This window comes from Streptomyces sp. NPDC002446 (assembly GCF_053595675.1).
The window spans coordinates 1-56,922 of sequence record NZ_JBSFYC010000017.1; the positions used below are offsets into that span (position 1 = coordinate 1).

General features: G+C 72.1%; 47 protein-coding genes. 14 read left to right on the plus strand and 33 right to left on the minus strand.

What is annotated here, in order from left to right:
• Positions 1-197 precede the first annotated feature (197 nt).
• Complete coding sequence (locus tag ACWD6P_RS12660; protein ID WP_451444055.1) at positions 198-1,163, minus strand: acetylxylan esterase; 966 nt, start codon at positions 1,161-1,163, stop codon at positions 198-200.
• 135 nt (positions 1,164-1,298) lie between these two features.
• Here ACWD6P_RS12660 and ACWD6P_RS12665 point away from each other — a divergent pair, with 135 nt between their 5' ends.
• Positions 1,299-2,132, plus strand: coding sequence for a hypothetical protein (locus ACWD6P_RS12665; protein WP_451444056.1), 834 nt, complete (start codon positions 1,299-1,301; stop codon positions 2,130-2,132).
• Here the strand turns inward: ACWD6P_RS12665 and ACWD6P_RS12670 are convergent.
• The 8 genes from ACWD6P_RS12670 to ACWD6P_RS12705 form a co-directional block, all read right to left on the minus strand.
• A complete protein-coding gene (locus ACWD6P_RS12670; RefSeq protein WP_451444057.1) occupies positions 2,113-3,435 on the minus strand; it encodes an esterase-like activity of phytase family protein in 1,323 nt (440 codons plus the stop codon). The genes ACWD6P_RS12665 and ACWD6P_RS12670 overlap by 20 nt on opposite strands.
• A 99-nt stretch (positions 3,436-3,534) precedes the next feature.
• A complete protein-coding gene (locus tag ACWD6P_RS12675) occupies positions 3,535-4,371 on the minus strand; it encodes an amino acid ABC transporter ATP-binding protein (protein ID WP_451444058.1) in 837 nt (278 codons plus the stop codon).
• Positions 4,368-5,153, minus strand: a complete 786-nt coding sequence (locus tag ACWD6P_RS12680; RefSeq protein WP_451444059.1) for an amino acid ABC transporter permease — start codon at positions 5,151-5,153, stop codon at positions 4,368-4,370. Before ACWD6P_RS12680 ends, ACWD6P_RS12675 begins: the two co-directional genes overlap by 4 nt.
• An 11-nt stretch (positions 5,154-5,164) precedes the next feature.
• Positions 5,165-5,962 carry a basic amino acid ABC transporter substrate-binding protein gene (locus tag ACWD6P_RS12685; RefSeq protein WP_451444060.1) on the minus strand — a complete coding sequence of 266 codons (798 nt, stop codon included), beginning with the start codon at positions 5,960-5,962 and terminating at the stop codon, positions 5,165-5,167.
• Positions 5,963-6,210: 248 nt separating this feature from the next.
• Positions 6,211-7,131, minus strand: coding sequence for a homocysteine S-methyltransferase (mmuM, locus tag ACWD6P_RS12690; protein ID WP_451444061.1), 921 nt, complete (start codon positions 7,129-7,131; stop codon positions 6,211-6,213).
• Between the two features lie 126 nt (positions 7,132-7,257).
• A complete protein-coding gene (locus ACWD6P_RS12695) occupies positions 7,258-10,272 on the minus strand; it encodes a glycoside hydrolase family 2 TIM barrel-domain containing protein (protein WP_451444062.1) in 3,015 nt (1,004 codons plus the stop codon).
• 174 nt (positions 10,273-10,446) lie between these two features.
• On the minus strand, positions 10,447-11,763 hold the full coding sequence (locus ACWD6P_RS12700; protein WP_451444063.1) for an SWIM zinc finger family protein: 1,317 nt from the start codon (positions 11,761-11,763) through the stop codon (positions 10,447-10,449).
• Positions 11,760-14,780 (minus strand): SNF2-related protein, encoded by a 3,021-nt coding sequence (locus ACWD6P_RS12705; protein WP_451444064.1) that lies wholly within the window; start codon positions 14,778-14,780, stop codon positions 11,760-11,762. Before ACWD6P_RS12705 ends, ACWD6P_RS12700 begins: the two co-directional genes overlap by 4 nt.
• 148 nt (positions 14,781-14,928) lie before the next feature.
• On the opposite strand from ACWD6P_RS12705, the gene ACWD6P_RS12710 reads away from it, so the two are divergent.
• A complete protein-coding gene (locus tag ACWD6P_RS12710; RefSeq protein WP_451444065.1) occupies positions 14,929-15,111 on the plus strand; it encodes a hypothetical protein in 183 nt (60 codons plus the stop codon).
• 54 nt (positions 15,112-15,165) lie between these two features.
• On the opposite strand, the gene ACWD6P_RS12715 is transcribed toward ACWD6P_RS12710, so the two are convergent.
• Positions 15,166-15,948: a hypothetical protein gene (locus ACWD6P_RS12715; protein WP_451444066.1), complete on the minus strand. Its 783-nt coding sequence runs from the start codon at positions 15,946-15,948 to the stop codon at positions 15,166-15,168.
• An 88-nt stretch (positions 15,949-16,036) separates the two neighbouring features.
• Here ACWD6P_RS12715 and ACWD6P_RS12720 point away from each other — a divergent pair, with 88 nt between their 5' ends.
• The gene (locus tag ACWD6P_RS12720) at positions 16,037-16,384 is read left to right on the plus strand and encodes a hypothetical protein (protein WP_451444067.1); all 348 of its coding nucleotides are present in this window, start codon (positions 16,037-16,039) and stop codon (positions 16,382-16,384) included.
• Positions 16,385-16,494: 110 nt separating this feature from the next.
• Positions 16,495-17,391 (plus strand): oxygenase MpaB family protein, encoded by an 897-nt coding sequence (locus tag ACWD6P_RS12725; protein ID WP_451444068.1) that lies wholly within the window; start codon positions 16,495-16,497, stop codon positions 17,389-17,391.
• 78 nt (positions 17,392-17,469) lie between these two features.
• On the opposite strand, the gene ACWD6P_RS12730 is transcribed toward ACWD6P_RS12725, so the two are convergent.
• Both ACWD6P_RS12730 and ACWD6P_RS12735 read right to left on the minus strand, forming a co-directional pair.
• Complete coding sequence (locus tag ACWD6P_RS12730; RefSeq protein WP_451444069.1) at positions 17,470-18,081, minus strand: class I SAM-dependent methyltransferase; 612 nt, start codon at positions 18,079-18,081, stop codon at positions 17,470-17,472.
• The gene (locus ACWD6P_RS12735; RefSeq protein WP_451444070.1) at positions 18,078-19,565 is read right to left on the minus strand and encodes a purine-cytosine permease family protein; all 1,488 of its coding nucleotides are present in this window, start codon (positions 19,563-19,565) and stop codon (positions 18,078-18,080) included. Before ACWD6P_RS12735 ends, ACWD6P_RS12730 begins: the two co-directional genes overlap by 4 nt.
• A gap of 260 nt (positions 19,566-19,825) precedes the next feature.
• Between ACWD6P_RS12735 and ACWD6P_RS12740 the strand changes: the two genes are divergently transcribed.
• Positions 19,826-20,440 carry a GTP-binding protein gene (locus tag ACWD6P_RS12740; protein WP_451444071.1) on the plus strand — a complete coding sequence of 205 codons (615 nt, stop codon included), beginning with the start codon at positions 19,826-19,828 and terminating at the stop codon, positions 20,438-20,440.
• A 76-nt stretch (positions 20,441-20,516) separates the two neighbouring features.
• Here ACWD6P_RS12740 and ACWD6P_RS12745 read toward each other — a convergent pair whose 3' ends face one another.
• A complete protein-coding gene (locus tag ACWD6P_RS12745) occupies positions 20,517-20,945 on the minus strand; it encodes a PPOX class F420-dependent oxidoreductase (protein WP_451444072.1) in 429 nt (142 codons plus the stop codon).
• A 163-nt stretch (positions 20,946-21,108) separates the two neighbouring features.
• On the opposite strand from ACWD6P_RS12745, the gene ACWD6P_RS12750 reads away from it, so the two are divergent.
• Both ACWD6P_RS12750 and ACWD6P_RS12755 read left to right on the plus strand, forming a co-directional pair.
• A complete protein-coding gene (locus ACWD6P_RS12750; RefSeq protein WP_451444073.1) occupies positions 21,109-21,528 on the plus strand; it encodes a roadblock/LC7 domain-containing protein in 420 nt (139 codons plus the stop codon).
• Positions 21,529-21,595: 67 nt separating this feature from the next.
• Positions 21,596-22,495: a DUF6397 family protein gene (locus ACWD6P_RS12755; protein WP_451444074.1), complete on the plus strand. Its 900-nt coding sequence runs from the start codon at positions 21,596-21,598 to the stop codon at positions 22,493-22,495.
• Here ACWD6P_RS12755 and ACWD6P_RS12760 read toward each other — a convergent pair.
• Positions 22,426-23,295, minus strand: coding sequence for an acyl-CoA thioesterase (locus ACWD6P_RS12760; RefSeq protein ID WP_451444075.1), 870 nt, complete (start codon positions 23,293-23,295; stop codon positions 22,426-22,428). The genes ACWD6P_RS12755 and ACWD6P_RS12760 overlap by 70 nt on opposite strands.
• A 52-nt stretch (positions 23,296-23,347) precedes the next feature.
• Entirely contained in the window at positions 23,348-25,861 is a 2,514-nt protein-coding gene (locus tag ACWD6P_RS12765; protein ID WP_451444076.1) for a DEAD/DEAH box helicase, read from the minus strand.
• 1,515 nt (positions 25,862-27,376) lie between these two features.
• On the opposite strand from ACWD6P_RS12765, the gene ACWD6P_RS12770 reads away from it, so the two are divergent.
• The gene (locus ACWD6P_RS12770) at positions 27,377-28,168 is read left to right on the plus strand and encodes a metal-dependent hydrolase (protein ID WP_451444148.1); all 792 of its coding nucleotides are present in this window, start codon (positions 27,377-27,379) and stop codon (positions 28,166-28,168) included.
• A 372-nt stretch (positions 28,169-28,540) separates the two neighbouring features.
• On the opposite strand, the gene ACWD6P_RS12775 is transcribed toward ACWD6P_RS12770, so the two are convergent.
• Positions 28,541-30,322: an ABC transporter ATP-binding protein gene (locus tag ACWD6P_RS12775; RefSeq protein WP_451444077.1), complete on the minus strand. Its 1,782-nt coding sequence runs from the start codon at positions 30,320-30,322 to the stop codon at positions 28,541-28,543.
• Positions 30,319-32,232: an ABC transporter transmembrane domain-containing protein gene (locus tag ACWD6P_RS12780; protein WP_451444078.1), complete on the minus strand. Its 1,914-nt coding sequence runs from the start codon at positions 32,230-32,232 to the stop codon at positions 30,319-30,321. The genes ACWD6P_RS12775 and ACWD6P_RS12780 overlap by 4 nt, the downstream gene beginning before the upstream one ends.
• A 230-nt stretch (positions 32,233-32,462) precedes the next feature.
• On the opposite strand from ACWD6P_RS12780, the gene ACWD6P_RS12785 reads away from it, so the two are divergent.
• A complete protein-coding gene (locus ACWD6P_RS12785) occupies positions 32,463-33,218 on the plus strand; it encodes a hypothetical protein (RefSeq protein ID WP_451444079.1) in 756 nt (251 codons plus the stop codon).
• Between the two features lie 110 nt (positions 33,219-33,328).
• Here ACWD6P_RS12785 and ACWD6P_RS12790 read toward each other — a convergent pair whose 3' ends face one another.
• Complete coding sequence (locus ACWD6P_RS12790) at positions 33,329-34,759, minus strand: Gfo/Idh/MocA family protein (protein WP_451444080.1); 1,431 nt, start codon at positions 34,757-34,759, stop codon at positions 33,329-33,331.
• A gap of 354 nt (positions 34,760-35,113) precedes the next feature.
• Between ACWD6P_RS12790 and ACWD6P_RS12795 the strand changes: the two genes are divergently transcribed.
• Positions 35,114-36,484 (plus strand): alpha-amylase, encoded by a 1,371-nt coding sequence (locus ACWD6P_RS12795; RefSeq protein WP_451444081.1) that lies wholly within the window; start codon positions 35,114-35,116, stop codon positions 36,482-36,484.
• 13 nt (positions 36,485-36,497) lie between these two features.
• Here ACWD6P_RS12795 and ACWD6P_RS12800 read toward each other — a convergent pair whose 3' ends face one another.
• Positions 36,498-39,473 carry an FAD-binding and (Fe-S)-binding domain-containing protein gene (locus ACWD6P_RS12800; protein WP_451444082.1) on the minus strand — a complete coding sequence of 992 codons (2,976 nt, stop codon included), beginning with the start codon at positions 39,471-39,473 and terminating at the stop codon, positions 36,498-36,500.
• Positions 39,474-39,561: 88 nt separating this feature from the next.
• A complete protein-coding gene (locus ACWD6P_RS12805) occupies positions 39,562-40,020 on the minus strand; it encodes a MarR family winged helix-turn-helix transcriptional regulator (protein ID WP_451444083.1) in 459 nt (152 codons plus the stop codon).
• A gap of 124 nt (positions 40,021-40,144) precedes the next feature.
• Here ACWD6P_RS12805 and ACWD6P_RS12810 point away from each other — a divergent pair, with 124 nt between their 5' ends.
• A complete protein-coding gene (locus ACWD6P_RS12810) occupies positions 40,145-41,965 on the plus strand; it encodes an ABC transporter ATP-binding protein (RefSeq protein WP_451444084.1) in 1,821 nt (606 codons plus the stop codon).
• Positions 41,966-42,053: 88 nt separating this feature from the next.
• Here ACWD6P_RS12810 and ACWD6P_RS12815 read toward each other — a convergent pair whose 3' ends face one another.
• On the minus strand, positions 42,054-43,232 hold the full coding sequence (locus ACWD6P_RS12815; protein WP_451444085.1) for an SGNH/GDSL hydrolase family protein: 1,179 nt from the start codon (positions 43,230-43,232) through the stop codon (positions 42,054-42,056).
• 323 nt (positions 43,233-43,555) lie between these two features.
• Between ACWD6P_RS12815 and ACWD6P_RS12820 the strand changes: the two genes are divergently transcribed.
• Positions 43,556-44,143, plus strand: coding sequence for an NUDIX domain-containing protein (locus ACWD6P_RS12820; protein WP_451444086.1), 588 nt, complete (start codon positions 43,556-43,558; stop codon positions 44,141-44,143).
• Here ACWD6P_RS12820 and ACWD6P_RS12825 read toward each other — a convergent pair.
• The 5 genes from ACWD6P_RS12825 to ACWD6P_RS12845 all read right to left on the minus strand — a co-directional run bounded on the left by ACWD6P_RS12825 (position 44,040) and on the right by ACWD6P_RS12845 (position 49,311).
• A complete protein-coding gene (locus ACWD6P_RS12825; RefSeq protein ID WP_451444087.1) occupies positions 44,040-44,786 on the minus strand; it encodes a hypothetical protein in 747 nt (248 codons plus the stop codon). The genes ACWD6P_RS12820 and ACWD6P_RS12825 overlap by 104 nt on opposite strands.
• A gap of 64 nt (positions 44,787-44,850) precedes the next feature.
• A complete protein-coding gene (locus ACWD6P_RS12830) occupies positions 44,851-46,242 on the minus strand; it encodes a hypothetical protein (protein ID WP_451444088.1) in 1,392 nt (463 codons plus the stop codon).
• A 134-nt stretch (positions 46,243-46,376) separates the two neighbouring features.
• Positions 46,377-47,066, minus strand: a complete 690-nt coding sequence (locus ACWD6P_RS12835; protein ID WP_451444089.1) for a LutC/YkgG family protein — start codon at positions 47,064-47,066, stop codon at positions 46,377-46,379.
• On the minus strand, positions 47,063-48,562 hold the full coding sequence (locus ACWD6P_RS12840) for a lactate utilization protein B (protein ID WP_451444090.1): 1,500 nt from the start codon (positions 48,560-48,562) through the stop codon (positions 47,063-47,065). The genes ACWD6P_RS12835 and ACWD6P_RS12840 overlap by 4 nt, the downstream gene beginning before the upstream one ends.
• Complete coding sequence (locus ACWD6P_RS12845) at positions 48,559-49,311, minus strand: (Fe-S)-binding protein (protein ID WP_451444091.1); 753 nt, start codon at positions 49,309-49,311, stop codon at positions 48,559-48,561. The genes ACWD6P_RS12840 and ACWD6P_RS12845 overlap by 4 nt, the downstream gene beginning before the upstream one ends.
• Before the next feature lie 134 nt (positions 49,312-49,445).
• On the opposite strand from ACWD6P_RS12845, the gene ACWD6P_RS12850 reads away from it, so the two are divergent.
• Positions 49,446-50,762 (plus strand): MFS transporter, encoded by a 1,317-nt coding sequence (locus tag ACWD6P_RS12850; protein WP_451444149.1) that lies wholly within the window; start codon positions 49,446-49,448, stop codon positions 50,760-50,762.
• Between the two features lie 448 nt (positions 50,763-51,210).
• On the opposite strand, the gene ACWD6P_RS12855 is transcribed toward ACWD6P_RS12850, so the two are convergent.
• The 5 genes from ACWD6P_RS12855 to ACWD6P_RS12875 all read right to left on the minus strand — a co-directional run bounded on the left by ACWD6P_RS12855 (position 51,211) and on the right by ACWD6P_RS12875 (position 54,937).
• Positions 51,211-52,374, minus strand: a complete 1,164-nt coding sequence (locus tag ACWD6P_RS12855; RefSeq protein ID WP_451444092.1) for an NAD(P)-binding domain-containing protein — start codon at positions 52,372-52,374, stop codon at positions 51,211-51,213.
• A 101-nt stretch (positions 52,375-52,475) separates the two neighbouring features.
• On the minus strand, positions 52,476-53,681 hold the full coding sequence (locus tag ACWD6P_RS12860) for an LLM class flavin-dependent oxidoreductase (RefSeq protein WP_451444093.1): 1,206 nt from the start codon (positions 53,679-53,681) through the stop codon (positions 52,476-52,478).
• A 196-nt stretch (positions 53,682-53,877) separates the two neighbouring features.
• Positions 53,878-53,964, minus strand: coding sequence for a putative leader peptide (locus ACWD6P_RS12865; protein ID WP_451444150.1), 87 nt, complete (start codon positions 53,962-53,964; stop codon positions 53,878-53,880).
• Between the two features lie 151 nt (positions 53,965-54,115).
• The gene (locus tag ACWD6P_RS12870; protein ID WP_451444094.1) at positions 54,116-54,346 is read right to left on the minus strand and encodes a hypothetical protein; all 231 of its coding nucleotides are present in this window, start codon (positions 54,344-54,346) and stop codon (positions 54,116-54,118) included.
• A 180-nt stretch (positions 54,347-54,526) separates the two neighbouring features.
• Entirely contained in the window at positions 54,527-54,937 is a 411-nt protein-coding gene (locus tag ACWD6P_RS12875) for a hypothetical protein (RefSeq protein ID WP_451444095.1), read from the minus strand.
• A 521-nt stretch (positions 54,938-55,458) separates the two neighbouring features.
• Between ACWD6P_RS12875 and ACWD6P_RS12880 the strand changes: the two genes are divergently transcribed.
• Positions 55,459-55,611 (plus strand): hypothetical protein, encoded by a 153-nt coding sequence (locus tag ACWD6P_RS12880; RefSeq protein WP_451444096.1) that lies wholly within the window; start codon positions 55,459-55,461, stop codon positions 55,609-55,611.
• On the opposite strand, the gene ACWD6P_RS12885 is transcribed toward ACWD6P_RS12880, so the two are convergent.
• Together ACWD6P_RS12885 and ACWD6P_RS12890 are read right to left on the minus strand one after the other, a co-directional pair.
• Positions 55,608-55,928: a hypothetical protein gene (locus ACWD6P_RS12885; RefSeq protein ID WP_451444097.1), complete on the minus strand. Its 321-nt coding sequence runs from the start codon at positions 55,926-55,928 to the stop codon at positions 55,608-55,610. The two genes, ACWD6P_RS12880 and ACWD6P_RS12885, sit on opposite strands and share 4 nt — an antisense overlap.
• A gap of 138 nt (positions 55,929-56,066) precedes the next feature.
• Complete coding sequence (locus ACWD6P_RS12890) at positions 56,067-56,804, minus strand: hypothetical protein (RefSeq protein ID WP_451444098.1); 738 nt, start codon at positions 56,802-56,804, stop codon at positions 56,067-56,069.
• Positions 56,805-56,922 lie beyond the last annotated feature (118 nt).

Sequence of the window (56,922 nt, forward strand, 5' to 3'; positions counted from 1 at the left end):
CCCACCGGCCTTGGTGGTTAACTCGAAAACGGAGGGGCCTGGTGTGTGGACGTAAAGCGAAGCAGTCCACACACCAGGCCCCGGAGGACCGTCACCGGCAGCCGAACAGCCCCGCGCAGCGGCACCGCCCGCCGCAGGCGCAACGGCGACAAACCCCCACGGCGGGAAAGCCGAAAACGTGGGAGCCAAGCCAAGTGTCAGCGCAACCGATCTCGAACGAACCCCATCTCCGCCACCCGCTGTTCCCCGCCGCCGCCCTCATGGGCGTTGAACCGCCACACCTTCAGCCGCTTCTCGCCCGCGTAGTGGTGGTACGCGGCGAATCCCGTGGACGGTGGGACCACCGCGTCGCGCAGCGCCGTTCCGAAGAGCGCGGGGGCCGTGGCGCGGGCCGCGAAGTTCAGGCCGTCGAAGTGGTCGAGGGTGTGCAGGGCGGTGTCGACATGGCCGCGGGCGCCGGCGAAGTAGCGGGTGAGTTCGCCGTACGGGCCCTCGTCGGTGATGTCTATCGCCCGCCGGATGTGGGTCAGGAACGGCACATCGATCAGCGCGCCGGCCAGTCCGGCGACCAGCCCCGTCATGGCGAGGGCGAGGGCGCCGCCCTGGCTGCGGCCGGCGACCACGATCCGCTCGGCGTCCACCTCGTCATGGCCGCGTGCCGTCTCCACGGCCCGTACGGCGTCGGTGATCAGCCGCCGGTAGTAGTAGTCGTCCGGGTCGAGCAGGCCCTGGGTCAGTTTGCCGGGCACGCCCGGATTGCCGTAGCCGGCCGGGTCGGGGGTGTCGCCGGGACGGTCGGGGCCGCTCTGGCCGCGGGTGTCCATCACCAGCGTGGTGTACCCCGCGGACGGCCACAGCAGCCAGTCGTGCGGCAGCAGCCGGCCGCCGCCGTAGCCGAGATACTGCACGACGCACGGCAGCGGCCCGGCGGGCGTCCGCGGGGTCAGGAACCAGCCGCGGATGCGGTGCCCGCCGAAGCCGGAGAACACGACGTCGTAGCAGCGAAGGAGGGCGAGTTGGGCGTCGATCTCGGTGAAGCGGGGGGCGAGGTCATGGGTGCGGGCCTCCTCCAGGGTGCGCTGCCAGAAGGCGTCGAAGCCCGGCGGCTCGGGAAGCGGCGGGCGGTAGGTGCGCAGCTCGTCCAGGGGCAGGTCGGTGAACACGGAGAACCTCCGGGCCGTAGGGTGGCTTGCTGCCTGACGCCAACGGTGCCCAAGGGCTGGACATTTCAGACGAGAAATGTTCCAGGTTGGTCACCGAGTCCCTCAAAACCGAGTAAAGAAGCGATCATTTCCGCCATGAGCTTTCCTCCGCCCCCGCCGTCGAACCAGCCGCACCCGCCGAACCAGCCGCCCGGCAACCCGGGTGGCTTCGGCCCGCCGGCCGGCGGCTACGGTCCTGGTGACCAGGGCCAGGGCGGCTATGGCGCCGGTGGCTACGGTCCGCCCCCGGGCGGCAACCAGGCCCCCGGCGGCTTCGGCCCGACGGCCGGCGGATACGGCCCCCCGGGACCGGGCGGCCCGGCCGGCCCCGGAGGCTGGCAGCAGCCGCCCGGCCCGCCCGGCGGGGGCGGCAACGGCAAGGTCATCGCCGCGATCATCGGCGCCGGAGCCGTTGCGCTGGCCGCCGTCATCACCTTCGTCGTGATCGCCAACGACGATGACGACACCCACGACCGCGCCCGCCCGGCGTCCACTTCGAGCCCGAGCGCCACGCCCTCCGACAGCGCGTCCCCCACTCCCTCGCCCTCCGAGGCGACCTCCACGCCCACGCCCACCAGCAGCAAGATCCCCTTCTATCTGCTGAAGGTGGGCGACTGCTACGACCTCGCGTCGGACAGCGGCGGCAACAACGACGCGGCCTCCTGCAACGGCCCGCACGACGCCGAGGTCGTCACCACCCACCGCCTCGGCACCGGCCTGACCAGCGAGTCCGACATCAAGGACAAGGCGTCCGCGCTGTGCCGCAGCGAGCTGGAGCGCAAGGCGGCCCGGCAGCCCGCCGGGACCGCCGAGGGGACCTACGTCCAGTACCCCAGCCTCAAGGGCTACAAGTTCGGCATCAAGTCCGTCAGCTGCAGCCTGATGGGCAACCGCAGCGGCACCAAGAAGCTCACCAAGCCGCTGTCCTGAGCCGCACGGTCACCACCGTCGTCGGCACCCCGCTGTCCACGAGGCGGCCCTGATCGTCGAACGCATCAGGGCCGTCCGTCATGCCGAAGTCGTTGTCGTTGACGAGGGTGAGGGTGCGCCGGCCGCTGACCGCGATGCCCTCGATCTTCTCCGGGACGCCCCTGACCTTGCGCAGATCGACGACGAGCCGCTTGCGCAGTACCGGCGCACGGCCGGCGGACTGCTCCAGCGACGGGCTGGTCGCCGGGTCGTCCCAGCGGGAGCCGAGGATGTTCCGGCGCGCGTCCAGCCGGACGCGGTGCAGGCGGGCGGCCTTGTCGGTGCGCTCCTCCACCAGCAGCCGGTCGCGGCCCACCGCCACCACCGACGAGATCTTCAGCTCCGAGGTGTCGTCCTCGCCCGGGTCGACCTCGCCGACCGGGTCGAAGCGGTAGGCGTACTCGGCGGTCACCGCGCCCCTGGCGGGCGAGAAGCGCAGCAGCCGGGCCGTACGGGACGCTTCACCGGCCGCGGTGTCCGGGTGGGACAGCGGGCTCTGCACGGCCGCCACCAGATCGCCGTCCGGCAGCAGCGCAAGCCCCTCGAAGCCCCGGTTGACCGCGCGCTTGAGCAGCAGACCGGGCAGCGACTCCACGACCGGATAGTCCGTGCCGGTCAGCCGCAGCCCCCGGGGGACGTGGCGGGCCAGCACCCGGCCGGACGCCGCTACGTGCACCAGCGAAGGGCCGTACTCGTCGGCGAGCCAGAAGGTGCCGTCGGCGGCCCGCACCACGCCTTCGGTGTCCAGTCCGTTGGCGTCGTACGGCAGCGGCTGCCGCGCGTCGTAGGTGTACGGCGCCTCGTCCCGGCCGCGCTGGTTCGGCAGTCCGGTGACGGCCCTGCCGGAGCGGGTGGTGATCGGCCGCGCCTCCACGACGGTGACCCGGCCGCCGGACACCCTGATCCTCACCAGGGCGGGGTCGAAGCCCGGCACCGGGAAGGTCCGCCGCTTGGCGCCGTCCACCTTGATCTGGCCGTTGGGCCCGCGGTCGGTGACCGTCCAGAACTCACCGGGCCGGCCGGCGGGGAAGAGGTCGCTGCCGATGCCGCCCAGCTTCACCCCGCGGTCGTCGCCGACGCTGCCGGGCAGCAGCGCATTGCTGAACTCGCCCAGCGGGACCGCCGGCAGCCGCGCGGATCCGGTGACGGCGGCCGGCGGCGGGCCGGCCGCGGCCGTGGTCTGACCCAGCACCACGGCCGCGGTCAGCACCACGGCCGGCAGCGCCACCGCGAGCGTACGGCGCAGCTGACGTATCGACGACATCGAACCTCCAGGACGGACACCGGGAAACCCCCGGGAAACTCAGCCCTCCCAGCGTTACGGTGTCGCCCCAACGGCGGGTGAACCGCGGGCGATCAGCGGTCAAACCTGCTTGGCCGCCACGTCCGCGTCCGCATCCGGGACCTCACCCACCTCGGCGGCCGCCGGATCCAGCACCCGGGCCAGGAACGTCCTGGTCCGCTCGTGCCGGGGAGCGCCCACCACCTGCTCCGGAGTGCCCTCCTCGACGATCACCCCGCCGTCCATGAACACCACCCGGTCGGCGACCTCCCGGGCGAAGCTCATCTCATGCGTGACGACCAGCATCGTCATTCCGTCCCGCGCCAGCTCCCGCATCACCGCCAGCACATCGCCGACCAGCTCGGGGTCGAGGGCCGACGTCGGCTCGTCGAAGAGCATCAGCTCCGGATCCATGGACAGCGCGCGGGCGATCGCCACCCGCTGCTGCTGGCCGCCCGACAGCTGCGCCGGGTAGGCCGCCGCCTTGCCGCTCAGCCCGACCCGCTCCAGATTGGCGCGGGCGATCCGCTCCGCGTCGGCGCGGTCGCGGCGCAGCACCCGCCGCTGAGCGATCGTCAGATTCTCCAGTACGGTCAGATGCGGAAAGAGGTTGAAGGCCTGGAAGACCATCCCGATCCGCCGCCGGACCAGATCGATGTCCACGTCCGGGTCGGTGACCTCGGTCCCGGCCACCGTGACCCGGCCCGCGCTCGGCTCCTCCAGCAGGTTCACACAGCGCAGCAGCGTCGACTTCCCGGACCCCGAGGGTCCGATGACACACACCACCTCACCGCGGTCCACCGAGAAGTCGATCCCGCGCAGCACCTCCAGTTCGCCGAACGCCTTGCGCAGTCCCTGGACGTCGATGGCCTTCGCGCCCTCGGCGGCCGCGGCCTCGTCCGTCGTCACGTCGTTCACCTGGCCTTCGCCGTACGGGCTTCCAGCCGCCGGACCAGCTGGCCGAGCGGGAGGGTGATCACGAGATAGAGCAGCCCGGCGACCAGGATCGGGGTCAGGCTCTTGTGCTCATTGAGCGCGTCCCGGCCGAAGTTGGCCAGCTCGAACTGATGGAGCGCGAGCCCCAGCAGATAGACCAGCGAGGAATCCTTCGTCAGCAGGATCAGTTCATTGGTCAGCGGCGGCAGCACGATGCGGAACGCCTGCGGAATGACGATCGAGACCATGGCCCGGCCGTGCGACATTCCCAGCGAACGCGCCGCCTCCGTCTGCCCCTTGGGCACCGCCTGAATTCCGGCCCGGATGGTCTCCGCCATATACGCGGCGCCCACCAGGCCGAGCGACAGCATCACCGTGATGTTCATATCGAGCGCGACCTCGAAGGCCAGCGGCACACCGAAGCCCAGCGCGATGAACACCAGCAGCGCCGGGATACCGCGGAAGAACTCGATATAGGTGACGGCGATCCAGCGGTACGGCGGCACCGACGACAGCCGCATCAGCGCCAGTACCAGGCCGAGCGCGAGACCGAACCCGAATCCGAGCAGGGTGTAGAGGACGGTGTTGACCAGCGCCGTGGTGATGATGTCGGGGAACAGCGCCTTGGCGACCTCGACGTCGAAGAACGCCGCCCGCAGCTGGTGCCAGTCGGCGACCAGCGCGATGACCACCACGGCGACCACCAGGACGCCGTACTGCACGCCGCGGATCAGCCGCGCGCGCCGTCGTTTGGACAGAGCCATCAGGACCGGCCTCAGTTCTTCGGCGCGGTGCCGAACCACTTCTTGTAGATGCGGTCATAACTGCCGTCGGCCTTGGCCTTCTTGATGACCTCGTTGATCTTCTTCCGCAGTGCGTCATTGCCCGTCTTCACGCCGATGCCGTAGTGCTCACCGGTATTGAACTCGGCGGTGACCTCGGTGTCCGGGTTCTGCTTCACATAGTCGAAGAGCACACCGTTGTCATTGATACCGGCTTCGACCTGGCCGGACTTCACCGCGGTCAGCAGCAGCCCCAGATCCTCGAACTCCACCAGCTCGACGCCCTTGCCGTGGTCCTTGGCGTAGATGCCGCCGGTGGTGGCCTTCTGATATCCGAGCTTCTTGCCCTTGAGGTCCTCGACCTTCTTGAAGGACGTGCCCTTCTTCGTCAGCAGCGCCTGGGTGGCATTGAAATAGGGGTCGGAGAAATCCATCACCTTGTCCCGGGCCGGCGTGATCGTCATGCCGGCCGCGGCCAGGTCGCATTTGCGAACGGTGAAGTCCTGGCCGGTCTCGATGCCTTCGAAGGGCGTGTTGACGATCTCCTGCTTGACGCCCAGGTCCTTGGCGACCAGGTCCACCAGGTCCACGTCGAACCCGACGACCTTGCCGCCCTTCTTCACCTGGAACGGGGCGTACGGAAGGTGGGTGCAGGTCTTGAGCGTCCCGGAGGAGACCAGCTCCAGGCCGCCGGAGCCCTTCTTCCCGTCGGACTTGGTGCTGGTGCACCCCGCCAGGACGGCGACGGCCGCGGCAACGGCTATAACAGGCAATGCGGAGCGAGCGGACAACGGTCCTCCAGAGCGGGGTGAAGATCAACCAAGCAATGGGTGCTGCGATTGGCCTGCATCCTGCCACCGACCCGGGGCGCTGTCGCCGCCGCTGCGGTTGCGTCTGTGTAACGCCTTCGGCCCGCGTACGCGCCCGAACCGGCCACCGGTCCTGTTTCCGGCCGCCCGCTCAGCGGCCGCCGGCCTCCCCGCTCAGCGGCCGAGGCCGGGCCCGCCTCCCCGCTCGGCAGCCGAGGCCCCTCGCCCGCTCAGCGGCCGAGGCCGGCCGCCAGTTCGGCGATGACGTCCGGGCCCACCCGGCAGCAGCCGCCGATGAGCCGGGCACCGTCCGCCACCCAGCCGGCGACCCGGTCCGCAGCGAACGCCGGGTCGCCGCACCACGCCCGCGCCTCGGCGTCCCAGCTCTCCCCGCTGTTGGGGTAGACCACCACAGGCTTGCCGGTGACCTGCGCGGCCGTCCGCACCGCCCGGTCCGCATCGTCCGGCGCGCAGCAGTTCACCCCCACCGCGATGACCTCGTCGACGTCGGCGGCCAACCCGAACGCCTCCGCCAGCGGCTGCCCGGCCCGGGTGCGGTCCCCCGCGACGCTGTACGACAGATAGGCCGGCACCCCGAGCCCGCGGACCGCCCGCAGCAGCGCCCGTGCCTCGTCGGCGTCCGGCACCGTCTCCAGCGCCAGCACATCGGGCCGGGCCGCGGCCAGCACCTCCAGCCGCGGCCGGTGGAAGCGCTCCAGCTCCGCCACCGACAGGCCGTAGCGGCCGCGGTATTCGGAGCCGTCCGCCAGCATCGCCCCGTACGGACCCGCCGAAGCTGCCACATACAGCGGGCCGCCAACCCCGCCCGCCCGCGCCCGCCGGGCCGCCTCGCGGGCCAGCTCCACGCTCCGGCCGAGCAGCGCCGCGGCCTGCTCCGCGCCTATGCCGCGCCGCGCGAACCCCTCGAACGTCGCCTGATAGCTGGAGGTGATCGCGACCTGCGCCCCGGCCTCGTAGTACGCCAGATGCGCCTGTACGACGGCCTCCGGATCCTCGGCCAGCAGCCGGGCCGACCACAGCGCGTCGCTGAGATCGTGCCCGGCGGCCTCCAGCTGATTGGACAGCCCGCCGTCGAGGACGACCGGGCCCGCGGCGAGGGCGTCGGTGAGCGGCGGGGGTGTGCTGTCCATGGTGCGAAGCCTCTCGGTACGCGCTGCCGGGCGGAGGGTGAGCTCCCTGGTGATCTCCCTTCGGATCGTAGCGCCGGCCACTGACAACGCCCCCGGCGGCGCCTGGCCGCCGGCCCGCCGCGGTGCTCAGCCCAGCGACGAGAACACGAAGGAGAAGCGCGCCGGCGCCACCTCCAGCCGGTGTTGCGGCAGCACCCCCGGGCCGCACGACTGGCTGCCGATGCCGTGCTGCGCATGGTCGAGATGCAGCCACAGCTCCTCGCCGGGCCGCAGATCCGTGGTGTGCCGGGCCGCGGTCAGCTCCTCGTCGGTCCACCGGCGGGCGGTGAAGAAGAAGTCCGGAGCGCCCTCGATCCGCAGGCCCGAGCCGTCCGTACGGGTCAGCTGCGCCCAGCGCACCCCGGGCCGCGCGCCGTTCTCCTGCGGCCGGACGTACGGCGTCTGCATCGCGTCCACCGGCATCGACCAGCGGCCGACCCGTGCGGCCGCCCGGGTGTCCGGATAGCCCTCGCCGGGCCCGCCGCCGAACCACTCCGCGTGCCCCAGGCTGCCGCTCACCGACATCCGCACCCCGAGCCGCGGCAGCGGACCCGGCCAGTCGCCCTCGGGGTCGACGGTCAACTCCAGCCGCAGCAGGCCCCGCCCGGCCGTCCAGCGGTAGACCGTCCGCAGCGCCAGCGGCGATCCGGCCGACGCGACCCGGGTCCGTACCACCAGGGCGTCCGGGCCGGGTTCGACGGCATCGACGCGGTGCCGCATCCGGTGCAGACCGAGCCGCCGCCACTCGGTCGCCGGCCGCGGCTCCGGCTGCCAGGGCGCGGCCTCGTCGTTGTCGGTCGGCGCCCGCCAGACGTCCAGCCGGGGGCCGCCGACCGGTACGCCGTCCAGATAGCCGAGCGTCCCCGAGGTGGCGTCGAAGGTCCCCGGGCCGAGGAGGATCACATTGCCCTCGCCGCGGCGTGGCCGCGCGGTGGCCGCCGGGGGAGCGGCGACGGGGCGCGGGGCGGCCGGCAGCTGGCCCCAGGCGACCTCGTGCCCGGCCGGCGCCCACGCGGTGTCCTCGGCCAGCACGGCACACACCGTCCAGACCGCCTCCCCGCCGTCGGCCGTCCCTGGCGGCACCGCCGGCAGCTTCACCACGGCCGACTCACCCGGCGCCAGCGCCGGCACCTCCAGCCACCCCGCCCCGCGTCCCTCGCCCTCCACCTCGTACTGCCAGCGGAATTCGAGGTGCTCCAGGCCGGAGAAGTCGTACAGATTGGTGATCCGGACCGCGTCCGCGGCGCCGTCGCCGGTGGCCGCTCCCTCGATCCGCACCGGCTCGGCGACCTTCTTGTACTCGACAAGGCCGGGGGAGGGCACCCGGTCGGGGAAGACCAGCCCGTCGCAGACGAAGTTCCCGTCGTGCAGCTCCTCGCCGAAGTCGCCGCCGTAGGCGTGGAAGACCGCACCGTCCGGCGTCTGCTGCCGCAGCCCGTGATCGATCCACTCCCATACGAACCCGCCCTGGCAGCGCTCGTACTTCTCGAACAGCCGCTGGTACTCGCCGAGCCCGCCCGGCCCGTTGCCCATGGCATGCGCGTACTCGCAGAGCAGGAAGGGAAGTCCACGCCGCCGGGCGTCCAGGTCCGGGTCGTCCAGCGGCGCCTCGGTGCGCTGCCCGATGCGCTCCACCTCGGCGTGGTCGGCGTACATCCGGGAGTAGACGTCGGTGTCGGCGCAGCTGCGGTCGCCCTCGTAGTGCAGCGGCCGGGACGGATCGCGCTCGCGCATCCAGGCGGCCATCGCGGAGAGCCCCCGGCCCGTCCCGCACTCGTTGCCCAGCGACCACAGCACGATGCTCGGGTGGTTCTTGTCCCGTTCGACCATCCTGCGGGCCCGGTCGAGCAGGGCCGGCTCCCAGCGCTCGTCGTCGACGGGGTTGTCCCGCCAGCCCTGCTGGGCGAACCCGTGTGTCTCCAGGTCGCATTCGTCGATCACCCACAGCCCCAGCTCGTCGCAGAGGTCGAGGAACGCGGGGTGCGGCGGGTAGTGACTGGTGCGCACCGCGTTGATGTTGTGCCGCTTCATCAGCAGCAGGTCGCGGCGCATCGTCTCGGGGCCGACGGTGCGCCCGTAACGCGGGTGGAACTCATGGCGGTTGACGCCGCGCAGCAGGATCCGGCGGCCGTTGACCTTCAGCAGTCCGTCCTCGACTCGGACCGTACGGAACCCGATCCGCAGCGGGATCGTTTCACCGGCCGTGACCAGCTCCCCGTCGTACAAACGCGGCTGCTCGGCCGTCCAGGGACGCACGGCGGCCGTCGCGCTCTCCCCGGTCGCCAGATCGAGCCCCAGCTCCGGTACGGTCACCCGCCCGCCGGGCGCGCACTCCACGCGCAGGGTGCCCTGACCGGTGAGGTGATCGAATCCGGTGTGCACGAAGTGGTCGACGACCGAGCCCTCGGGACGGCGGTGGAGCGACACGCTCCGGAAGATGCCCGGCAGCCACCACTGGTCCTGGTCCTCCAGATAGCTGCCCGACGACCACTGGTGGACCCGCACCGCCAGCAGATTGCGGCGCGGCCGCAGCAGATGCCCGACCTCGAACTCGTGCGGCAGCCGGCTGCCCTTGAAGTGCCCCAGCTCCTGCCCGTTGAGCCACACCCGGGCGCAGGACTCCACCCCGCCGAAGTGCAGCACCGCGGGGCCTTCGCCCCATCCGTCGGGCAGGTCGAAGAGGTGCCGGTGGTCGCCGGTCGGGTTCTCGTCCGGCACCCGCGGGGGATCGACCGGAAAGGGGTAGGCGGTGTTGGTGTACGCGGGCGCGCCGAAGCCCTTGAGCGCCCAGGTGCCGGGCACCCGCAGATCGTGCCACTGGGCGTCGTCGAAGTCCGGCCGGGCGAACGCGTCGTCCTCGGCATCCGCGCGCGGCGACAGCCGGAACCGCCAGGCGCCGTGCAATGAGAGCCGGGCGGCGTCCGATCTCGCGTACCAGGCCCGCGGCGGCAGTGTTCCCCTGCCCGGCGAGCGGTCTTCGTAGTACGGGGGAGGGGGGTCGGTTCGGCCAGGGGGTTGCGGCGCGTGGTCGATGTCGTCGGCGGTCCGCGGGGCCCGTCCGTGCGACGGCTGCTGCGGCGCGTGCTGCGAAGTACCGGTCACTGGTCCTCCTGCTGCGGGCGACTTGCCTGGCGGCGGGGATTCGGTTCAGCGAATCACGCCCGGGGACACGGCGCAGCGGAATGGGGCGGATCGGGCCAGACGGGGCCGGCGGGCGCCGGGTCCGGCCGGCCCCGGGGACCGGCGGCCCGCTCCGGCCGGCCCCGCGCCCGCCCCTCACTCCTTGGCCGACAGCCCCGCCAGCGCGCCCGCCGGATCGTCCGTGGCCGGGCCCGCGGGCACCCACCGGCCGCTCTCCCTGCGGTACGGCCACCAGCGGCCGTCGTGCCCGTAGCGCAGCTGGGCATCGCCGCCGACCACGGTCCACCGGTTACCGGCGGCCCGCAGCCGCGGCCGCGCCTCGCCGTCCGCCCAGGCGGCCGCGAGCCGGTCGGCCGCCCGCGCCAGCTCCCCCGGCTCCGGTGTCCACTCCTCCTCCAGAACCGCGAGCCCCGCGGCACCGCCGAGCTCCCAGGCCCGTACCGCCAGCGCCAGGCCCTGCCGGTCGCGCCCCGAACCGGCCGCCAGGCGCGCCGCCGTCCCCTCCTCGGGACCGGCCGCGGCCAGCCGCACCGCATCCTGGGCGGGCGACAGCACGGGCGGCGGCGTATCGTCCGCATGCCCGGTGGAGAGCGCATCGGCCAGCATCCGCCGGGCGCGCGCCGCCGCGTCCTCGATCAGGAACTCCAGTGCGGTGACGGCCACTCCGGGCGCGGGCGGGGTGCCGCCGCCGAGCGCCAGGGCCGCGGCCCGACCGGCGACGGGCGGCGGTGGGGCGGGCAGCGGCGGCAGGATCTCGCGCGCCGCATACGCCTCGGCGGCCGGCAGCCCCGCGTCCGGCTCCTCGGCCCCCGCCCCCTGGGCCGTGGGCCCCGCCGCCCGCGACGCGCTGCGCGACTGCAGCTCGTCGAGGAGTTCCCGCTCGTCCCGGCCGCGCAACAGCAGCAGGACGAACGGGTCGTGGTCCAGCAGCCGCGCCACCTGGTAGCACAGCGCGGCCGAATGCGCGCAGTGGTCCCACGCCCCGCAGCTGCACTCCGACTCCAGGTCGCCGATGCCCGGCAGGAGTTCGATCCCGGCCGCGGCCGCGTCCTCGACCAGGGCCGGCGGCATGTCCCGGTCCAGCAGCGCCGCGATGTGCCCGGCCCGGTCCGCGACCAGATCCAGCAAGCGGTCCCAGTCCGCCGCGCCCAACTGCTGCAGCAGGACATCGGACCGGTGCCGCGTGTGGTCACGGTCCTGGACGACCGCGGTGATCCGCCCGGGACGCACCGACACCGCACCGACCGCACCGGCCCGCGCATGCCGCCGGCCCAGCTTGACCTGCTGCCCGTCGAGCGCGGAGTCCTCCAGCGCCTTCAGCCACGCCTGCCCCCACCAGCTCCGCGCGAAGGCCCGGCCGCGGGCCGCTGGCAGCGCGGCGAACGTCCGCTCGGGACCGGGCGTCCCGGCCGCCTCCGGGGCCCCGGCCCCGTCGTTCCCGGGTGTGTTCATCGCTCGCTCCCTCGCAGTGCGACCAGGTCCGCCAGCTCGGCGTCGGTGAGTTCGGTCAGCGCGGCCTCGCCGGATCCCAGGACCGCGTCCGCCAGGGCCTGTTTGCGGGAGAGCATCTCGGCGATCCGGTCCTCGATCGTGCCCTCCGTGACGAACCGGTGGACCTGCACCGGCTGGGTCTGCCCGATGCGGTACGCGCGGTCGGTGGCCTGCGCCTCGACGGCCGGGTTCCACCAGCGGTCGAAGTGCACGACATGCGACGCACGGGTGAGGTTCAGCCCGGTGCCCGCCGCCTTCAACGACAGCAGGAACACCGGCACCGCTCCCTCCTGGAACCGCCGCACCATCTCCTCGCGCCGGGCCACCGCGGTCCCGCCGTGCAGCAGCTGCGTGGGCACCCCCCGGGCCGCCAGATGCGCCTCCAGCAGCCGCGCCATCTGCACGTACTGCGTGAACACCAGCACGCTCGCACCCTCGGACAGCAGGGTGTCGAGCAGCTCGTCCAGCAGCTCGACCTTCCCCGAACGCCCGGCGGTCCGCACGGTCTTTGCCGACGGCGCGCCGCCTTGAGGGCCGTACTCCTTCAGATACTGGGCGGGGTGGTTGCAGATCTGCTTGAGCGCGGTCAGCAGTTTGACGACCAGCCCACGGCGGGCGAACCCGTCCGTCCCGGAGATCTCTTCGAGCCCCTCGCGCACCACCGCCTCGTACAGACCAGCCTGTTCCCTGGTCAGTGCCACGGCACGGTCGGTCTCCGTCTTGGGCGGCAGCTCCGGCGCGATGCCCGGATCGGACTTGCGGCGGCGCAGCAGGAAGGGCCGCACCAGCCGGGCCAGCCGCTCGGCCGCCGGGCCCGCCTCGGGGGACGCCGCCGCGCCGCCCTCGACGGCCCGCGCATAGCGCGTACGGAACCGGCCGAGGGGCCCCAGCAGTCCGGGCGTCGTCCAGTCCAGGATCGCCCACAGCTCCGACAGGTTGTTCTCCACCGGGGTGCCGGTCAGCGCCACCCGGGCCTTGGCGGGGACGGTCCGCAGCGCCTTGGCGGTCGCGGAGAAGGGATTCTTGATGTGCTGTGCCTCGTCCGCGACGACCAGCCCCCAGCCGACCTCCGCGAGCTTGGCGGCGTCCAGCCGCATCGTTCCGTACGTGGTGAGGACGAACTCGTCGCCGGCCAGCGCGGCCAGGCTGCGCCGCCCGGAGTGGAAGCGGCGCACCGGCGTGCCCGGCGCGAACCGCTCGATCTCCCGTTGCCAGTTGCCCATCAGCGAGGTGGGGCAGACCACCAGCGTGGGACCGGCCGCCTGAGGGAGGCTCTGCCGGTGCAGATGCAGCGAGATCAGCGTGATGGTCTTGCCGAGCCCCATGTCGTCGGCGAGGCAGGCGCCCAGCCCCAGCGAGGTCATCCGGTGCAGCCAGCCGAGCCCGCGCACCTGGTAGTCGCGCAGCGTCGCGGTGAGCCCGGCCGGCTGCCGTACGGGGACGTGCCCGGCGCCCTCGGGGTCGGCGAGCCGGTCGCGCAACCCGGCCAGCCAGCCGGAGGCCTGCACCTCCACCCGCCCGCCGGCCTCGTCCTCGGCGGTTCCGGTGAGCGCGGCGCCCAGCGCATCGAGCGGTGTGACCTTGCGGTCCGTGCGGTCCCGGGCGGCCCGCACCGCCTCCGGGTCGATCAGCACCCACTGGCCGCGCAGCCGGACCAGCGGCCGCCCCGCCTCGGCGAGCCGGTCCAGCTCCGCCCGGCCGACCTCCTGATCGCCCACCGCGAACCGCCAGCTGAACGACAGCAGCGCATCCGCGGACAACAGGGACGGCAGCCCCGGCTCCGGGCCGTCCACCCCGTCGGCGTCCCCCGCGCCGGCCGGCCCCACCACGGCACGGCTGGTCAGCGTGCGCGCCAGCGCCTTCGGCCAGTGGACCTGCACCCCGGAGGCGGCCAGCGCACGGGAGGCCGGCCCGAGCAGCTCGGCGACCTCCTCGTCGGCGAGCTCCAGCGCGTCGGGCACCGCCGCGGACAGCAGCGGGGTGAGCGGTGCCCAGGCGTCGGCCGCACGGCGCAGCGTCAGCAGGGTGTCCATCCGCGCCCGCGGCCCGAACGCCTGCCCCGCCGGCGACGCCCCCGCCCACACCTCGGCGGCGTCCGCGACCAGCGCCGGGTCGGTGGGGCTGTGCAGCTGGAGGACAGCGACGAAGGCGAGGGGGGACTCGCCCGGCTCGTCGGTGTCGGCGCTGCCGGGATCCCCGGTGGCGCCGCCGGGTATGCGCGAGGTATCCAGGGCGCCCGGTTCGTCCAGCCCTCGGACCTCCACCCGCAGGGAGATCCGTACGCCCGCGTCATGGCCGGCGGCGACCTCCGCGGCCCAGGCGCGCTGCTCGGGGATGTGCTGCGGCGCGGACGCCGCGAAGGCGGGGGCGCCGGTGACCAGCGCGGCGGCGGGGGAGCGCGGCAGCCCGTCCGCCACCGCGTCGAGGAAGGCCCGTACCTGCCGCTCCGGATCGGGCAGCGCCACCGGGTCGGTGTCCGGGAGCGGGGCGGCGTGCGCGTACGGCGGCATCGCGGCGGCGAGTTCACGCAGCCGCTCGATGTCCCCCGGGTCGAGCGGTCCCGTCCGCCAGGCGTCGAACCCGTCGGGGCTCACCCCGGGCAGCAGCCGGCCGCGGGCCGCCAGATGGAGCGCCAGTACGGCCGCGGCTCCCCAGAAGGCCGCCGCCGGATGGGTGCCCCGGCCGGCCCGCGCGCGGGTGAGCACGGGCACCGCGTCGGCAACCGGCACCACCAGGGCCGGGACCTCGCACACCACGACGCCACCGTCCTCGTCGGGCAGGACGACGCTCAGGTCCTCGCGGTGTCCCGGGCTCTCCAGGTCCTCCGGGTTCTCCAGGGGCGTGCCCGCCACGGGTTCGCCGTCGGGGCGCCAGAAGGCCACCCGCCCGGCGCGTGGCGGATCCGACGGCAGGAAGACCGCTGCACAGCGGGCGAGTTCGGCGAGCTGAGCGGGTGTGACCGCGGGAAGCGAGGGCACTGGGTCTTGGACTCCTCAAGTTTGACTACTGACGCCTGGAGCGCCCGAGGGTACAGGACCGCAGCGCCGTTCAGGGAACCTGCGACGCGAAAACGGCGTTCAATGGAGTACACAGAGCGCGGCGGGCGCCGCGGAAGGGACGTGAAGGATGTCCACACAGGCGAAGATCGCCATCGGCGGTGTCGCGGTGGGAGTGATCATGCTGTGGCTGCTGCCCTTCTGGGCGGCCGTATTGATCATGGTCGGAGTCCCCGCCGTCGCGTATCTGGCCCTCGACTCCTCCCAGCGCCGCCGTCTGCGCCGGGCCGGCCGCAAGCAGCTCGGCCGCTGAGCCGACGGGCCCCGCCGGCGGCCGGGGCCCGCGGCGGTCCGGCGACCGGCGTGCTCAGACCGGCCGCGCCGCCAGCTCGTCGAGCGACGACAGCAGACCGGGCAGTTCGGGCCCCCGGCCCACGGGGTGCACCTCGCCCGGCTCCTCGTCGAGCAGTACGAACGCGATGTCGTCGGTACGCGCCACCATGCTCCAGCCGGGCCCGTCGACCCGCAGCGTACGCGCCTCCCCCGCCGCGAACGACGACCGCACCCGGCCCGGCGGCGGCGGATCGGCCACATAACCACGGGCCTCGCGCAGCACCCGCCGCACCCCCTCGTGCACCTCGTCCCCCGGCGCCGCGAAGCTGACGTCACCGTCCACCTGCTCGCGCCACGCCGCCCACTGCAGCGCGATCTCGTCCGCACCGAGCCGCCGTTGGGCCGGACCCCACTGCGCGGCGTCCGGTGGCGCGAGCGGCGCCGGATCGCCCTCCTGGGGCTCCGGATCGTGCGGCTGCGGCACACCCGGCGCCGACACGGCGAGGGCGAGCGGCCATCCGGGGAGCGCCGCGACGATGCTGTTCTCCCCGGGCGAGAGGTCGTACTCCATACCGCAGTCCCAGGCCGCGATCGCGCAGGCCACCAGCGACACGTCCTCCGTCGCCACGGTCCAGCGCGCGCCGGAGCCGTCCTGGCCGAGGACCAGCCCATAGCCCTCGGCATACGGTTCGAGACCGAGGCCCGCGCACACCTCCGGATAGTCGTCGCCGAGCACGCTCGGAAACTGGGCGGGCGTGAGCAGCACCGCCGTCAGCACGAACAACTGGTCGTTGTCGGCGCTCTCGGTCGTGGGCACGCGGCCTCCCCATCCGGTCCGTCGCGGAGTACGTCGGCGCACCCTAATGGGGTTGGTGGGAGCTTGTCACCAGCCATACGCTGCGCCTATGTGTTTCTACAGCCGCCGGATGCACTTCGTGTGCCTGAGCTGCCGGACCGCCTGGAAGAAGACACCGACCGGTCCGGGACCCGGCTGCTGCCCGCAGTGCCGCGGCGAGCTGATCGACGCGGGCGCCGATCTCGCGGTCCCCAAGCGGCGCGACACGGCGGGCTGGCGCGCCCTGGAGGCGGTGCTGCGCGCGGGCCTGACCTTCCACGGCGGATGCTGCGGCACGGGCCCCGGCTACCGCCCGCGCACCCCGCGCGAGGTCCGGGAGCGGCTGGCGCTGGCCGCACGCACCGGCATGCCGGTACGGCGCGCACTGGCCGTCCGGGATCCGGCGGCGGCCCCCTGAGGCGGCCAATTCCAGCCAACCGCCACCCGATCTGGCGCCCGTCGCCATCCTTCAACTACGGCCCCCGCCCCTAAAATTGTCCCTTCGGCGATCGAAGGGACGGGTGTCAGGTGCGGCGCTACGACTGGCTGAAGGAGATCCGGCGGCTCGACCCGGAGCGCGACTTCCTGCGGATCTACCGCATCATCGCGACCCATGAATTCCCCTGGGACATCACCAGAGCCCTGGAGCTCGCGCTCTACCGCACCTACGCCGTGCCCAGCATCGGCCGACTGCTCGCCGAGACGGCCGAGCTGACGGACCGCACCCAAAAGCGCTATGACGACACCGCCCTCCTCCTGGACACCGTCCTCGAACACGGCTTCGACGGCGACGACGGCCGGACGGCGATCCGCCGCATCAACCAGATGCACCGCAGCTACGACATCACCAACGAGGACATGCGCTATGTCCTGTGCACCTTCGTGGTGATGCCCAAGCGCTGGCTCGACGCATACGGCTGGCGCCGCCTGACCTCGCATGAACAGCAGGCCGTCGCCGCCTACTACCGCACCCTCGGCCGCCATATGGGCATCACCGAACTCCCGCAGACCTACGAGGACTTCGAGCAGTGCCTCGACGCCTACGAGGCGGCGCACTTCGGCTGGGACGAGGGCGCCCGACGGGTGTCGGACGCCACCTTGGACCTGATGGCGGGCTGGTACGGACCGCTCGCCCCGGTGGTGCGCGGCGCGAGCATGGCCCTCCTGGACGACACGCTGCTCAAGGCCTTCCGCTACGAGCCGCCCAAACCGGCCGTCCGCAAGGCCGTACGCACCGCCCTGAAGCTGCGCGCCAGGGCCGTACGGCTGCTGCCGCCCCGCCGCACCCCGCGCTACGCCCGCCAGAACCCGGAGATCAAGGGCTACCCGAACGGCTTCCGGGTGGCCGAGCTCGGCACCTTCCCGGCCTCGCGCCGCACCGGCAGCTGCCCGGTCCCGCACGGGGAGGGCACGGCGGCGCCCTGAACCAGGGGCCCGACGGCCGGGTCCGGCTCCGGTCCGTGGTGGGCGGGCGCACCCAACTCCGCTCCCGGAGAACGGGGTTCAACCACGGCGGACCGCCAGCGCCAGATAGCGCTCGTCCGCGTCCTCGTACCGGATCAGGTCCCAGCCGCTGCCGCTCAGGACGGGCCGCAGATTCGGCTCCGCCCGGAGGTCGTCCGGGGTGATCGGGCGGCCCTTGCGCGCGGCGAGGGCGGCTCGCCCGATGGGGTGGAAGAGGGCGAGGCGGCCACCGGGGCGCACGACCCTGGCCAGTTCGGCGAGCCCGGCCGCCGGGTCCGGCAGATGGGACAGCAGACCGGCGGCGAAGACCGCGTCCAGCGCGGCGTCGGGCAGCGGCAGCCGGGTCACATCGGCGAGCAGCAGCGCCGCGAGTCGGCCGCGCCCGGCCCGCACGGCGGCCTGCAGCATCTCGGGGGTGAGATCCGCGCCCAGCACCGTGCCCCGCGGGCCCACGGCCTCCCGCAGCGCGCTCAGCGCGCGTCCCGTACCGCAGCCGGCGTCCAGGACCCGGTCGCCCTTCCGGAGGCCCACTTCGGCGACGCCTGCCGCATAGGCGGGGCCGTCGTCCGGGAACTTGGCGTCCCACTCGGCGGCGCGTGCCGCGAAGAACGCGCGGACTTCGTGCGGCCGGTCGGCGTGGTGGTCGGTCATCGGGCTCCTCCGGTTGCGGTGCGACGGGCGGCGAGGGCGGCGGTGATGGCGTACAGGACGCCGGCGACGACCAGCGCCACCACGACGCCGAGGTTCATGGCGCCCAGCGTGCCCCGGGCCGCACTGTCGGTGAGCAGAAAGCCCACCAGAGGGGCGATATGGGGATCGGCCGAGGTGACCAGGCCCAGCCCCACGACGGTGGCGGCGGCGAGCGAGAGCACGGCCGGCCAGCCCGGGGACCGTACGGTCAGCAGGTCGAAGCCGGTGTGCCGGCGCCGCCACTGCTCCACCAGGAAGACCGCCGTCCACGCGGCCATCGCCACCCCGATGACGGACAGGAACGCCTGGAACGTGGCGAAGAACCCCGGCGAGACGAACAGCACGTACCAGCCGCCGACGGCCATCAGCACACCGTCCACCAGAACCGCGAGGTGCCGGCGGACCGGGATGCCCAGCGCCAGCATCGACATGCCCGAGCTGTAGATGTCCATGATCGCTCCGGAGGCGAAGCCCCCGATGGCGGTGAGCAGATACGGCACCAGGAACCAGGTCGGCAGCTCTGCCGCGAGGGCGCTCACCGGGTCGGCCGCCGCGGCCCCGGCGAGCTCCGGGTCACCGGCGTTCAGCAGCACGCCGAAGACCAGCAGCACCAACGGGGGCAGCACCCCGCCCAGCGTGGTCCATCCGGTGATCGCCCGGCCGCTGCTCGCAGCCGGCAGATAACGGCTGTAGTCGGCGCCGCAGTTGACCCAGCCCAGCCCCAGGAGGGTCATCGCGAACACGATGCCGCCGACAAAGGTGCCGAGGTCGCCGGAGGGGCCTTTCCCCAGGGTGGACGGATCGATGCGGTCGGCCATCAGCAGCATGTACACCGCGGTCAGTACGGTGATGGCCGCGGTCAGATACTTCTGCACCCGCATGATCAGCGCGTGCCCGAAGATCCCGACGACCACCACCGAGACGGCGGTCACCGCGAAGCACAGCGCCTGCGCGGCCGTGGTCGGCGTCCGCCCGTCGGCCTGGGCGAAGGTGCCGGGCGCGACCCGCGCCAGTATCACCGCGCCGCCCAGGGAGGAGAGGGCGACCAGTACGGTCTCCCAGCCGACGTTGGAGACATAGCTGAACAAGGCGGGCAGCTTGTTGCCCCGGAGACCGAAGGACGCCCGGCCGATGGCCATGGTGGGCGCGCCCGTACGCGCCCCGGCGACCGAGACCAGCCCTACCAGCAGGAACGAGAGCACATAGCCGAGGGCGCCGGCGACGATCGCCTGCCAGGGACTGAGGCCGAGGCCCATCAGGTAGATCCCGTAGGCGATGCACAGCAGCGACAGCCCGGACGCGGCCCACGGCCAGAACAGGGACCTGGGCGTGCCGTGCCGCTCGGACTCCGGCACCGGATCGATGCCGTTGCGCTCCACGGCGCCCGCCGAGGCGCCCGCCCCGGCCGGTGGCCCGAGCCGCTCGCGTGCCTGCTGCTGCGTCATGGCCACATGATCCCGCACGGACACCGATTCCGGGGAACGCCTGTGCGGAGGCCCAACTACCACGGATATCAGGGTCGGTGGGGTTCTTGATCGGAAATGGCGACGGCTTTCGCGAACGGCAGGACATCCCGGTCGGCGGCAGGTACGGTCCTCGCCATGGATTTCGGACGGCGCTCTGCCGCCGAAGGCTCCTCTCGTCGAGCCATGCATCCGTACACCCCGTGACGCGCAGGACTCCGCATCCCTGGAGGAGACGGCCCATGAACGCCGCACCAGGGGCCCCGGGCGGTGCAGCCCCGGCCCCCGACCCCGAACTCGCCCTGAAGATCTTAGTCGCGGGCGGTTTCGGCGTCGGCAAGACGACCCTGGTGGGCGCGGTGAGCGAGATCCGCCCGCTGCGCACCGAGGAAGGGCTTACCGAGGCGGGCGAGACGGTCGACGACACCGGGCCGGTGGCACGCAAGTCCACCACCACGGTGGCGATGGACTTCGGCCGTATCACCATCAGGCAGGGGCTCTCCCTCTACCTCTTCGGCACCCCCGGACAGGACCGGTTCTGGTTCCTGTGGGACGACCTGTCCGAGGGCGCGCTGGGCGCCGTGGTGCTGGCCGACACCCGTCGGCTGCAGGACTGCTTCCCGGCGGTGGACTACTTCGAGCGGCGCGCGATCCCGTTCCTGGTGGCCGTCAACTGCTTCGCGGAGTCGCGGTCCTACGGTGCCGACGAGGTCGCCCGCGCGCTCGACCTGGACCGCGGGACCCCCGTGGTGCTCTGTGACGCGAGAGACCGTGACTCGGGCAAGGAGGTGCTGGTCCGGCTCGTCGAGCACGCCGGGCGCCGGCACTCCGCCCGGGTGCCCGCCCCGGTGGGCTGAGCCGGTGCCCGCGGCGGTGCGATGAGCCGCGGCCGGACGCGGCGCGGACACCGGACGGCCCGCGCCACGCACGCCCTCAGTCCGCGAGCTCCGCGACGGCGACGACCTTGTCGATCTCGACCCGGACCACCACCTCACCCGGAACGCCGTTGCGCGCCCCGTACTCCTCGGCGCGGTCCTCGCCCATGTAACGGGCCGCGATCCGGCTCGCCCAGCGGCGTACCTCGGGCAGATCGTCGCTGATCTCCGCGGCCCCCTGCACGACCACGAAGGAGAACGGCGGCCGCTCGTCGTCGACGCACAGCGCCACCCTGCCGTCGCGGGCCAGATTGCGGCCCTTGACCGTCTCCGCACCGGTGTTGAACACCAGCGCATCGCCGTCCACCAGGAACCACACCGGGGCGACGTGCGGACTGCCGTCAGCCCGTACGGTCGCCAGCTTGCCGGTGCGGGTGCCCTCGGAGAGGAACCGCTGCCACTCGTCCTTGTTCATCTTGTGTGCCATGGCGGCATCCTCTCCGCGCGGTCGCCTGTGCGCCGTGTGGCACGCCGGGCAGCAGGGCCGCTTGCCGAGACGGCGGAGGTGGGACAGGCTGGCACGGCAGCCCGCGGACCGCGGGCTGCCGTCCGGCCGGGCGCGCGGACGGGGATACGGGGAGGAAGCGGCAATGGCATTGAGCAGCGGACTCGACTGGCTGCTGGACGACCTGACCAAACGGATGGAGCAGGTACGGCACGCGTTGGTGCTCTCCAACGACGGGCTGGTGACCGGCGCGAGCGAGGGGCTCGGGCGGGAGGACTCCGAGCACCTCGCGGCCGTCGCCTCGGGACTGCACAGCCTCGCCAAAGGGTCGGCGCTCCACTTCGGAGTCGGGCGGGTGCGCCAGACCATGGTCGAGTTCGACGACGGGGTGCTCTTCGTGACGGCGGCGGGTGACGGCAGTTGCCTGTGCGTACTGGCCGGCGCCGACGCCGACATGGGCCAGATCGCCTACGAGATGACGCTGTTGGTCAATCGTGTCGGGGAGCACCTGGGCGTGGCGGTCCGCCGACCGGAGAGTTATCCACAGGCTGGAGGCAGGGGTTGACGCACTGTCATTGACTGCGGCTACAGTCGTCACTGTCAGTGATCGACCGAGTTGCGGGGGAACCGACATGGCAGTGATGTGCGACGGGCGGCAGTCGCTCGCGATGGGCCGCGCGGCCCATGAACTGGAGCTGAGGAGCGGCGAGTTGGAGCTCGCCACCCAGCTCGGAGAAGTACGAACGGTCCCGGCCGCCGGCAGCGACGGCCGGCCGGGCGGCGCCGCAGCGCCCGGCCGGCGCCGGGTCCCGGCCGAGGAGGTCGCCCGGCTGCAGACCGAGCCGGGCTTCCCGGACGCGCTCCGCGAGCGCATCCGCACGGTCAGCACGACCGAAGCCGCCGCCTTGATGGGCATCGGACCCGGCCGCGTCCTGCGCCTGACCCGCGCCGGCTGCTTCGGCCCCGTCCGGTTCTACGTGAACCGCTACGGCGCGGTGGTCTGGCTCTATCTCGCTTCCGAAGTCGCCGACTTCGCCGACCGCGAACCCGATCTGATGCGCGGCAACACCCCCGCCGCGATGCGGGTGATGCTCGAAAGCGGCCAGGACTGGCGCGCGCGTCAGTGGCGCAGCCGACGGGTCGCCCAGCTCATGGGGCAGACCGAAGACTCCTGGGAGTCGGCAGCGGTGATCGCCGCCGTACTCCCCCCGGAGGAACTCGCCTCAGTGGCCGAGAACCCGCTGGAACGCTCCCTGCTGCGCAGGCTCCGCCCCACCCTCGCGACGGTGATCACCTCGACCCCGGCGGCCCGGGAGTCCTTCGACCGGGTGCTGACGGCGGACGAGTTCGACGAGGTGATGTGGTATCGCGTCCACCTCGCCCGCGCCCTCGAACAAGCCCGCAGGGAAGAACCAGGACGCGTAAGGCCCCCGGCCGCCGCGGCGACCACCACCCGACCGGGTCAGCCGCCCAGCTTCCTGAACAGCCCCTCCTGGACGACCGAGACCAGGAGCCTGCCCTCACGGTCGTAGATCCGTCCCCGGGCCAGACCCCGGCCGCCGGTGGCGATCGGCGACTCCTGGTCGTAGAGGAACCACTCGTCAGCGCGGAACGGGCGGTGGAACCACATCGCATGGTCGAGCGAGGCCATGTCGAAGCCGCGCGGCCCCCAGAGCGGCTCGATCGGGATGCGGACGGCGTCCAGCAGCGTCATATCGCTGGCATAGGTCAGCGCGCAGGTGTGCACGAGCGGATCGTCGCCCAACGGCCCGACCGCGCGCATCCACACCGCGCTGCGCGGTTCCGCACCCTCGATCTCGTCCGGCGTCCAGCGCAGCCGGTCGACGTACCTGATCTCGAACGGCATCCGGCGCGCCATGCGCTCAAGCGCCTCGGGCAGACCGCTCAGATGCTCGCGGACCTCGTCGGCAACCGTCGGCAGGTCCTCCGGGTCGGGCACCGCCCGGCGCATCGGCAACTGATGATCGAAGCCGGGCTCCGGCTTGTGAAAGGAGGCGGTCAGATTGAAGATCGTGCGTCCTTCCTGGACGGCGACGACCCGGCGGGTGGTGAACGACCGCCCGTCGCGGACCCGCTCGACCTGGTACACGATCGGCACCCCGGGCCGGCCCGGCCGCAGAAAGTACGCATGGAGCGAGTGGACCGGGCGGTCACCATCCGTGGTCCGCCCGGCGGCCACCAGCGCCTGGCCCGCGACCTGGCCACCGAAGACCCGCTGGAGGCTCTCCTGCGGGCTGCGGCCCCGGAAGATGTTCACCTCGATCTGCTCGAGATCCAGCAGATCGACCAGCCTCTCGGCAGGATTCGTCATGACCGGTGGCCCTCCGTCACATCCCTCGGCGGCCTCGGGCGAAGCCGTCGCCTCACAACTGACCCACATCCGTGACCCGCACCACCGCGCGGCCCTCCTCGTCGGAGGCGGCCAGATCCACCTCCGCGGAGATGCCCCAGTCGTGATCACCGTTCGGGTCGGCGAAAGTCTGCCGCACCTTCCACAGTCCGTGCTCGGCATCCTCCTGAATCTGCAGCAGCTTCGGACCGCGCGCGTCCGGACCGGTACCCAGCTCGTCGTATTCGTCCCAGTAGGCGTCCATCGCCTCGCCCCAGGCGTCCGCGTCCCAGCCGGACTCCGCGTCCATCTCGCCGAGTTCCCCGACCTTGTCCAGCGCCGCCAGCTCCACCCGCCGGAACATCGCATTGCGCACCAGCACCCGGAACGCCCGGGCGTTGGCCGTGACCGGCCGGACCTGATCGGCCCGCTCCTGCGCCTGGTCCGCCGTCTCCACCTCGGGGTTGGCGAGCTGCTCCCACTCGTCCAGCAAACTGGAGTCGACCTGCCGCACCATCTCGCCGAGCCAGGCGATGATGTCCTCGAAGTCCTCGGACTTCAGATCGTCCGGCACGGTGTGATCCAGCGCCTTGAACGCACTCGCCAGGTAGCGCAGCACGATGCCCTCGGTGCGCGCCAGCTCGTAGAACGACGTGAACTCCGTGAAGGTCATGGCGCGTTCGTACATATCGCGGATGACCGACTTCGGCGACAGCGGATGGTCGCCGACCCAGGGGTGGCTCTTGCGGTACAGCCCGTACGCGTGGAAGAGCAGCTCCTCCAGCGGCTTGGGGTACTCGACGTCCATGAGCCGTTCCATGCGCTCTTCGTACTCGACGCCGTCGGCCTTCATCTGGGCCACGGCCTCACCCCGGGCCTTGTTCTGCTGTGCGGCCAGGATCTGCCGCGGATCGTCCAGCGTGGACTCCACGACCGAGACCATGTCCAGCGCATAGGACGGCGACTCGGGGTCGAGCAGGTCGAACGCCGCCAGCGCGAAGGTCGACAGCGGCTGGTTGAGCGCGAAGTCCTGCTGAAGGTCGACGGTCAGCCGCACGATCCGGCCCTCCGCGTCCGGCGCGGACAGCCTCTCCACGATCCCGCCGTCCACCAGCGACCGGTAGATCGCGATGGCCCGCCGGATGTGCCTGAGCTGGTTCTTGCGCGGCTCGTGATTGTCCTCGAGGAGCTTGCGCATGGCGACGAAGGCATTGCCCGGCCGGGCGATCACCGACAGCAGCATCGCGTGCGTCACCCGGAAACGCGAGGTCAGCGGCTCAGGATCGGAGGCGATCAGCTTCTCGAAGGTGTTCTCGCCCCAATTGACGAAGCCCTCCGGCGCCTTCTTGCGCACCACCTTCCGGCGCTTCTTCGGATCGTCGCCCGCCTTGGCCAGCGCCTTCTCGTTCTCCACGACGTGCTCGGGAGCCTGCGCGACCACAAACCCCGCGGTGTCGAAACCGGCCCGGCCGGCGCGGCCCGCGATCTGATGGAACTCCCGCGCCCGCAGCGTCCGCACCCGCGACCCGTCGTACTTGGTCAGCGCGGTGAACAGCACCGTACGGATAGGGACATTGACGCCCACGCCGAGCGTGTCCGTACCGCAGATGACCTTCAGCAATCCGGCCTGCGCCAGCTTCTCGACGAGCCTGCGGTACTTCGGCAGCATTCCGGCGTGGTGCACCCCGATGCCATGGCGGACGTAGCGCGACAGGTTCCGCCCGAACTTGGTGGTGAACCGGAAGTTCCCGATCAGCTGAGCGATCTCGTCCTTCTCGGCGCGCGTGCACATATTGATGCTCATCAGCGCCTGCGCCCGCTCCACGGCGGCGGCCTGGGTGAAGTGCACGATGTAGACGGGCGACTGGCGGGTCTCCAGCAGCTCGGTCAGCGTCTCCGTCAGTGCCGTGGTCCGGTACTCGTATGACAGCGGCACCGGCCGCGTCGCCGAACGCACCACCGTCGTCGGCTTCCCCGTGCGCCGGGTCAGGTCCTCCTCGAAGCGCGACATGTCGCCGAGCGTCGCCGACATCAGGATGAACTGCGCCTGCGGCAGCTCCAGCAGCGGAATCTGCCAGGCCCAGCCACGGTCCGGCTCGGCGTAGAAATGGAACTCGTCCATCACGACCTGGCCGATGTCGGCGTCCTTGCCGTCCCGGAGCGCTATCGAGGCGAGAACCTCGGCCGTGCAGCAGATCACGGGAGCATCGGCGTTGACCGACGCGTCACCGGTGAGCATGCCGACGTTCTCGGTGCCGAACAGCTTGCACAGATCGAAGAACTTCTCCGACACCAGCGCCTTGATGGGCGCGGTGTAGAAGGTGACCTGGTCATTGGCGAGAGCGGTGAAGTGTGCACCGGCCGCCACCATGCTCTTGCCGGAGCCGGTGGGGGTGGACAGGATGACGTTCGCTCCCGAGACCACCTCGATCAGCGCCTCCTCCTGGGCAGGGTAGAGCGAGATGCCCTGCTGCTCGGCCCAGCCCGAAAAGGCTTCGAAGAGGGCATCGGGGTCGGCGTCGTTCGGCAGATGATCGATGAGGGTCACGCCCCCCATACTGCCTGTCTTCGGCCCGGATCAGGGAACCGGCGACCGAGAGGGCGCCCCGCAGAAGATCACCACATCGCCTATCGCCCCGCCCCGGGCACCCGCCCGCCCCGCCAAACAGCCCGCAGCCCGCCGCCAAATCCTCACTCCACCTACTCTGACCTGCGCAAACGAGGTCCCCGGGGCCGGACCCGAGCACCCCCTCGGCCAGGGCGAACCACGCCGCGGTGGTGGGGGAGCGGGTCCAACGCCGGTGCATCGCGACCCTCCGTAGCCAGGACACCCGCGAAGGCTTCCGCACAATGCCTTCACATTCCGCGCGCGACTGCGTACGCACTGTTGTCGCTGATGGGCATTGCGGGGTGATGGCGGGCCGGGACGTGGTGGAGATCACCTGGGGTGGGGTGGGGTGGGGTGAGTGGTGTGGTCGGGATGTCTGGGGCGGGAGGTCTGGGTCGGGATGTCTGGTGAGAGGCAGGGGCCTGGGCCGAGGGGCGTGGGTGGGGTGGAGCACGGGCGTGGATGGGGCGCGGGCGTAGATGAGGCGGGCGTGGACGAGGCGCTGGCGTGGACGGGGCGTCGGCGTGGATGAGGCGCTGGGTGGATGGGTGAGGAGGTCGGGTTGAGGGGCGGAGGTGGAGGTGCGGAAGGGAGGGCGTCCACGCTGGAGGTGTGGGGGCTGTGTGCGGGGGCTCGCTGGCCGAGTGCCTTGGGAGTGGAGAGGGCTGGGGGCTGGGGTCCGTGCTGGGTCTGCAGGCTCGGGCTGAGGGCTGAGGGCTGAGGGCTGAGGGCTGAGGGCTGGGAGGCGGGCCGGGCGAGGGTGTGTGGTTGGGAGTGGGCGGCCTTGATTGGAATGGGCGGGGCACTCGGCCGGAGCGGGGCGCTCGGTCGGAGTGGGGGCTGCTCGGTCGAAGTGGGGCTCGGTCGGAGTGGGCGGGGCTGGGTTGGGAGTGACGGGTGGTGGCTCGGCTGGGCTCGGGGTGCCGTTGCTGGGATCGCTCTTGCTCGGCGGAGGCACTCGACCGGGTTCGGTGGGGCTTGGCTGAGGTGGGTGGTGGAGCACCGACGGGGAGCGGTGGGGAGAGCGCGTCGGGAGGGGTGGAGGTAGCGCGTCGGGAGCGATGAAGGCCGCTTGGGAGGGTGTGGGCCGTCGATGGGGAGGGGCGGGCTCGGCTGGGAGTGGGGTGAGGCACGCAGGGGAGTGAGGCACGCGGGGAGTGGGGTGAGGCACGCAGGGGGTGGGGTGCCCGTCGGCGTTGTGGGTGCTGGCGGACTTGTGGCAGCGGTGGTGTGGTGGGGGGCTGTGCGGGGTTGGGGGTAGTTGGGCGGGCGGGCGGGCGGGCGTGCGGGTGGGGGAGGGGTGGGGTGGGGCGGGGGGCGGGGGGGAGGCCCCCCGGGGTTGGGTTACCCGCTCCTTGGGCGGAGATCATCTGACGCTACGCTGAGTCGCCGACCGGGCGTCTGAAGCGCGGTCAAAGAGCGTGCGACGCAGAAGAACGAGGGGTGGGAACGACCATGATGGGACCGGCGCACTCGCTGTCCGGGGCCGCGGCCTGGCTTGGGGTGGGCGCGGCGGCCGCTGCCGCCGGTCATCCGATGCCGTGGCCGGTGCTCGTCTGCGGAGCTCTGATCTGTGCCGGAGCGGCGCTTGCCCCGGACCTCGACCACAAGTCCGCGACCATCTCGCGGGCGTTCGGGCCGTTGTCGCGGATGCTGTGCGAAGTGGTGGACGCCATCTCGCACGCGGTCTACAAGGCGACCAAGATGCGTGGCGACTCGAACCGTTCTGGGGGCCATCGCACGCTCACCCATACCTGGGTGTGGGCCGTGCTCGTCGGCGGTGGGATGTCGCTGCTGGCGATGCAGGGGGGGCGCTGGGCCGTGCTCGGCATCCTCTTCGTTCATATGGTGCTCGCCATCGAGGGGCTGTTGTGGCGGGCGGCACGAGTCTCCAGCGATGTGCTGGTGTGGCTGCTGGGCGCTGCCTCGGCTTGGATCCTGGCCGGCATTCTCGACCAGCCGGGCAACGGCGCGAACTGGCTGTTCACCGATCCGGGGCAGGAGTACCTGTGGCTGGGCCTGCCGATCGTGCTCGGTGCGCTGGTCCATGACATCGGCGATGCGCTGACCGTCTCGGGCTGCCCCGTGCTGTGGCCCATTCCGATAGGCCGTAAGCGCTGGTACCCGGTCGGGCCGCCCAAGGCCATGCGCTTCAAGGCCGGCAGCTGGGTGGAGCTGAAGGTGCTGATGCCGGCGTTCATGGTGCTGGGCGGCCTCGGCGGCTTGGGCGCGCTGGACTACATCTGACGGCCAATCATCGGATTCCTGACCGCGAGGCCCTCCGCAATTCCCTTCGCTGCCGGTCTGGTCAGACCTCCGCTGCCGGACTGGCCAGTCTCCGGGCCATTCGCCCTCCGGCCACCAACCTCCCGCCACCCAACCTCCGGCCACTCCTCCCGGGCAACCCACCCTCCACCCCGCTCGCCCCGGACCGCCCGACCTGCACCCCGCTCGCCCCCGGAAGGTTCGGCTCCCCGCATCCCCCAGCGGCAGCGTCAACCCCCGGCCTCAACCCCGGGACCCTCAACCCCGGGACCCTCACCCCCGTCCCCCAAGCCCCCGCCCCCTAAGCCCCAGCCGCCGCCCTCCCCCACATCGCCCATCACATCGCCCATCACCTCACCCATGCCAGGACCTCCACAGCGCTGCGTACGCGCCGTCGGCCGTTACCAGTTGGTCGTGGCTGCCGAGTTCGCTGATGCTGCCGTCCTCGATGACGGCGATCAGGTCGGCGTCATGGGCGGTGTGCAGGCGGTGGGCGATGGCTACCACCGTGCGGCCGTCCAGGACCTTGCCCAAGGAGCGTTCGAGGTGGCGGGCCGCGCGGGGGGCGAGGAGGGAGGTCGCCTCGTCGAGGACCAGGGTGTGGGGGTCGGCGAGCACCAGACGGGCCAGGGCGATCTGCTGGGCCTGGGCCGGGGTCAGCGTGTGGCCGCCCGATCCGACCTCGGTGTTGAGGCCGTCGTCCAGGTTGCGGGCCCATTCGGCCGCGTCCACCGCACCCAGCGCCGCCCAGAGTTCGGTATCGGTCGCTCCCGTACGCGCCAGCTGAAGGTTGTCGCGCAGTGAGCCGACAAAGACGTGGTGCTCCTGATTGACCAGCGCCACCTGTTCGCGGACCTGCTCGGCCGGCATCGCGGAGAGCTCGGCCCCGCCCAAGGTGACGCTGCCCGTGCGCGGGCCGTAGACCCCCGCCAGCAGCCGGCCCAGTGTCGACTTCCCCGCGCCGGACGGCCCGACCAGCGCCAGGCGGCTCCCCGGACGGATCCGCAGCGATACCTCGCGCAGTACGTCGACGTCGGCGCGGTAACCGAAGGTCACGTCGTCGGCGCGCAGGTCACGGCCGTCGGGAGACCGCTCCGCGTCCGCCGTCTCCGGTTCGATCTCGCGGACGCCGACGAGCCGGGCGATGGACACCTGGGCCACCTGCAGCTCGTCGTACCAGCGCAGGATCATGCCGACCGGCTCGATCATCATCTGGGTGAGGAGTGCCCCCGTCGTCAGCTGCCCCGGGGTCATCCAGCCCTGCATGACGAAGGCTCCGCCGAGCAGCAGCACCGAGCCCAGCAGCAGCACATGCGTCAGATCGATGATCGGGAACAGCACCGAGCGGAGGAAGAGTGTGTAGCGCTCCCATTCGGTCCAGGAGTGGATGCGCTCCTCCGAGAGGGCGATACGGCGGGCGCCCAGGCGGTGGGCTTCGATGGTGCGGCCGGCGTCGACGGACTCGGTGAGTACGGCGGAGACCGCGGCGTAACCTGCGGCCTCCGAACGGTAGGCGCCCGGCGCCCGTTTGAAGTACCAGCGGCAGCCGATGACCAGCAGCGGCAGCGCGATCAGCACGGAGAGCGCGAGCGGCGGCGCGGTGACGGTGAGCCCGCCGAGCAGCAGCCCCACCCACACCACACCGATGGACAGCTGCGGCACGGCCTCGCGCATCGCGCTGGAGAGCCGGTCGATGTCCGTGGTGATCCGCGACAGCAGGTCGCCGGTCCCGGCCCGCTCCAGCACGCCGGGCGGCAGCGCCACGGACCGTACGAGGAAGTCCTCGCGCAGATCCGCCAGCATGCGCTCGCCCAGCATCGCACCGCGCAGCCGGACCATGCGGACGAAGACCGTCTGGGCGGCCAGGGCGAGGGTGAAGAACGCGAGGGTGCGCCCGAGCTGGAGGTCCCGGCTGCCTGCGGCCAGCCTCTCGACGAGGCCGCCGAGCAGATAGGGGCCGACCATGGAAGCGATGACCGCGGCGGCGTTCACGGCCACCAGTACCGAGAATTCGCGGCGGTGACGGCGGATCAGGCCGCGCACGTAGCTGCGTACGGTTGCCGGTGAGCCGACGGGCAGCGTGGTGCGGGTCTGCGGGGCGTCCGGATCGTGCTCCGGCGGCGCCAGGCCGATCATGCGGTCTCCTCGGTCTGGTCGGTTTCGTCGGTCTCATCGGTCTGGGTGATCTGATGGGCCTGCTCGTTCCCTGCCCGCTCGTTCCCTGCCCGCTCGCTGTGGTCCGTCTCGCGGGTGACGACGGCGCGGTAGGCGGGGTCGCTGTGCAGCAGTTCGCGGTGGGTGGCCTCGGCGACGACCTTGCCTTCGGTGAGGAAGGCGACCTGGTCGGCCCGGTCCAGGAGGAGCGGGCTGGAGGTGAGGACCACCGTGGTGCGGCCCGTTCTGATCTCCCGCAGTCCATCGGCGATCCGGGCCTCGGTGTGGGCGTCGACGGCGCTGGTCGGCTCGTCGAGCACCAGCACCTCCGGGTCCGTGACCAGCGATCTGGCGAGTGCCAGCCGCTGTCTCTGGCCGCCGGACAGCGACCGGCCGCGTTCGGTGATGTGGGTGCGCATGGGGTCGCCGGAGTCGTCGACGGACGCCTGCGCCAGGGCGGTGAGTACGTCGCCGCACTGGGCCGCGGTGAGTGCCTCGGCCGCGGGTACGCGTCCGGAGGACGGTACGTCGAGCAGTTCGCCGAGGGTGCCGGAGAGCAGCATGGGGTCCTTGTCCTGGACGAGTACGGCCCGGCGGGCGGCGTCGCGCGGCAGGTCGTCGAGAGGGGTGCCGCCGAGGACGACGGACAGCAGACCCTCGCCACCGCCGTCCATGGGGTCACCGGATCCTCTCTGGTCAGCGGCGTTCGTCTGCTCGGCGCCGTCCCGCTCCGTGCCCGGCGGATGCCCGCCGAGGCGTTCGGCGAGGCGGCCCGCGGTGTCGGGGTCGCCGCAGACCACCGCGGTCAGCCGGCCGGCCGGGGCGGTCAGGCCGCTGACCGGGTCGTACAGGTCGCCGGTGGGCGTCGCCCCGTGTTCGGTGGCCCGGCCGCCGGTCGGCCGGCTGAGTGCCAGCACGCGGGCCGTACGCTTCGCCGACGGCCTGGCGAACGAGAAGGCCTGGGCGAACTCCTCGAAGTGCTGCAGCGGGAAGAGAAGGAAGGTGACCGCACTGTAGACCGCGACGAGTTCGCCGACGGCGAGGGTGCCGTCGAGGGCGAGCCGGGCGCCGTACCAGACCACCGCGATGAGCAGCAGACCCGGCAGCGCTACTTGGACGGCGGCGATCAGGGACCACATCCGGGCGCTGCGGACGGCGGCCTTGCGCACCTCCTGGGAGGCGCTGCGGTAGCGGCCGAGGAAGAGCTGCTCGCCGCCGATGCCGCGCAGTACGCGCAGTCCGGCGACGGTGTCGGAGGCCAGCTCGGTGGCCCGGCCGGCCTTCTCGCGCTGTGCGTCGGCGCGTCGGGTCGCGGGCGGCAGCAGCGGGAGTACGGCCAGCGCGAGTACGGGCAGGCCGAGTGCCACCACGGTGCCGAGCTGCGGCTGGCGGATGACCAGGGCGACGGCGACGCCGACCGCGGTCACCACCGCCGAGCCGAACCGGGAGGTCGCCTCGAGGAACCAGCCGATCTTCTCCAGGTCGCCGGTGCTGACGGCGACGATCTCGCCGGACGCCATCCGCCGGGTCATGGTCGAGCCCAGCTCCGTGGTCTTGCGGGCGAGCAGCTGCTGCATCCGGGCGACGCTGGTGATCCAGTTGGTGACGGCCGTGCGGTGCTGCATCGTGCTGCCGAGCGCGATCAGCCCGCCCAGCGCCACGACCAGGCCACCGGCCAGGGCGAGTCGGCCGCCGTCGCGGTCCAGCACGGCCTGTACGGCGATGCCCACCGGCAGCGGGAACGAGGCGAGGGCGCCGAGGTTCACCAGCCCCCAGCAGAGGGCCTTGAACTGGCCGCCGAGCTGCTGTCTGTAGAGCCAGCGGAGGAAGGTGCCGCCCGTCCGGACGTCCGGGACGCCCGGGTCGGGGTGCGGCAGGTCGCGAATATGCATGGTGTCCCAGGCGAAAGTCGTGGTGGGGGCGGCGGAGCGCCGGCCGGCAGGCGAAATGCCCTCTCGCCCGTCTCGTCATCGGCGGAGGTTCTGGAAGGTTGGCCCGCGGCATGGGGGGATTTCAAACGGTTTTACCGCTGCGGTCATATGATTCGGACAATCGTGTGGGGAGGTGCGCGCGGCGCGTGGGTACTGAACGGTCGTCAGGCAGACGGTGCGACCATGGGGGCATGCGGACAGCGGGCGGTGTGGTGCTGAGGGCGGCGGTGGCCGCGGCGGGGCTGGTGCTTCTGGCGGGCTGCGGTGGCGGCCCGATCGGCCGGGACGGCGGCGGCAAGGACGACGGCGCGGGCAAGGGCGAGCGCCCGGGCGGACCGGCCCGAGGGGCGTCCGCCACCACTCGTCTCAAGGCGATCCCCGGGGTCGGCACCGCGCTGCGGTCGCGGATCCCCGCCGCTTCCCGTCAGGTCGTCGCGGTCCACGGCGAGGGTGTGGACTCCGCGGACTCGACGGTCGTCCTCTACGAGAAGGACGTCAAAGGCTGGGAGCGCAAGGGCAGTTGGGTGGCGCACAACGGCCGGCGCGGCTGGACGGTGAACCACCATGAGGGTGACAAGCGCAGTCCCGTCGGGGTGTTCACGCTGAGCGACGCGGGCGGCGTGCTGGCGAATCCCGGCACCAAGCTGCCCTATACGCACTCTTCGGCGTTCACCCCGCCGTCGTACTGGCCGCGGAGCACCCGGCACGACTTCGACTACGTCGTCGCGATCAACTACAACCGGGTCAAGGGCACCACCCCGCTGGACCCGACCAGGCCGGACGGGCAGTCCAAGGGCGGCGGGATCTGGCTGCACATGGACCACGGCAGCGGGACCTCCGCCTGTGTCAGCGTGTCGAAGGCCGGGATGCAGGCGCTGCTGCGTGCGCTCGACCCGGCGCGGCACCCCGTTGTCGTCATGGGGGACAAGGCGCATCTCGCGGCCTGAGGGCGTACCGGGCGGTGGCCGGAGCGCCGGGCACCGCGTCCCTCCCGGCTTCCGATGCCTGAGGCGGTGGCCCGGCCGCGGGACGGTGCGCGGCCGGGCCCTGGCCGCCCCTACTCCTCCGGCTTCTGCGAATCCATCCCCGGGCGGGACTTCTTCCACAGCCCCCGGGTGAAGTCCGGGATCTCCTGCGGCGCCCCGTTCGCCTTGATGGACAGGTCGCTCAGCGGCACCGGCGCCGTCCAGGTCGCCCCGTCATAGACGTCGAAGTCCGGTACGAGGCCCAGTCGCATGCACTGCATCAGCCGGAAGACCAGCATGTAGTCCATGCCGCCGTGCCCGCCGGGCGGATTGGCGTGCTCCTTCCAGAGCCAGTGGTCCCACTCCGCGTACTTGGTGAAGTCGCCCCACTCGTCGTCGCTCTGGTCCGGCTCCAGGTAGATCCGCTCGGGGTAGTCCTCGAAGACGCCCTTGGTGCCGCCGAGGCTGTTGATGCGGCTGTAGGGGTGCGGGGTGGAGACGTCGTGCTCCAGACGGATCACCCGCCCCTTGGCCGTCTGGACGAGGCTGATCGTCCGGTCGCTCTCGATGTACGACTCCTTCCAGCTGGGGTCGTTCGCCGGCATGTGCGCCCTGCGGTACTCGGCGAGGCCGAGGGCGGGGGTGCCGAAGCTGGAGATGCGGACGGCGCGGTCGCCGCGGTTGATGTCCATGTAGTTGGCGACCGGGCCGAACCCGTGGTTGGGGTAGAGGTCCCCGCGCAGCCGGGTGTGCCACAGCCGCCGCCACGGCCCCTCGTAGTACTTGGGGTCGAACATCAGCCCGCGCAGATCGTGGTTGTATGCGCCCGCGCCGTGCAGCAGTTCGCCGAAGAGGCCCGCGTGTGCCATCCGCAGCACCCGCATCTCGTTCTTGCCGTAACAGCAGTTCTCCAGCTGCATACAGTGCCTGCGGGTCCGCTCGGAGAGGTCGACCAGGGCCCACAGCTGGTCCAGGCGCAGGGCGAGGGGGCACTCCACGCCGACGTGCTTGCCGTTGAGCATCGCCGTCTTGGCCATCTCGAAGTGCCAGTCCCAGGGCGTGGCCACGTAGACGAAGTCGAGGTCGCCGCGTCTGCAGAGGTGCTCGAAGTCATCGTCGCCGTTGGAGTAGACGGCGGGCGCGGGCTGCCCGGCATTGGTGACCTTCTTGGCGGCCTTGGCGGTCTTCTCCTTCACCGGGTCGCACAGGGCGACGACGCGTACGCCCGGCACCGCGAGGAAGAGGTCGATCATGCTGCCGCCGCGGTTGCCGAGGCCGACGATGGCGACGCGTACGGTGGAGCGCCGCTCGAAGGGCACCCCGATCATGGTCTGGCCCTTGGCCGCGGGGGCCGCGGCGGCCGGCGCGGGGCCGGCCGCCTGGGGTGTGGCCGCCGTGGCGGATCCGGTCTTCAGCCCGCCGAGGCCCAGCCCGGCGCCCGCCGCGCCGGCGGTCCACAGGACCGAACGGCGGCTGGGACCCGCCTCGTTGTGGTCGTGGTGCTGCGGTTGTGCCTCGTTCATCGATCCTCCAGGGAGCGGTATTGCGCCGGGCCATGGGTGAACCTCGGTCAGGACCCTGTCGGCCGGGGGCCGGAGGCACAAGAGGGCCGTTTGGACTCTTGATGCGACACGCTTGGACTCTCTTTCGCGCTGCCGGGCGACGACGGTGTGGTGCCGGGTGGTTTCTTGCAGCAACACCGTGCGCGCTCGCGCCTGCATCTTTCGCAAGTCACTGAAAAGCCTTGCAGGAAGGGTTGACGTGTTCACGTTGTTAACGGCAGGCTCCGTACGGAAATCCCCCCATGGCGGCCTGGCGCGTGGCTGCTTCGCGGGCGCGGCGCGGTATGACGCGCCCCATGACGAAGGAGCCGCAAGATGCAGCAACGTTCCCGTGTGCTGGGCGGGGCGCTGGCCGGAGTTCTGGCCGCGGCCGGCCTCGCCACCTATGCGCCGTGGTCCTCCCAGGCCGCCCCGCCCGGCGAAAAGACCGTCACCGCCACGCTGTTCGAGCGTAAGTACGCGGATGTCGCCAAGGCCTGCACCGATCAGCTGGGCCCGGCGGGCTACGGCTATGTCGAGGTCTCGCCGGCCACCGAGCACATCCAGGGCGACCAGTGGTGGACCTCGTACCAGCCGGTCAGCTACAAGATCGCCGGTCGGCTGGGGGACCGGAACGCCTTCGCCTCGATGGTCAGCGCGTGTCACGGCGCAGGCGTCAAGGTGATCGCCGATGCCGTCGTCAACCACATGGCGGCCGGGGCGGGCACCGGCACCGGCGGCACGCAGTACACCAAGTACCACTACCCCGGCTCCTACCAGGACCAGGACTTCCACGGCTGCCGCAAGAGCATCTCCGACTACACCAACCGCGACGACGTGCAGAACTGCGAACTGGTGGGGCTCGCCGACCTGGACACCGGCAGTGACCACGTCCGCACCACCATCGCCGCGTACCTGGACGACCTGCGGTCGCTGGGCGTGGACGGCTTCCGGATCGACGCCGCCAAGCACATGTCCGCGGCCGACGTCGCCGCCATCAAGGGCAAGATGCGCGACCCCGGCTACTGGGTGCAGGAGGTCATCCACGGCGCCGGCGAGGCCGTCCAGCCCGACGAGTACACCGGCATCGGCGACGTCGACGAATTCCGCTACGGCAGCCACCTCAAGAGCGCGTTCCAGGGCGGCGGCATCGCCCAGCTCAAGTCCGTCGCGGACGGCAAACTCGGCAGTGACAAGGCCCGTACGTTCGTCGACAACTGGGACACCGAGCGCAACGGCTCGACGCTCACGTACAAGGACGGCGCGGCGTACACGCTCGCCAATGTCTTCATGCTCGCCTCGCCCTACGGCTCGCCGAACGTCTACTCCGGCTACGAGTGGTCCGACAAGGACGCCGGGCCGCCGAGCGGCAGCGGCGGCTGGACCGATGAGCACGCGAAGCGGGAGATCACCGGGATGGTGGGGTTCCGCAATGCGGTGGGGTCCGCCGAGTTGACCAACTGGTGGGACAACGGGGGGAGTGCGCTCGCGTTCGGGCGCCAGGGCAAGGGGTTCGTCGCCATCAACAGTGGTGACGGCGAGCTGCGACAGACGTTTGCGACGTCGTTGCCGGCCGGTACGTACTGCAATGTGGTCAAGGCGGCGGTGGATGACTGCGGCGGCAACACGGTCACCGTCGGGGATGACGGCAAGGCGGAGGTGACGGTGCCGGGGAAGAGCGCCGTCGCGTTGCACATCGCGCGCTGACGCGCACTCGTCCTCAAACGCCGGACGGGCTGGGATTGTCGCCGGACGGGCGCCGGTCCGCGGGCCGGGTAGCCCGTTCCAGCGCCAGGAGGGCCGAGGAGTAGCCTCGGCCCTCCGTCGCGTGGTCCATGCCGATCTCGCACATGCGGTTCGCCGACAGGTGCGCGTCGAAGTGGCGGGCCGTCACCTCCGCCGCCTCCTTGGCGGTCGCCGACTCCATCAGCTCCGGGTGCAGCATTCCGCGGTCGCCCGCGAAGGCGCAGCACCCCGCGTCGTCCGGCACCACCACCTCCCGCGCGCACGCCTCGGCGACCCGTCGCAGCTGCGCCTCGTCCCCCAGGTGCCGCATGGCGCAGGTGGGGTGGAGCACCGCGGAGCCGACCCTGCGGACGACCGTCAGCCGGGGCAGCAGCTCGTCGGCGGCCCAGACCACGGAGTCGAGGACGGTCAGCTCGGCGTGCAGTGCGCGGTGGTCGGGGGTCAGATACGGCACGACCTCGCGGGCGAGACCCAGGGCACAGGAGGACGCGTCCACGACCAGCGGCAGCCGGCCGCCTGCCGTCCAGCCCCACGCCGCCTCGACGACGCGGTGGGCCATCACCTCGGTGCCGCGCTCATAGCCCTTGGAGTGCCAGATCGTGGCGCAGCAGGTCCCCGTCACGTCCGGCGGGATCCACACCGGCCGGCCGGCCCGCTGTGACACCGCCACCACGGCCTCGGGCAGCGAAGGCCCCTCGTGTCCGTCGGGCTCGCCGAAGATCCGGTTCACACACGCCGGGAAGTAGACCGCGGCCGCCCCCGCCTTCCGCGTCGCGGGGTGCCTGCGGGCCGCCGCGCCGGGCATCTGGGGCAGCCACTGGGGCACGAGGTCGGGGCGTACGGCCCGGCGGGCGGCGCCGGTCAGGGACATCGGCAGCCGGTCGCCGATCCGGTCCGCGGCGGCCACCGCCAGCCGCGCCGACCGCTCGACGGCCCCGAACCGCCGGGCGGCCCGCTCCGCCAGCCACTCCTCGCGCGGTGAGTGCCGGCGGTGCCGGAGCTCCCTCATCAGCGCGCCGGTGTCGATGCCCACCGGGCAGGCCAGTTTGCAGGTCGAGTCGCCGGCGCAGGTGTCCACCGCGTCATAGCCGTACGAGTCCAGCAGTTCGGTGTTCACGGGGGAGCCGGGTGGCTGGCGGAGCATCTCGCGGCGCAGCACGATGCGCTGGCGGGGCGTGGTGGTGAGGTCCTCGCTGGGGCAGGTCGGTTCGCAGAAGCCGCATTCGATGCAGGGGTCGGCGATCGCCTCGATCGCCGGCAGGGTCTTGAGGCCGCGCAGATGGGCGCCGGGGTCGCGGTCGAGCAGGATACGGGGCGCCAGGATGCCGTGCGGGTCCACGGTCTCCTTGATCCGCCACATCAACTCCGTTGCCCGCGCGCCCCATTCGAGCTCCAGGAACGGTGCGATATTGCGGCCGGTGGCGTGCTCCGCCTTCAGCGAGCCGTCGAAGCGCCGCACGATCAGCCGGCAGAACGCGTCCATGAAGGCGGCGTAGCGGGCCACGTCGTCCGGTTCCGACGCGTCGAAGGCGAGCAGGAAGTGCAGATTGCCGTGCGCGGCGTGCCCGGCGACCGCCGCGTCGAAGCCGTGCCGGGCCTGCAGCTCCAGCAGGGCCGTACAGGCCTGGGCGAGCCGGTCCGGCGGCACCGCGAAGTCCTCGGTGATCAGCGTGGTCCCGGGCGGCCGGGAGCCGCCGACCGCCGCGACGAACGCCTTGCGGGCCCGCCAGTAGCCGCTGATCGTGCCCGGCTCCCGGGTGAAGCCATTGGTGACGGACGCGACCGGCGCCACCAGCTCCAACCCGGCCAGCACCTGTGCCGCGGCCCGCTCGTAAGCCTCCTGAGCAGCCTCGTCCGGCGCCCGGAACTCCACCAGCAGCGCGGCGGTCTCCTTGGGCAGCGCCGCCCAGTCCGCGGGCACCCCGGCCACGCTCACCGAGGCCCGCAGCGTATTGCCGTCCATCAGCTCCACGGCCCGCGCGCCCGCCGCGGCGAACCCGGGCACGGCGGCGGCCGCGGCGCTCAGATCGGGGAAGAACAGCAGCGCGGCAGAGGTGTACCGGTCCAGCGGCAGGGTGTCGAAGACGGTCTCGGCGATGAAGCCGAGGGTGCCCTCGGAGCCGACCATCAGCCCGCGCAGGATCTCCACCGGTGTCGCGCCGTCGAGGAACGCGTCCAGGCGGTAGCCGTTGGTGTTCTTGATGGCGTACTTGGCGCGGATCCTGGCCACCAGCGGGCGGTCCGCCTCGATCTCCGCCTTCAGCGCCAGCAGGCCCGCGCACAGCGCCGGTTCGGCCTGCGCCAGCTCCGCGTCGGCGGCCGGATCCGCGGTGTCGACGATCGTGCCGGACGGCAGGACGAGGGTGAGCGAGGCCAGCGTCCGGTAGGAGTTGCGGGTGGTGCCGGCCGTCATCCCGGAGGCGTTGTTGGCGACCACCCCGCCCAGCGTGCAGGCGACGGCGCTGGCCGGGTCGGGGCCCAGCAGCCGGCCGTGGCGGGCGAGCGCGGCGTTGGCGCGCAGCACGGTGGTGCCGGGCCGGATCCGGGCGCGGGCGCCGTCGTCGAGCACCTCGATCCCGGCCCAGTGCCGGCGTACGTCGACGAGGATGTCCTCGCCCTGCGCCTGGCCGTTGAGCGAGGTCCCGGCGGCCCGGAAGACGACGTTGCGGCCCTTGCCGTGGGCGTAGGAGAAGACCGCGGAGACGTCGTCGAGGTCCTCGGCCACCACGACGACCTGGGGGACGAAGCGGTACGGGCTGGCGTCGGAGGCGTAGCGGACCAGGTCGGAGACCTTGTGGAGCACCTTGTCCGGGCCGAGCAGCGCGATCAGGTCGCCGCGCAGCGGCTCGGGGGTGCCCGGCGCCCGGTCGTCGGCCACCCGGTCGTGCGCGGTGCGGTGGCCGGCGGTGGGCCGCAGGGTGCGGGGCTTCGGCTCGAACAGGGGCGGCATGGCGGGCACTCCTCCGGTCGGCTCGGCGTCGGGGCCCCTCCGGCCCCGGTCCGCCGGACAGGCCCCAGCTCGCTCGGCACTGCCCGGCTCAGTGCGGTCTACCCGGTCCGTCGACCAGAGTGGACAGCAGACCGCCCAGCACCTCGCGCTGCTCGGCGGTCAGTGGGGCCAGGATCTCCTCCGCCGCGGCCCGTCGTGCGCTGCGCAACGCGCGGAGTGTGGAGCGTCCGGTGTCGGTGAGCTCGATCCGCACCACCCGGCGGTTGGCCGGATCGGGGACCCGGCGCACCGCACCGTGCGCCTCCAGCGCGTCCACCAGCGTCGTCACCGCCCGCGGTACGACCTCCAGCCGCTCGGCGAGGTCGGCCATCCGGGGCGGGGCGCCGCGGTAGTGGCCGACGATCCGCAGCAGCCGGGACTGCGCGGGGGTGAAGGCGATGTCCAGGTGCTCCAGATGGTGCTTCTGGGCGCGGTGCATCCGCCGCGTCAGCCGTACCAGCTGTTCGGCGACGTTGGCGGTGCTGACCGTCGGCTCGGGGGAGGGCATACCGCGAGGATAGCGGATATCAGGACCTGGTTCATTGTGAGCATAGGTAACAATGAGCTAAGCTCCACGATGCTCGCCCCCCCGGCCGTCCCCGCCCGATTTCCCGCACCCCTCGAAGGAGCCCATGCGCAGCGACGAACCCCAGTGGACCCCACCGCCCAGGGACCCCGAAACGCCGGTCCCGCTACGGCGGATCCTCGCCCTCTTCCGCCCCTACCGCGCCCGGCTCGCCCTCGTCGGCCTGCTCGTCGGTGCCTCGTCCCTGGTCTCGGTGGCCTCGCCCTTCCTGCTCCGCGAGATACTGGACGTGGCGATACCCGGCCGGCGCACCGGACTGCTCACCCTGCTCGCCCTCGGCATGATCGCCACCGCCGTCACCACCAGCGTCTTCGGCGTCCTGCAGACCCTGCTGTCCACCACCGTCGGCCAGCGCGTCATGCACGATCTGCGCACCGCCGTCTACGCCAAGCTCCAGCGGATGCCGCTGGCGTTCTTCACCCGCACCCGCACCGGCGAGGTCCAGTCCCGGATCGCCAACGACATCGGCGGTATGCAGGCGACGGTCACCTCGACCGCCACCTCCCTGGTCTCCAACCTGACCTCGGTCATCGCCACCGTCTGCGCCATGCTCGCGCTCGACTGGCGGCTGACCGTCGTCTCGCTGCTGCTGCTTCCGCTCTTCGTCTGGATCAGCCGGCGGGTCGGCAACGAACGCAAGCGCATCACCACCCAGCGGCAGAAGCAGATGGCCGCGATGTCCGCGATGGTCACCGAGTCCCTCTCGGTCAGCGGCGTTCTGCTCGGCCGCACGATGGGCCGGGCCGACTCCCTCACCAAGGGCTTCGCCGACGAGTCCGAGCGCCTGGTCGGCCTGGAGATCCGCGCCAACATGGCAGGGCGCTGGCGGATGGCCACGATCGGGATCGTCATGGCCGCCATGCCCGCGCTGATCTACTGGGCGGCGGGCCTGGTCCTCCAGCTCGGCGGCCCGGTCTTCTCCCTCGGCACCCTGGTCGCCTTCGTCTCGCTCCAGCAGGGCCTGCTGCGGCCCACCGTCTCGCTGCTGTCCACCGGCGTACAGATACAGACCTCCCTCGCGCTCTTCCAGCGCATCTTCGAGTACCTCGATCTGCCGGTCGCCATCACCGAGCCCGCCGACCCGGTCCGCCTGTCCGCCCCGCGCGGCGAAGTCCGCTTCGAGAACGTGACGTTCCGCTACGACCCCGGGGCGGCACCCACCCTCGACGGCATCGACCTGACGATCCCCGCCGGCGGCAGCCTCGCCATCGTCGGCCCGACCGGCAGCGGCAAGAGCACCCTGAGCTACCTCGTACCGAGGCTCTACGACGTGACCGAGGGCCGGGTCACCCTCGACGGCGCGGACGTCCGTGCCCTGGACTTCGACACCCTGGCGCGGGCGGTCGGCGTGGTCTCCCAGGAGACCTACCTCTTCCACGCCTCGGTCGCCGACAACCTCCGCTTCGCCAAACCCGACGCCACCGACGACGAGATCGAACGCGCCGCCAGGGCCGCGCAGATCCACGACCACATCGCCGCCCTCCCCGACGGCTACGACACCCTGGTCGGCGAGCGCGGCTACCGCTTCTCCGGCGGCGAGAAGCAGCGCCTCGCGATAGCCCGCACCATCCTGCGCGACCCGCCCGTACTCGTCCTGGACGAGGCGACCAGCGCCCTGGACACCCGCACCGAGCACGCCGTACAGCAGGCCATCGACGCGCTGACCGAGGGCCGCACCACCCTCACCATCGCGCACCGCCTCTCCACGGTCCGCGACGCGGACCAGATCGTCGTCCTGGACGGCGGCCGGATCGCCGAGCGCGGCACCCATGACGAGCTGCTCGCCGCCGACGGCCGCTATGCGGCGCTGGTACGGCGTGACGCACACCTCACCCCGGTCGGCGATCAGGTGATGACCGCTAAGTAACTCACGGGTAAGGTCGAGAGCGCGGCGGCCAGTTAGCCGGTCGGGGCGGCCGCCGCACCCCTTCTTCCGTGCCGCACCCGCCGGGCCGCTACAGGGCGGCGAGATCGATCGCGGCGGCCATCGCGCGGTACCCCTCGTCGTTGGGGTGCTTGCGGTCGCCGCTGTCGTAGGCGGGCGCGAGCGCGTCCGGGTCGCCCGGGTCCGCCAGCGCCGCCGCGAAGTCGGCGACCGCGTCGAACTCGCCCGAGGTGCGTATCCAGTCGTTGACCTCCCGGCGCTTCGCCTCGGCGGCCGGAGTGTGGTACTCCGACCCCTTGAAGGGCATGATCGTCGCCCCGGTGATCCGCACCCCGGCCGCGCGGGCCATGGAAATCAGCCTCCGGTAGCCGGCGAGGAGCTCCGCCACGGAATTGTCCGGGTTCGGCTTGTACGTCGGCAGGTCGACCTCACTGAAACCGATGTCGTTGAGGCCCACCAGGACGACCGCGGAGCGCACGCCGGGCTGGTCGAGCACATCGCGCCGGAAGCGGCCCACCGCCCCCTCGCCGAACCACGCCGAGTCGTTGAGCAGCAGATTGCCGCCGATGCCCTGGTTGAGCACCGGGCGCGGGGTGCCCTGCGCGGCCAGCCGCTCGGCGAGCGCGTCCGGGTAGCGGTGGTTGCCGTCGACGGTCGAGGCGAACCCGTCGGTCAGGGAGTCGCCGAAGACCACCACCGTGTCGCGCCGGGCCGGGCCGCCGTCCGCCAGCTCGACGGCGGCGAGGTGGTACCAGGACACCGTCGTCTCGCCGAACGCCGCCGGACCGGACGCCGTGAGCCGGTCGCCCGCGGCGCGGTAGGCCGTGGCGTAGGCCTGGGCGTGGAAGGTCGCCGGTCCGGTGGGACGCGCGAAGTACAGCGAGACGGTCAGCGAGTCGAACGGCGCCGTGGTGAGGCGGGCCGGGTCGCTGTACACCTCGCCGCCCGCCGGGATCCGGACGGACGGTGCGCCGCCGAAGGTGAGCCGGTGCACCGTGCCGTCCTGCACCGCCGCCCCCTTGTCCGTACGGGCGAGGGAGGCGCCGGTGACCTCCAGCGGGGCGGTCCCGTACCGGTTGGAGAGCTTGACCCGGGCCCGGGTGCCGGCGCCGGTGACCCGTACGACCTGCCGCACGGTCTGGTCCGCGAACCCTTCCAGCGCCCAGTTCTCGTGGAAACCCTCGCTGGGGCGCTGCACCGCCGCGCTCCAGCCGGCATTCCAGACAAGGGAGTTGCCGTCGCCGCTCATGATGTTCTGCCGCCTTCCTGTCGTCCGCCGCCTGCTCGGCGGCGATGACAGGGAGTCTGCCGACGGCCGTGCGGGCTACCCAGACCTCTGGTTTGCGTACGCATCGGATGCCTGCCAACGCCAGGGTCACCCTGGCGCCCGCCCGCCGCGCGCCGTCCGTGCGCCGTCCGTACGTCGAACGCCGCGTGCGCCGGATGCAAGCCCTTCGCACGCCACTTCGCCCCGTGCCGCCCGCCGGGACCGGTCCGCCCTCAAGGCATCGCCGGTACGGTGGACCTCCGCCACGGGCCTGCCGCCCGTCCCCTCGGATTGCGAGATGTCCGATGAATCAATCCGCAGCCCACACCTTTCTGGCCGCGGCGGTAGTGGTGCACAACGGCCGTGTGCTGATCGTGCGCCGTAGCTACCGCGAGCGCTTTCTGCCCGGCGCGTGGGGCGTGCCGTGCGGCAAGCTGGAGCGCGGGGAGTCCGCCGAGAGCGGGGCCCTGCGGGAGCTCAAGGAGGAGACCGGACTCCTCGGCGTCATCGTCGCGCGCACCGGCGCCTCCAGCTTCCTGAGCGACTATCAGGGCCGCCGCGTCCGCAACCACCAGGAGAACTTCATCGTCCGCCCGCTGACGCTGGACGTCGTGCTGCCCAGCGCCGACCAGGCCCACCGCTGGGCACGGCCGGCCGAGCTGGCCGGGGCCGGTGTCGACGCGTACAACCTGAACGTGATCCGGCAGGCGCTCTGCGGCCGGCTGGACGCGGCGGGGCTGCGCGCGATGACGGCCCGCTTCGGGTACGCGGGGCTGGGCCCGCTCCCGTTCAGCAGCCCAGAGAGCGCGCCAGTGCGTCGAGTTCGGCAAGATAGACGGCCGGCGACAGCGGAGTCTTGGGCGGTGGATCCGGGCGCCCGGCGCCGGCCCTGACCGCGCCGGCCCTGACGGCGGCGGAGCCCGGCCCGGCGCCGTTCCTGACATAGACATCGGTCACCGCACGCTGCGGGACGGTCTCCAGGAACAGCGTCACCGTCGGCTGCTCGCTCACCACCCGGTGCAGCGTACGGGCGTCCAGGCCGTAGCTCCGCCCGGCGCCGTACCGCTCGGTGCGCAGCAGCCGCAGCCGGGCGTCCCCGACCCGCCGCAGCCGCCACGTCCCGCCCGGCCCGTCGATCGTCTCCCGGTAGGCGACCGCGGGCATGCCGTCCGGGGCCGGTTCGTAGCACTCCATCCGGACGCGGCCGCGCACCACGGCCGAGGCGATGGCGCAGCGGTGGTTGTGGATGTGCTCGGGGGCGGCGCCCGTGCCGCCGTGCCAGAAATGGACCCGCAGCATGAAGCGGGGCGCGCCGGGCAGCAGCAACAGCTTGTCGAAGCCCAGCACATGGCGGTACGAGAGCCGGGTGCACTCCGCGAGGTCCCCCTCGCCGGCGGATAACCGGCGCACCAGCGGGCCGAGCGTGCCGGGCCGCGCCAGCTCGGCGATCACCGCCCGCGCCGACTCGGGCGACGGGGGCCGCGGCCCGCCGCCGAGCCGCTCCGTCAGCAGCCGCCGGGCTTCCTCGACCTGCATGTCCGCCTCCCGTCCACCGGGTCCGCCGACCGCCGGCGGAACCGCTCCCCGCACCCGGCCCGTCTCACGGCCGGTAGACCATCAGTGCATGGCGCCGCAGCACCGACAGGCCCTGGTACGTCATCCACACCGGATGGCCCATGGGCCCGTCGTCCCACCGCCACACCCCGCCCTGCTGCATCCCCCGCACCCGCGCCACGGCCGCGGACAGCCGCTCCTCCCACACCGGCAGCAGCTCCCCCTCCGCGGCGATCCTCCGCGCCCCGTCCGTCATCAGGGCCCGGGCCACCCAGGCGGCCGAGAAGTGCCGTACCGACAGCAGCTCCTGATGCAGCGGGTCCTCTTGGCCCGGCCGCCGCACCTCCTCCTGACAGTTGTCCAGATCCACGGCGCCGTCCGGCAGCGTCGCCGCGCCCGCCAGCAGCCAGCGCAGCCCCTCCTCGCGCACCGCGCGCTGCCGGGCGTCCTCGCCCAGCACCCGGGCGGCCCGGTCCAGCGTCACGACGGCCCGCGCGGTGTGCACCGCGGACGGCGCCGGATCGCCGAGTCCGCCGGCCAGCGCCGCACCCCAGCAGCGGTGGTGGTCGCGCACCGGGTCGGCCGTGGCGCCGTTGACCAGGACCTCGCGCAGCCGCTCCAGCGCCGGGGAGCCGGGCGAGGCCCGCAGCAGACCGCGCAGCACATTGGTCACCACATAGGTGTTGTCCAGCCCCGAGGCGTCGTGGTCCGGGTCCAGCAGCGCCTCGCAGGAGTGTGTTTCGGCCTCCAGCAACCGCGGATCGGCGCCGGCCCGCGCCAGCGCGCCCAGCACGATCGCGGTCACCTCGGGACGCGCCCCGCTGCCCTGCGAGCGGGCCGCCCACCCGCCCCCGGGAAGCCGCAGGCGCCAGAGCGTCTCGGCCACCTCACCGGCCCGTATGCGGCCGTCGTACGGCGCGATGTCGAGCAGCAGATGCAGCCCGTACGCCGTGCCGAACGCCGTCGGGTGCACCGGCGGACGGCTCTCCGCGAGGGAGTGCGGCCAGCCCGTGAGCGGACCGAGGCCGGGCATCTCGATCGCCGAGAGGCCCCGGCGCAGCGCGTCGTACGCGCCGTCCATCAGCACGGGCAGCGACCCGGCCGACAGCGCCGCGGGACCGGGCGGCAGCGCCTTCGCGGCGGCCGCGGCACGGGCCTGCAACAGGGCCGCCGCCAGCCACACCACGGCGCCCGCCCCGACGCCGGCCGTCGCCGCGAGGAAGTACCGCGCCGTCTCGTCCGCGAAGCCCTCCGGCAGCAGGCCCACCAGCGTCTGGAACACCCCGAACGCCGCGGCCGGTGCGCCCAGCCGCCCCAGCCAGGTCAGCAGCCTCGCCTGAAGGGAGGGCGGCTCTGCGACGGCCGGCGGCCCGGGTTCCGGCGCGGGCGGGCCGCCGGCCGCGCCGGGACGCTGAGGTGGTAACTCCTGCTGGAGCATCGCCTGACCCCTCCCCCCGGGCGCGCATCCCCCGCACCGCGTGTGCGAAGGACATCCCGATCAGTGTAGGAATCCCCACTGACAACGGGGTCGCACACCTGTCGCAGTCCGTGCCCGGCCACCGCGGTCCGCGTTCACCCCGGCCCGCCGGAACCCGTCAGCAAGACCACCTCCAGCGTCCGCGGCCCGTGCACCCCCTCCACCCGGTCCAGTTCGATGTCGCTGGTGGCGGACGGCCCGGAGATCCAGGTCAGCGGGCGGCGCGGCGCCAGCCTCGGCAGCGCCTCCGGCACCGAGCCGACGACCTGGCCAGGGACCCGGACGACACAGATGTGATGGTCGGGCACCAGCGTGATCCGCCGCCTGCCCTGGTCAGGACCGGCGTCCAGAACCAGGGTCCCGGTCTCCGCGACGGCCACCGCACAGCCCGTCACCACACTGTCCACGGCGTCCAGTTCATGGTGCGTACCCTCCGCGCGGTCCGCGACCCGGACGATGCCGGAGTCGGCCGACAATGACGCCTCCAGCCATGCCGGATCCAGTCCCGGCGGCGCCACCACCGTCCGCGCCCCGCGCTCCGCCAGCAGCCGGCCGATCAGCTCCGGCAGCGCGTCGGGAGTGCTGCGGTGCACGATGGCCCGGTAGTCCGCGAGGTTCTCCGCGAGCAGTTCGACGGTCTGCTCGGTCGTACGGGACCCGTGCACCCGGTGGTAGTCACGGACGACCGGCGGATCGTCGGGGCCCCGCCCGTCCGGCCCCGACCCGCGCGGCACATCCGCCAGCGCCCGGCGCACCCGCCCCAACACCACGTCACGGCCGCTCACTTGACGTCACCTCGCTGCCCGGACTCTTCCGCTGCCGTCCCCCGGGTGCGCTGCCACCAGTCGCGGAAGGACTCGGCCGGTACCGCCGGCAGCTCACGGGTCTGCGACCAGGCGCGGCCCGGCCCCGGCAGCCGCCGTGGGTGGAGCCGGCGGGTGCGGGCCGCCAGCCGCATCCCGCGGCGCAGCGCGCCCGGATGGTCGAACGCCCAGGCCGCCGCGCGCATCGCGGCCCGCTCCGCGGCATGCCCCTTGGCCGGTTTGACCACCGTCCGGTTGCCGCCCCGGGTGACGGGCCCGCCCTCGGCCACCCGCTCGCGCAGATGCACCAGCACCTCGGGGATGTCGATGGCGACCGGGCACACCTCGTAGCAGGCCCCGCACAACGATGACGCGTACGGCAACGATGCCTCCAACGGATCGGCCATACCGCGCAGTTGGGGGGTGAGGATGGCCCCGATCGGCCCCGGGTAGGGCGAACCGTACGCATGCCCGCCGGCCCGCTCGTACACCGGGCAGACGTTCAGACACGCCGAACAGCGGATACAGCGCAGCGCCTGCCGTCCGACGGTGTCGGCGAGGGTGTCGCTGCGCCCGTTGTCGAGCAGTACGAGGTGGAAGGTCCGCGGCCCGTCGCCGTCCGTCGTCCCCGTCCAGGTGGAGGTGTACGGGTTCATCCGCTCGGCGGTGGACGAGCGCGGCAGCAGCTGGAGGAAGATCTCCAGGTCCTGCCACGTCGGCACCACCTTCTCGATGCCGACCACCGAGATCAGCGTCTCGGGCAGGGTCAGGCACATCCGCCCGTTGCCCTCGGACTCCACGACCACCAGCGTGCCGGTCTCGGCCACCATGAAGTTGGCGCCGGAGACACCGACCTTCGCGGACAGGAACTTCTCCCGCAGATGCAGCCGTGCCGCCTCCGCCAGCTCGGCGGGGGAGTCGGACAGCCCCTCGGGCGCCGGACGGCCCCAACGGCCCATCTCCCGCCGGAAGATGTCACGGATCTCGGTGCGGTTGCGGTGGATCGCCGGGACCAGGATGTGCGACGGCAGATCGTCACCGAGCTGCACGATGAGCTCGGCCAGATCCGTCTCGTACGCACGGATACCGGCCTTTGCCAGCGCCTCGTTCAGCCCGATCTCCTGCGTCGCCATCGACTTGACCTTGACCACGTCGCGCTCACCGGTCTCCCGCACCAGCGCGGTGACGATCCGGTTGGCCTCCTCGGCGTCGGCCGCCCAGTGGACCTGGCCGCCCGCCGCCGTGACCGCGGCCTCCAGCTGCTCCAGATAGTGGTCGAGACGGCGCAGCGTACGGTCCTTCACCGCGGCGCCCGCGGCCCGCAGCTGCGCCCAGTCGTCCAGCTCGGCCACCGCCTTCGCCCGCTTGTCGCGGATGGTGCGGGTGGCATGGGTGAGATTGGCGCGCAGCCGTGCGTCGCGGGTGGCGGCCGCCGCGGCCCGGGGGAAAGCCGGCATGCCCAGATAGGTGCCGCTCACCGCAGGCCCCCTTCCGTACTGGCCAGGATCTCGGCGATATGGACCGGGCGGACCGGTGAGCCCTGCCGGGCGAGGGTGCCGCCGATGTGCAGCAGACAGGAGTTGTCGACGGTACAGACCGCCTCGGCGCCGGTGCCGACGACATGACGGACCTTGTCCGCGCCCATCGCCGCCGAGACGGCCGGGTTCTTCACCGCGAACGTGCCGCCGAAGCCGCAGCACTCCTCGGCGCCCGGCAGCTCCCGCAGTTCCAGGCCCCTGACCTGGGCGAGCAGCCGCCGCGGCCGGTCGCCCAGCCCCAGCATCCGCAGACCGTGGCAGGTGGGGTGATAGGTGACGGTGTGCGGGTAATAGGCGCCGACGTCCTCCACCTTGAGCACATCCACCAGGAACTCCGTCAGCTCGTACGTCTTGGGCACCGCGAGCGCCGCCGCCTCGGCCAGCTCCCGGCCGCGCCCCTCGGCGGCCGCCTTGGCCCCGATCCGCGGGTAGTTGTCCCGCACCATGGCCGCGCACGAACCGGACGGGGTGACGACATAGTCGTAGTCCCGGAACGCCCGGTCGAAGCGGCGCACCAGCGGCTCGGTCGCGTGCCGGTAGCCGGTGTTGAACTGCGGCTGGCCACAGCAGCTCTGCTCGGCGGGGAAGTCGACCGTCACCCCCAGCCGCTCCAGCAGTGTCACCACCGCCTGGCCGGTCCGGGGCCGGAGCAGGTCGTTGATGCAGGTGACGAACAGTGCTACACGCACGTTGCCATCTCCTTTCGGCCGCCCTGGCCCCTGGCGGCCATCCGCTTCCGCGGTACATGATCACCTGTCGGCTCATCCTGCCCCAGCGGCAGGCCCAGGAGAAGAACCGGGAGCAGAACCGGGATCGGAGGACCATGTCGAGTGCCGAGTTCATAGCCGAGGACCGGACGCCCGAGGGCGCCCGCCCGCCGTCGCGGCCACGGCAGCTGGCCGCCGCCTCCATCGGCAACGCCGTCGAGTGGTACGACTGGTACGCGTACTCCTTCCTCGCGGTCTACTTCGCCGAGCAGGTCTTCCCCCGGGGCGCCGGCAACTCGCTGGTGCCGCTGCTGTCCACCTTCGCCGTCTTCGCGGTCGGCTTCTTCATGCGGCCGGTCGGCGGGCTGCTGATGGGCGCGGTCGCCGACCGGCGGGGCCGGCGGGCCGCACTGACCCTCACCATCCTGCTGATGGGCGGCGGCAGCCTGCTGGTCGCCCTCACCCCCACCTATGCGGCCACCGGAGTGCTGGCTCCCCTTGTGCTGGTCGTCGCCCGTCTCGTGCAGGGACTGTCGGTCGGCGGCGAGTTCGCGGCCTCGACGACCTTCCTCGTCGAATCGGCCGGGCCCGGCAGGCGCGGGCTCTTCTCCAGCTTCCAGTACGTGTCCACGACCCTCGGCCAGCTGCTGGCCTCCGGGACCGCGGCGCTGCTCGCCACGCTGCTGACCGAACGTCAGATGGGCCAGTGGGGCTGGCGGGTGCCGTTCCTCATCGGTGCGCTGCTGAGCCTGCTGGGCCTGTGGATCCGGCGCGGCGCACACGAGACCCTGACCCAGGCCCCCGCCGCCGAGCCGCGCGCGTCCGAGCGCCCCGGCCTCTTCGAGGCGCTCCGCCGCCACCCCCGTCAGTCCCTGCGGATCTGCGGCATCACCGTCGGCGGCACCCTCGCGTACTACACCTGGACGACCTACCTCCCTACCTACGCGCAGGTCAACGCGGGCTTCGACAAGGGCGACGCGCTGACCGCCGGCACCCTCTCGCTCGTCTTCTTCGCACTGCTCCAGCCGCTCGGCGGGCTGCTCTCGGACCGCATCGGCCGCAAACCGCTGCTGCTCGGCTTCTCCCTGGGCTTCGCCGTCCTTGCGGTACCGCTGCTGCAGCTCGTCACCGACGCGTTCGCCTCGCTGCTGCTGGTGCAGTGCGCGGGCATGGTGCTGCTCACCGGATACACCTCGGTCGCCGCGGCCGTGAACGCCGAGCTGTTCCCCGCGCGGGTCCGCGCCGCCGGCATCGGCTTTCCGTACTCCCTGACCGTCGCCCTCTTCGGCGGCACGGCCCCTTACGTCGGTACCTGGTTCGCACAGGCGGGCCGCCCCGGCCTCTTCCCCTGGTACGTGGCGGTGCTGTGCCTGGTGTCCTTCGTCGTCTATCTGACGCTGCCCGAGACCTCCCGGCAGAAGCTGGAGAAGTAGCCGGCGGACACGCGGAGCGCCGCCCCTCCCGGGACGGGGAGGGGCGGCGCTTGGGTGCTGCGATCCGTCAGACCAGCCAACCGAGGACGTGGACGATGCCGGCGATCACGCTGGTGAGGATGTCGTTCATCTGGCTTGTGCTCCTTGAGAAGTCATGCGATGTGGGACCAACTCTCCGGCCCAGCAAGGGAGTCGACCGGAGGCGCCGTGACGGTCTGCAGCCCGTCGCTTGCGCCCCGTAAGCATCACCTGGCACGGAGTGCCCAGGGAAGCCCCTCCGGTATCGATCACGCTTTCCAGTGAACAGTCGTTCCAGTGTTCGTTTTCGTTCGTGTAAACGCGCGAAAACCGAACTGACGGTTGGGCGTTGCGCCGCCGCGCACGAGTGAGGCACGGCTGCGGGACGCGCGCCGCTCCCGGCGCCCCCACGCACACCGGACCGCCCGGTTCACCCGGCAACCGCCACCGCCTCCCGCTCCGGCTCCGCCTCCCGCTCCCGCTCCGGCTCCCGCGCCAGCAGTCGGCGGATGTCCCGTACCGCGGCCCGGCCCGCACGGTTGGCGCCGATGGTGCTCGCCGACGGCCCGTAACCCACCAGGTGCACCCGTGCGTCGCGCAGTGCACGGGTGCCCGCCATCCGTATGCCGCCGCCCGGCTCGCGCAGCTTCAGCGGGGCGAGGTGGTCGATGGCGGCGCGGAACCCGGTCCCGTACAGCATCACGTCGGCGTCGACCCTCCGCCCGTCCGGCCAGACGACACCGGTGGGCGTGATCCGCTCGAAGAGCGGCAGCCGCTCCAGTACGCCGCTCTCGCGGGCCCGCCGGATCGCGTCGGTCATCGGCAGCCCGGTCACGCTCACCACGCTGCGCGGCGGCAGCCCCTGCCTGACCCGCTCCTCGACGAGGGCGACCGCGGCCCGGCCCTCGGCCTCGCCGAACGGGCCCTCGCGGAAGACCGGCGGCCGACGCGTCACCCAGGTCGTGGCCGCCGCCACCGGGGCGATCTCCAGCAACTGCTGTACGGCCGAGGTCCCGCCCCCCACCACCACGACCCGAGCGCCGCGGAACTCCTCCGGCCCGGCGTACTGCGCACTGTGCAGCTGCCGCCCGCCGAACGTCTCCTGCCCGGGAAACCGCGGCCAGAAGGGCCGGTCCCACGTCCCGGTCGCATTGATCAGCGCCCGCGCCGCGTACGGTCCCTCCGACGTCTCGACCAGCAGCCGCCCTTCCCCAGGGGCCGCGACCGGCTCCGTCCCGAGGGGACCCCCGGCGGCCTCGCGCACCGCGAGCACACTCACCGGCCGGTGCACCCGCAGCCCGAAGGTCTGCTCGTAACTGCCGAAGTACGCGCCGATCACCTCGGACGACGGCCGCCGGGGATCGGCGCCGGTCAGCTCCATGCCCGGCAGCGCATGCATGCCGTGCACCTTGTCGTAGGTCAGTGTCGGCCAGCGGAACTGCCAGGCACCACCGGGCCGCGGAGAGTGATCGAGCACCACGAAATCCCGGTCCGGCTCGTACCCCGCCTGCCGCAGATGGAAGGCGGCGGCCAGCCCCGCCTGCCCGGCCCCGATCACCACGACCTCGACCGCTCGCACCCCGGAGTAGTTCATGCTTCTACCAACCAGGGAAGGCGTCGATCTCTTCCCGCCCCTCCCACCACCCCTCTCCCACCGCCCCTCCCCCCGCTCCGGTCAGCGCCCCGCGGCTCCGCTCACCGGCCGCCGGTGACCAGCAGCGGCGCGCCGCCCGGTGCGGACGCCGGCCGGCCGTTGGCGGCCGGTACGCCCGCCAGCGGAGACGGCCCGGCGTCCAGCAGCCCGCGGGCGGCGAGCTCCGGCCGTACGCCCTCGCCGAACCAGTACGCCTCCTCCAGGTGCGGATACCCGGAGAGCACGAAGTGCTCGATGCCCAGGGAGTGGTACTCCTCGATCCGGTCGGCGACCTCGGCATGGCTGCCGACCAGCGCCGTACCCGCGCCACCGCGTACCAGCCCCACCCCCGCCCACAGATTGGGCGAGATCTCCAGCTTGTCGCGCGAGCCGCCGTGCAGCGCGAGCATCCGCTGCTGACCCACCGACTCGCTCCTGCCCAGGGCCTGTTGGGCGGCCGCGACCGTCTCCGGGTCCAGATCGTCCAGCAGCCGCCCGGCGGTCGCCCATGCCTCCTTCGACGAGTCCCGAGAGATGGTGTGCAGCCGGATCCCGAACCGGACCGTTCGCCCCTCCTTCTCCGCCAGCCCCCGGATCCAGTCGGCCTTCTCCTTCACCTGCCCGGGCGGCTCGCCCCACGTCAGATACACATCCACGTTCCGGGCGGCGACCGGCCCGGCCGCCGCCGACGACCCCCCGAAGAAGATCTGCGGCAGCGGGTCCGGGGGCAGCGCCGTCAGACCGCCCTGGACCTGGTAGTGCTCCCCCTGGAAGTCGAACGGCTCACCGCCCCAGACACCCCGTACGACCTGCAGGAACTCATCCGTACGGGCATAGCGGCGATCATGGTCGAGATGATCGCCGAACCGCTTCTGCTCGGTCGAGTCACCGCCGGTGACCACGTTCAGCAGCAGCCGCCCGCGCGAGATCCGCTGAAAGGTCGCGGCCATCTGCGCGGCCAGCACCGGCGAGATCACCCCCGGCCGGAACGCGACCAGGAACTTCAGCCGCTCCGTGACCTGGGTGAGCGCGACCGTCGTCAGCCAGGCGTCCTCGCACCACGTGCCGGTCGGCGTGAGCACCGCCTCGAACCCCAGCTGCTCCGCGGCCTTGGCGATCTGGGCCAGATACTCGACGTCCGGGGCCCGCACCCCGCTCACCGGCGTGATGCGGTCGCGCCGGATCCCCCCGTCCGTATAGGCGTGCCGGTCGACGAGCGTCCGCCCGTCGCCGCCGGTCGGCAGAAACCAATGCAGGTGTACGGACATCTCACTCGGCCTTTCCGTAGATACGCGGCGCCGTCATCGACGGCGGAAGCTCCCCGTTGCGACGGGGGTCGGCGAACTCCCCCGAGCGCGACCGGGGGACAGCCGAACACATCTCAACGGCACGGCATCGGAAGGCCCGTACGCCCGTTCAACGGCGCGCGAGAGAGAAGATGAAGAAAAGGAGATGAAGAATCAGTCAGCACGCGCCGCGACGACACGCGGCAGACGACACCCGCAGCAGGTCGATATGACCGCGCGTGGTGAGCAGGACTGAGAGGCGCATGTCGCCGAACGTAGCGGCGCCCTCCGGGACGGGGCAATCCTCGTCTCGCCAACTGGACCTTTATTACTGCAGCGTGGCTTCGGCATTGCGGGCAACCTCCACCCGCGGCCCCGCCGGCGGGGTCCGACGCGGGCCCCGGACAGCGCCGCCCTCAGGCGTCCCTCCGGCCGGCCACCGCATACCGCGCGATCGTCGACAAGGCCACCTCTCGCCCGTCACCGACGACCAGCCAGCCCTTGGCGAGGAGGGACTGGAGCAGCCCCCGGACCTCGTCGCCCAGCTCGTCCGCCAGGTCGTCGTCCGTGGGGCGGCGCCCCGCCCGATGGAGCGCCGCCACGTGCAGAACGAGCGCTTCCTCCTGCGCGGTGATGTGGAAGTCCATGGGGTGAAGGTATGCGCGCCCGTTGTCCGCCGCCACGCGGATGAGGGGAGCAGCGGACGGGCCGAGGTCTGCGGCCGGGCTACCCCAGAAGGACAACCGGACCTGTCGTCGGGGGTTGTCCCGGTTGGTGTCCGGCAAACCAACTGCTGGCACCTCCCCAGTTCTCGGCCTCTGCAAGTATCAAGGATTGTGTTCCGGAGTGGTGTCATAATTATGTAGACGGGTTCCGTCAGAGCCGTACACGTTGAGGACGTAGCCCTGATTGAGCTGTACGCCTTCCCGGGTGAGGAAGGGCGCCAAATTGGTGGCGAATTTGTCGAAATTCGCGTAGGTAGTCTTCTTGTGCGTCCATACGGTCAACACGAGTACGCCCTTGCGATTCTTCGCGTAGCTGATGCCGGAAACGTTGGTGTCTCCTCCCTCCTTTCGGTAGCGGTCGGCCAGTTCCGCGGCGGCCTTCGATGGGGTTGAGGTGATGACCGGAGGGCCCGTTGGGCTCACCTTGCGGTCATGGTGCGCATCGTTCTCAAAGCTGCATCCGGCGAGCAGAACGGCGGCAGCCAGAAAGGGAATTGGCAGAATTCGTCTCATGCGGGGAGTTCTCCTTCAGTGGCCGGAGCTCTGTGAGGCGTGGCCTCATGAAATCGGGAAGGCACGGGCAACAGGGGTTACGGAACTTTCCAGAGACGGAACAGGAGCCCCGATCCCGTGCCCCTCCGACGCATCCCGGAAGTTGAGGTCTGCGGTCCGGCGGTCGGTCGAGCCAACGCGACCGTAGGTAGATGGTGCACCTTTCTCAACCGGTTTAATCAACCACTAATGACGCAAAAAGGGTGTACGGCGCTATCACCCTTATGTAACTCATCACGGTTGCGTCATCTAGAGCCACGAAACGGCAACGAGACGACAACGAACCGACCGCGAGGTATTTCCCGCTTTTGGATTGGTGGCGGGAGGAAGCGACCGGTGAGCAGCCCCCCACCAGAAGCCGCTGCACAACTCGCCCGCTCAATCGCCTTGCACGGAAGGGCTTCCAGCACCCATCGACCGGAACCGGCATGCATGGTGATATGCGTGCCGGAAGCGGCCTGCACCACAACGGCGCTCGATGCGTGGGTCTTGCGAGTGCGAAAAGACGCGGGGCGGTCCTGCAGCGCGAATTGACGGGCTGCCACGAGGTCTACGTCGGCCCCGCGACCCGATGGCGCCTGATCATCCAGAACCTCGACGCCCCCACCTCCTCGCAGCACCGCCGGGAGATCTAGCTCCTGGCGCCCTGTTCGCGGACAGCCAGTGGCAGGCCGTTCGCGACGCCGAGCCGTTCCGCATGGTCTCGTGCGACGGGCACGCCGCGTTCCGGATCCGCGGTGGCTGGCTCCATGAATACGACGAACTGCTCGACGCGGATAAGTCGACGTGGCGCATGTCCGCCGGCCCCTCCCCTCTGCGCGCCCAGCTGGTAGGCAAAGGCGCCCAGGGGACCGTGCACTGTGTTCTGCACGGGGGTGAAGCCGGTCAGCGTGATCTTGTCTGGCTCGCCGAACTTCCGGCTTCCGGTGACGCTCGCCAAGGAGCTGATCACGCTGGACGACGTCTCCGGCGTGTGGGCCCCTCGGTATCGCCGCGGGCGGCAACGGCTTCGACGCCACCCACGTTCGGGCAGGAGGCGCGGACGGCGAAGAATCCCGGTTCCGGCTCCAGTCCCCTCGGCATCGATCGCCTAGGGGCACCAGAAGAGGAAGCAGGTCCGCGGCCGTGTGGGGCGTGGTGCGGGTGTCGGGGGCGACCCCGCGTTCGTGGGTGACGGCTTTGGCTGGGGCGGTTCCTTGGCAGCAGGTCGGGTGGCGACGGGCGGTGCCGTGGTCGCGGATGCGGGAACCGCGGAGTGGGAGACGGCGACGTCCGATGCCGATGACGAAGGCTTCGCGGCGTGCGACGGGCCAGTCGGCTCTGCCGCGGTCCGGCCTGGTGCTGGCTGCGCGGTGGCGGACGCGTCGACGGGCGTGGGTGACGCCTGCGACTCCGTATGCCCTCCGAGTGTCGGACCAGTGGGCAGCAGTTCCCCCGACAGGCCTGTCGCGAGGACGCCGACCAGTACGACCCCACCCGCGACGCCGAGGGCCAGCTTGGTCTTGCCGCCCTTGCGGCGTCGTGCCCGGCGCGGGCCCTTGCCGCGGCGGCGCGTCGCCGACGTTTGGTGGGAGGCGTACGCCTCGTCGCCGTCACCGCGACCGGCGGCCGCAGCCGCGTCGAAGCCGGTGGGCGTGCCGGGGTCGAAGTCTCCAGCGGCCAGGCCGGGGACGTCGGGCTCGCCGCCCTGTTCGGGGAAGGGACCTGTCCGGTACGACTCCAGGGGCTCGTACGCCTGCGTCTGCTGGTACTGGTAGGTGTGCGGGGCCTCGAGGCCCCCGTCGTACCCGTGCGTTCCCGTGTGCTCGTAGACCGGCGGCTCGGGCATCGGCGGGACGCCGCTCCGGTAGAGGGGGTGCGGCCGTGACGGGGGGTACCCGGTGGCTACGCCACCGTGGGCATGGCCACACGTCGGGCACACCTCAGCCCTATCGAGATAGCTCCCG

Coding starts and splice junctions, on each gene's coding strand:
- ACWD6P_RS12815 (WP_451444085.1), bottom strand. CDS start 43,232: ATGAGCGGCGACGGCAACTCCCTTGTCTGGAATGCCGGCTGGAGCGCG.
- ACWD6P_RS12665 (WP_451444056.1), top strand. CDS start 1,299: ATGAGCTTTCCTCCGCCCCCGCCGTCGAACCAGCCGCACCCGCCGAAC.
- ACWD6P_RS12730 (WP_451444069.1), bottom strand. CDS start 18,081: ATGACCGACCACCACGCCGACCGGCCGCACGAAGTCCGCGCGTTCTTC.
- ACWD6P_RS12875 (WP_451444095.1), bottom strand. CDS start 54,937: ATGAGACGAATTCTGCCAATTCCCTTTCTGGCTGCCGCCGTTCTGCTC.
- ACWD6P_RS12790 (WP_451444080.1), bottom strand. CDS start 34,759: ATGAACGAGGCACAACCGCAGCACCACGACCACAACGAGGCGGGTCCC.
- ACWD6P_RS12755 (WP_451444074.1), top strand. CDS start 21,596: ATGGCAGTGATGTGCGACGGGCGGCAGTCGCTCGCGATGGGCCGCGCG.
- ACWD6P_RS12735 (WP_451444070.1), bottom strand. CDS start 19,565: ATGACGCAGCAGCAGGCACGCGAGCGGCTCGGGCCACCGGCCGGGGCG.
- ACWD6P_RS12720 (WP_451444067.1), top strand. CDS start 16,037: ATGTGTTTCTACAGCCGCCGGATGCACTTCGTGTGCCTGAGCTGCCGG.
- ACWD6P_RS12745 (WP_451444072.1), bottom strand. CDS start 20,945: ATGGCACACAAGATGAACAAGGACGAGTGGCAGCGGTTCCTCTCCGAG.
- ACWD6P_RS12805 (WP_451444083.1), bottom strand. CDS start 40,020: ATGCCCTCCCCCGAGCCGACGGTCAGCACCGCCAACGTCGCCGAACAG.
- ACWD6P_RS12810 (WP_451444084.1), top strand. CDS start 40,145: ATGCGCAGCGACGAACCCCAGTGGACCCCACCGCCCAGGGACCCCGAA.
- ACWD6P_RS12710 (WP_451444065.1), top strand. CDS start 14,929: ATGTCCACACAGGCGAAGATCGCCATCGGCGGTGTCGCGGTGGGAGTG.
- ACWD6P_RS12760 (WP_451444075.1), bottom strand. CDS start 23,295: ATGACGAATCCTGCCGAGAGGCTGGTCGATCTGCTGGATCTCGAGCAG.
- ACWD6P_RS12850 (WP_451444149.1), top strand. CDS start 49,446: ATGTCGAGTGCCGAGTTCATAGCCGAGGACCGGACGCCCGAGGGCGCC.
- ACWD6P_RS12855 (WP_451444092.1), bottom strand. CDS start 52,374: ATGAACTACTCCGGGGTGCGAGCGGTCGAGGTCGTGGTGATCGGGGCC.
- ACWD6P_RS12825 (WP_451444087.1), bottom strand. CDS start 44,786: ATGCAGGTCGAGGAAGCCCGGCGGCTGCTGACGGAGCGGCTCGGCGGC.
- ACWD6P_RS12820 (WP_451444086.1), top strand. CDS start 43,556: ATGAATCAATCCGCAGCCCACACCTTTCTGGCCGCGGCGGTAGTGGTG.
- ACWD6P_RS12750 (WP_451444073.1), top strand. CDS start 21,109: ATGGCATTGAGCAGCGGACTCGACTGGCTGCTGGACGACCTGACCAAA.
- ACWD6P_RS12800 (WP_451444082.1), bottom strand. CDS start 39,473: ATGCCGCCCCTGTTCGAGCCGAAGCCCCGCACCCTGCGGCCCACCGCC.
- ACWD6P_RS12830 (WP_451444088.1), bottom strand. CDS start 46,242: ATGCTCCAGCAGGAGTTACCACCTCAGCGTCCCGGCGCGGCCGGCGGC.
- ACWD6P_RS12770 (WP_451444148.1), top strand. CDS start 27,377: ATGATGGGACCGGCGCACTCGCTGTCCGGGGCCGCGGCCTGGCTTGGG.
- ACWD6P_RS12670 (WP_451444057.1), bottom strand. CDS start 3,435: ATGTCGTCGATACGTCAGCTGCGCCGTACGCTCGCGGTGGCGCTGCCG.
- ACWD6P_RS12700 (WP_451444063.1), bottom strand. CDS start 11,763: ATGAACACACCCGGGAACGACGGGGCCGGGGCCCCGGAGGCGGCCGGG.
- ACWD6P_RS12865 (WP_451444150.1), bottom strand. CDS start 53,964: ATGCGCCTCTCAGTCCTGCTCACCACGCGCGGTCATATCGACCTGCTG.
- ACWD6P_RS12775 (WP_451444077.1), bottom strand. CDS start 30,322: ATGATCGGCCTGGCGCCGCCGGAGCACGATCCGGACGCCCCGCAGACC.
- ACWD6P_RS12870 (WP_451444094.1), bottom strand. CDS start 54,346: ATGGACTTCCACATCACCGCGCAGGAGGAAGCGCTCGTTCTGCACGTG.
- ACWD6P_RS12740 (WP_451444071.1), top strand. CDS start 19,826: ATGAACGCCGCACCAGGGGCCCCGGGCGGTGCAGCCCCGGCCCCCGAC.
- ACWD6P_RS12890 (WP_451444098.1), bottom strand. CDS start 56,804: ATGCCCGAGCCGCCGGTCTACGAGCACACGGGAACGCACGGGTACGAC.
- ACWD6P_RS12795 (WP_451444081.1), top strand. CDS start 35,114: ATGCAGCAACGTTCCCGTGTGCTGGGCGGGGCGCTGGCCGGAGTTCTG.
- ACWD6P_RS12780 (WP_451444078.1), bottom strand. CDS start 32,232: ATGCATATTCGCGACCTGCCGCACCCCGACCCGGGCGTCCCGGACGTC.
- ACWD6P_RS12680 (WP_451444059.1), bottom strand. CDS start 5,153: ATGGCTCTGTCCAAACGACGGCGCGCGCGGCTGATCCGCGGCGTGCAG.
- ACWD6P_RS12785 (WP_451444079.1), top strand. CDS start 32,463: ATGCGGACAGCGGGCGGTGTGGTGCTGAGGGCGGCGGTGGCCGCGGCG.
- mmuM (WP_451444061.1), bottom strand. CDS start 7,131: ATGGACAGCACACCCCCGCCGCTCACCGACGCCCTCGCCGCGGGCCCG.
- ACWD6P_RS12860 (WP_451444093.1), bottom strand. CDS start 53,681: ATGTCCGTACACCTGCATTGGTTTCTGCCGACCGGCGGCGACGGGCGG.